Source organism: Paludisphaera soli (assembly GCF_011064595.1).
Lineage (GTDB): Bacteria > Planctomycetota > Planctomycetia > Isosphaerales > Isosphaeraceae > Paludisphaera > Paludisphaera soli.
The window spans coordinates 57,672-113,046 of the sequence record NZ_JAALJI010000017.1; the positions used below are offsets into that span (position 1 = coordinate 57,672).

At 71.8% G+C, this 55,375-nt stretch carries 53 protein-coding genes (2 of these 53 only partly in view); 21 read left to right on the forward strand and 32 right to left on the reverse strand.

The genetic code is table 11. The annotated features are described in order from the left end of the window. Positions 1–227: the 3' portion of a hypothetical protein gene (locus G6O68_RS20085; protein ID WP_165250391.1), read on the forward strand. 100 nt of this gene lie to the left of the window's left edge; the window shows 227 of its 327 coding nt (coding positions 101–327); its start codon lies off the left edge, out of view; the stop codon is at positions 225–227. Positions 228–335: 108 nt separating this feature from the next. On the opposite strand, the gene G6O68_RS20090 is transcribed toward G6O68_RS20085, so the two are convergent. From G6O68_RS20090 to G6O68_RS20135, 10 genes are all read right to left on the reverse strand, one after another. Next, entirely contained in the window at positions 336–752 is a 417-nt protein-coding gene (locus tag G6O68_RS20090) for a hypothetical protein (RefSeq protein ID WP_206108160.1), read from the reverse strand. Next, positions 749–1,969 (reverse strand): C45 family autoproteolytic acyltransferase/hydolase, encoded by a 1,221-nt coding sequence (locus G6O68_RS20095; RefSeq protein WP_165250429.1) that lies wholly within the window; start codon positions 1,967–1,969, stop codon positions 749–751. The genes G6O68_RS20090 and G6O68_RS20095 overlap by 4 nt, the downstream gene beginning before the upstream one ends. Positions 1,970–2,087: 118 nt before the next feature. After that, positions 2,088–3,218 (reverse strand): right-handed parallel beta-helix repeat-containing protein, encoded by a 1,131-nt coding sequence (locus G6O68_RS20100; protein ID WP_165250430.1) that lies wholly within the window; start codon positions 3,216–3,218, stop codon positions 2,088–2,090. A gap of 43 nt (positions 3,219–3,261) precedes the next feature. Further along, positions 3,262–3,666 (reverse strand): VOC family protein, encoded by a 405-nt coding sequence (locus G6O68_RS20105; RefSeq protein WP_165250431.1) that lies wholly within the window; start codon positions 3,664–3,666, stop codon positions 3,262–3,264. 342 nt (positions 3,667–4,008) lie between these two features. Further along, the gene (locus G6O68_RS20110; RefSeq protein ID WP_165250432.1) at positions 4,009–5,250 is read right to left on the reverse strand and encodes a DUF1501 domain-containing protein; all 1,242 of its coding nucleotides are present in this window, start codon (positions 5,248–5,250) and stop codon (positions 4,009–4,011) included. Between the two features lie 251 nt (positions 5,251–5,501). Then, positions 5,502–5,972: a hypothetical protein gene (locus G6O68_RS20115; protein ID WP_165250433.1), complete on the reverse strand. Its 471-nt coding sequence runs from the start codon at positions 5,970–5,972 to the stop codon at positions 5,502–5,504. Positions 5,973–6,081: 109 nt separating this feature from the next. Continuing rightward, on the reverse strand, positions 6,082–6,405 hold the full coding sequence (locus tag G6O68_RS20120) for a hypothetical protein (RefSeq protein WP_165250434.1): 324 nt from the start codon (positions 6,403–6,405) through the stop codon (positions 6,082–6,084). A gap of 69 nt (positions 6,406–6,474) precedes the next feature. Next, the gene (locus G6O68_RS20125) at positions 6,475–8,073 is read right to left on the reverse strand and encodes a DUF1549 domain-containing protein (protein ID WP_165250435.1); all 1,599 of its coding nucleotides are present in this window, start codon (positions 8,071–8,073) and stop codon (positions 6,475–6,477) included. Positions 8,074–8,208: 135 nt separating this feature from the next. Next, entirely contained in the window at positions 8,209–9,348 is a 1,140-nt protein-coding gene (locus G6O68_RS20130) for a TIGR03118 family protein (RefSeq protein ID WP_165250436.1), read from the reverse strand. Positions 9,349–9,586: 238 nt separating this feature from the next. Beyond that, the gene (locus G6O68_RS20135) at positions 9,587–10,099 is read right to left on the reverse strand and encodes a GNAT family N-acetyltransferase (RefSeq protein WP_165250437.1); all 513 of its coding nucleotides are present in this window, start codon (positions 10,097–10,099) and stop codon (positions 9,587–9,589) included. A 98-nt stretch (positions 10,100–10,197) separates the two neighbouring features. On the opposite strand from G6O68_RS20135, the gene G6O68_RS20140 reads away from it, so the two are divergent. Further along, positions 10,198–11,379, forward strand: a complete 1,182-nt coding sequence (locus tag G6O68_RS20140; protein WP_165250438.1) for a hypothetical protein — start codon at positions 10,198–10,200, stop codon at positions 11,377–11,379. Positions 11,380–11,613: 234 nt separating this feature from the next. Here G6O68_RS20140 and G6O68_RS20145 read toward each other — a convergent pair whose 3' ends face one another. The 3 genes from G6O68_RS20145 to G6O68_RS20155 form a co-directional block, all read right to left on the reverse strand. Continuing rightward, the gene (locus G6O68_RS20145; protein WP_165250439.1) at positions 11,614–12,417 is read right to left on the reverse strand and encodes a glucosamine-6-phosphate deaminase; all 804 of its coding nucleotides are present in this window, start codon (positions 12,415–12,417) and stop codon (positions 11,614–11,616) included. A gap of 212 nt (positions 12,418–12,629) precedes the next feature. Continuing rightward, complete coding sequence (locus G6O68_RS20150) at positions 12,630–13,598, reverse strand: PIG-L deacetylase family protein (RefSeq protein WP_165250440.1); 969 nt, start codon at positions 13,596–13,598, stop codon at positions 12,630–12,632. Between the two features lie 317 nt (positions 13,599–13,915). Beyond that, the gene (locus G6O68_RS20155) at positions 13,916–14,452 is read right to left on the reverse strand and encodes a cyclic nucleotide-binding domain-containing protein (protein WP_165250441.1); all 537 of its coding nucleotides are present in this window, start codon (positions 14,450–14,452) and stop codon (positions 13,916–13,918) included. Between the two features lie 319 nt (positions 14,453–14,771). Between G6O68_RS20155 and G6O68_RS20160 the strand changes: the two genes are divergently transcribed. Further along, positions 14,772–16,538, forward strand: a complete 1,767-nt coding sequence (locus G6O68_RS20160) for a hypothetical protein (RefSeq protein WP_165250442.1) — start codon at positions 14,772–14,774, stop codon at positions 16,536–16,538. Positions 16,539–16,666: 128 nt separating this feature from the next. Here G6O68_RS20160 and G6O68_RS20165 read toward each other — a convergent pair whose 3' ends face one another. The 3 genes from G6O68_RS20165 to gloA2 all read right to left on the reverse strand — a co-directional run bounded on the left by G6O68_RS20165 (position 16,667) and on the right by gloA2 (position 18,830). Further along, a complete protein-coding gene (locus tag G6O68_RS20165; protein ID WP_165250443.1) occupies positions 16,667–17,839 on the reverse strand; it encodes a zinc-dependent alcohol dehydrogenase in 1,173 nt (390 codons plus the stop codon). Positions 17,840–18,031: 192 nt separating this feature from the next. Continuing rightward, a complete protein-coding gene (locus G6O68_RS20170; RefSeq protein WP_165250444.1) occupies positions 18,032–18,406 on the reverse strand; it encodes a hypothetical protein in 375 nt (124 codons plus the stop codon). A 37-nt stretch (positions 18,407–18,443) separates the two neighbouring features. After that, complete coding sequence (gene gloA2, locus G6O68_RS20175; RefSeq protein WP_165250445.1) at positions 18,444–18,830, reverse strand: SMU1112c/YaeR family gloxylase I-like metalloprotein; 387 nt, start codon at positions 18,828–18,830, stop codon at positions 18,444–18,446. Between the two features lie 134 nt (positions 18,831–18,964). On the opposite strand from gloA2, the gene G6O68_RS20180 reads away from it, so the two are divergent. From G6O68_RS20180 to G6O68_RS20205, 6 genes are all read left to right on the forward strand, one after another. After that, complete coding sequence (locus tag G6O68_RS20180; RefSeq protein ID WP_165250446.1) at positions 18,965–21,334, forward strand: CotH kinase family protein; 2,370 nt, start codon at positions 18,965–18,967, stop codon at positions 21,332–21,334. Between the two features lie 147 nt (positions 21,335–21,481). Next, on the forward strand, positions 21,482–22,159 hold the full coding sequence (locus tag G6O68_RS20185; protein WP_165250447.1) for a DUF4956 domain-containing protein: 678 nt from the start codon (positions 21,482–21,484) through the stop codon (positions 22,157–22,159). Positions 22,160–22,194: 35 nt separating this feature from the next. Continuing rightward, positions 22,195–22,932, forward strand: a complete 738-nt coding sequence (locus tag G6O68_RS20190; RefSeq protein ID WP_165250448.1) for a response regulator transcription factor — start codon at positions 22,195–22,197, stop codon at positions 22,930–22,932. Beyond that, entirely contained in the window at positions 22,929–24,314 is a 1,386-nt protein-coding gene (locus G6O68_RS20195; RefSeq protein ID WP_165250449.1) for a sensor histidine kinase, read from the forward strand. Before G6O68_RS20190 ends, G6O68_RS20195 begins: the two co-directional genes overlap by 4 nt. Before the next feature lie 261 nt (positions 24,315–24,575). Continuing rightward, positions 24,576–25,598, forward strand: coding sequence for a DUF1559 domain-containing protein (locus tag G6O68_RS20200; RefSeq protein ID WP_165250450.1), 1,023 nt, complete (start codon positions 24,576–24,578; stop codon positions 25,596–25,598). Positions 25,599–25,662: 64 nt separating this feature from the next. Beyond that, positions 25,663–25,827: a hypothetical protein gene (locus tag G6O68_RS20205; RefSeq protein ID WP_165250451.1), complete on the forward strand. Its 165-nt coding sequence runs from the start codon at positions 25,663–25,665 to the stop codon at positions 25,825–25,827. Positions 25,828–26,273: 446 nt separating this feature from the next. On the opposite strand, the gene G6O68_RS20210 is transcribed toward G6O68_RS20205, so the two are convergent. From G6O68_RS20210 to G6O68_RS20235, 6 genes are all read right to left on the reverse strand, one after another. Further along, a complete protein-coding gene (locus G6O68_RS20210) occupies positions 26,274–26,888 on the reverse strand; it encodes a hypothetical protein (protein ID WP_165250452.1) in 615 nt (204 codons plus the stop codon). Beyond that, the gene (locus G6O68_RS20215) at positions 26,885–28,156 is read right to left on the reverse strand and encodes an ADP-ribosylglycohydrolase family protein (RefSeq protein ID WP_165250453.1); all 1,272 of its coding nucleotides are present in this window, start codon (positions 28,154–28,156) and stop codon (positions 26,885–26,887) included. The genes G6O68_RS20210 and G6O68_RS20215 overlap by 4 nt, the downstream gene beginning before the upstream one ends. A gap of 90 nt (positions 28,157–28,246) precedes the next feature. Beyond that, the gene (locus G6O68_RS20220) at positions 28,247–30,640 is read right to left on the reverse strand and encodes a sialate O-acetylesterase (protein WP_165250454.1); all 2,394 of its coding nucleotides are present in this window, start codon (positions 30,638–30,640) and stop codon (positions 28,247–28,249) included. Between the two features lie 154 nt (positions 30,641–30,794). Continuing rightward, positions 30,795–31,670: a GDSL-type esterase/lipase family protein gene (locus tag G6O68_RS20225; RefSeq protein ID WP_165250455.1), complete on the reverse strand. Its 876-nt coding sequence runs from the start codon at positions 31,668–31,670 to the stop codon at positions 30,795–30,797. Between the two features lie 28 nt (positions 31,671–31,698). After that, the gene (locus G6O68_RS20230) at positions 31,699–32,160 is read right to left on the reverse strand and encodes an SRPBCC family protein (RefSeq protein ID WP_165250456.1); all 462 of its coding nucleotides are present in this window, start codon (positions 32,158–32,160) and stop codon (positions 31,699–31,701) included. Further along, positions 32,153–32,485 (reverse strand): ArsR/SmtB family transcription factor, encoded by a 333-nt coding sequence (locus G6O68_RS20235; RefSeq protein WP_165250457.1) that lies wholly within the window; start codon positions 32,483–32,485, stop codon positions 32,153–32,155. The genes G6O68_RS20230 and G6O68_RS20235 overlap by 8 nt, the downstream gene beginning before the upstream one ends. 129 nt (positions 32,486–32,614) lie before the next feature. On the opposite strand from G6O68_RS20235, the gene G6O68_RS20240 reads away from it, so the two are divergent. Continuing rightward, positions 32,615–34,444: an alpha/beta hydrolase gene (locus G6O68_RS20240; protein WP_165250458.1), complete on the forward strand. Its 1,830-nt coding sequence runs from the start codon at positions 32,615–32,617 to the stop codon at positions 34,442–34,444. On the opposite strand, the gene G6O68_RS20245 is transcribed toward G6O68_RS20240, so the two are convergent. After that, the gene (locus tag G6O68_RS20245; protein WP_165250459.1) at positions 34,430–35,530 is read right to left on the reverse strand and encodes a hypothetical protein; all 1,101 of its coding nucleotides are present in this window, start codon (positions 35,528–35,530) and stop codon (positions 34,430–34,432) included. The genes G6O68_RS20240 and G6O68_RS20245 overlap by 15 nt on opposite strands. Before the next feature lie 585 nt (positions 35,531–36,115). Here G6O68_RS20245 and G6O68_RS20250 point away from each other — a divergent pair. Both G6O68_RS20250 and G6O68_RS20255 read left to right on the forward strand, forming a co-directional pair. Next, positions 36,116–36,367 (forward strand): hypothetical protein, encoded by a 252-nt coding sequence (locus G6O68_RS20250; RefSeq protein WP_165250460.1) that lies wholly within the window; start codon positions 36,116–36,118, stop codon positions 36,365–36,367. Positions 36,368–36,459: 92 nt separating this feature from the next. Further along, entirely contained in the window at positions 36,460–37,503 is a 1,044-nt protein-coding gene (locus G6O68_RS20255) for a DUF1559 family PulG-like putative transporter (RefSeq protein WP_165250461.1), read from the forward strand. Between the two features lie 58 nt (positions 37,504–37,561). On the opposite strand, the gene G6O68_RS20260 is transcribed toward G6O68_RS20255, so the two are convergent. The 4 genes from G6O68_RS20260 to G6O68_RS20275 form a co-directional block, all read right to left on the reverse strand. Continuing rightward, positions 37,562–38,329: a tRNA(His) guanylyltransferase Thg1 family protein gene (locus G6O68_RS20260; RefSeq protein ID WP_165250462.1), complete on the reverse strand. Its 768-nt coding sequence runs from the start codon at positions 38,327–38,329 to the stop codon at positions 37,562–37,564. Then, a complete protein-coding gene (locus tag G6O68_RS20265; protein ID WP_165250463.1) occupies positions 38,326–38,757 on the reverse strand; it encodes an AAA family ATPase in 432 nt (143 codons plus the stop codon). Before G6O68_RS20265 ends, G6O68_RS20260 begins: the two co-directional genes overlap by 4 nt. A 75-nt stretch (positions 38,758–38,832) precedes the next feature. After that, the gene (locus G6O68_RS20270; protein ID WP_165250464.1) at positions 38,833–39,084 is read right to left on the reverse strand and encodes a zinc ribbon domain-containing protein; all 252 of its coding nucleotides are present in this window, start codon (positions 39,082–39,084) and stop codon (positions 38,833–38,835) included. 132 nt (positions 39,085–39,216) lie between these two features. Next, positions 39,217–40,281: a hypothetical protein gene (locus G6O68_RS20275; protein ID WP_165250465.1), complete on the reverse strand. Its 1,065-nt coding sequence runs from the start codon at positions 40,279–40,281 to the stop codon at positions 39,217–39,219. A 215-nt stretch (positions 40,282–40,496) separates the two neighbouring features. Between G6O68_RS20275 and hisD the strand changes: the two genes are divergently transcribed. From hisD to G6O68_RS20290, 3 genes are read left to right on the forward strand one after another with little or no spacing between them, the layout of a single operon-like run. Then, complete coding sequence (gene hisD, locus G6O68_RS20280) at positions 40,497–41,816, forward strand: histidinol dehydrogenase (RefSeq protein ID WP_165250515.1); 1,320 nt, start codon at positions 40,497–40,499, stop codon at positions 41,814–41,816. A 34-nt stretch (positions 41,817–41,850) separates the two neighbouring features. Beyond that, the gene (locus G6O68_RS20285; RefSeq protein WP_165250466.1) at positions 41,851–42,363 is read left to right on the forward strand and encodes a hypothetical protein; all 513 of its coding nucleotides are present in this window, start codon (positions 41,851–41,853) and stop codon (positions 42,361–42,363) included. A 37-nt stretch (positions 42,364–42,400) separates the two neighbouring features. Beyond that, positions 42,401–42,952 (forward strand): hypothetical protein, encoded by a 552-nt coding sequence (locus G6O68_RS20290; RefSeq protein ID WP_165250467.1) that lies wholly within the window; start codon positions 42,401–42,403, stop codon positions 42,950–42,952. 24 nt (positions 42,953–42,976) lie between these two features. Here G6O68_RS20290 and G6O68_RS20295 read toward each other — a convergent pair whose 3' ends face one another. Together G6O68_RS20295 and G6O68_RS20300 are read right to left on the reverse strand one after the other, a co-directional pair. Beyond that, positions 42,977–43,441, reverse strand: coding sequence for a DUF5872 domain-containing protein (locus tag G6O68_RS20295; protein ID WP_165250468.1), 465 nt, complete (start codon positions 43,439–43,441; stop codon positions 42,977–42,979). Positions 43,442–43,444: 3 nt separating this feature from the next. Further along, the gene (locus G6O68_RS20300) at positions 43,445–43,813 is read right to left on the reverse strand and encodes a DUF6321 domain-containing protein (RefSeq protein ID WP_165250469.1); all 369 of its coding nucleotides are present in this window, start codon (positions 43,811–43,813) and stop codon (positions 43,445–43,447) included. A 377-nt stretch (positions 43,814–44,190) separates the two neighbouring features. Between G6O68_RS20300 and G6O68_RS20305 the strand changes: the two genes are divergently transcribed. Further along, positions 44,191–45,504 (forward strand): putative sugar nucleotidyl transferase, encoded by a 1,314-nt coding sequence (locus G6O68_RS20305; protein ID WP_165250470.1) that lies wholly within the window; start codon positions 44,191–44,193, stop codon positions 45,502–45,504. 34 nt (positions 45,505–45,538) lie between these two features. On the opposite strand, the gene G6O68_RS20310 is transcribed toward G6O68_RS20305, so the two are convergent. After that, a complete protein-coding gene (locus G6O68_RS20310; protein ID WP_165250471.1) occupies positions 45,539–46,549 on the reverse strand; it encodes a hypothetical protein in 1,011 nt (336 codons plus the stop codon). A 163-nt stretch (positions 46,550–46,712) separates the two neighbouring features. Here G6O68_RS20310 and G6O68_RS20315 point away from each other — a divergent pair, with 163 nt between their 5' ends. Then, positions 46,713–47,216 (forward strand): hypothetical protein, encoded by a 504-nt coding sequence (locus tag G6O68_RS20315; RefSeq protein ID WP_165250472.1) that lies wholly within the window; start codon positions 46,713–46,715, stop codon positions 47,214–47,216. Between the two features lie 398 nt (positions 47,217–47,614). Here G6O68_RS20315 and G6O68_RS20320 read toward each other — a convergent pair whose 3' ends face one another. After that, entirely contained in the window at positions 47,615–49,312 is a 1,698-nt protein-coding gene (locus tag G6O68_RS20320) for a sigma-70 family RNA polymerase sigma factor (protein WP_165250473.1), read from the reverse strand. 220 nt (positions 49,313–49,532) lie between these two features. Between G6O68_RS20320 and G6O68_RS20325 the strand changes: the two genes are divergently transcribed. The 3 genes from G6O68_RS20325 (at position 49,533) to G6O68_RS20335 (ending at position 53,058) form a co-directional block, all read left to right on the forward strand. Then, positions 49,533–50,336, forward strand: a complete 804-nt coding sequence (locus tag G6O68_RS20325) for a plasmid pRiA4b ORF-3 family protein (RefSeq protein ID WP_165250474.1) — start codon at positions 49,533–49,535, stop codon at positions 50,334–50,336. A 490-nt stretch (positions 50,337–50,826) separates the two neighbouring features. Further along, the gene (locus G6O68_RS20330; protein WP_165250475.1) at positions 50,827–51,627 is read left to right on the forward strand and encodes a hypothetical protein; all 801 of its coding nucleotides are present in this window, start codon (positions 50,827–50,829) and stop codon (positions 51,625–51,627) included. A gap of 300 nt (positions 51,628–51,927) precedes the next feature. After that, on the forward strand, positions 51,928–53,058 hold the full coding sequence (locus G6O68_RS20335; RefSeq protein WP_165250476.1) for a DMT family transporter: 1,131 nt from the start codon (positions 51,928–51,930) through the stop codon (positions 53,056–53,058). Between the two features lie 212 nt (positions 53,059–53,270). Here G6O68_RS20335 and G6O68_RS20340 read toward each other — a convergent pair whose 3' ends face one another. Further along, a complete protein-coding gene (locus G6O68_RS20340) occupies positions 53,271–54,302 on the reverse strand; it encodes a deoxyhypusine synthase family protein (protein WP_165250477.1) in 1,032 nt (343 codons plus the stop codon). A 397-nt stretch (positions 54,303–54,699) separates the two neighbouring features. Here G6O68_RS20340 and G6O68_RS20345 point away from each other — a divergent pair, with 397 nt between their 5' ends. Beyond that, positions 54,700–55,375 carry the beginning of an ArnT family glycosyltransferase gene (locus G6O68_RS20345; protein WP_165250478.1) on the forward strand. Its footprint extends 1,064 nt past the window's final position, so only the first 676 of its 1,740 coding nucleotides appear in the window; its start codon is at positions 54,700–54,702; the stop codon falls past the right edge of the window.

Below are 55,375 nucleotides of genomic sequence, written 5' to 3' on the forward strand. Positions count from 1 at the left end.
AGCAGGCCAGCCGCGCCGCCCTGGCCCGCCACGCCAGCGGCCGGAGGCGGTTCGTCGACCCCACCACCTGCGAACGCGACTACTCCGAGGCCGAGATGGAGTTCATGCTCGCCATGAACGCCTACAAGCAGCGCAGCGGCCGGATGTTCCCCACCTGGAGCGAGGTCCTGGAGGTCCTCCAGAGCCTCGGCTACGAGAAGCCCGCCGAGGAGCGGCTGGCCGACTGACCGCCCGCACGGACCCGAGCAGGCCCCCGGCCGTCGACGACGAAGTCGGCCCTCGGTCTCCCCCCGGAGCGGGGGGGAGGCGGCCGGCGGGCCCTCGGCCCCGCGCCGTCAGTCTTCGGCCCCGTCCTCGCCCTCGGCCTCGCCTTCGGGCTTCGGCCTCGGCCCCTCTTCGTTCCGGCCCGGCCCCTCGATCGGGGCGGCGAGGCGGGCGAGGGTGCGGCCCCACTTGCGGGGGACCTTGGGGCGGCCGAAGTCGGGGAGCCGGGGCTCGAACTGGTTCCAGGTCAGGACGGTCAGGCAGGCCCCGTCCTGGAGCACGGCGACGAGCGTCTTGCCCCGCGAGAGGGCCAGGACCGCGATCGCGCCGTTGGCCGGATTCCGGCCCAGCCGGCGGGTGCGGCCGAGCGCCTGGCGGAGCAGGGGCTCGGCCTCGTCGGGCCCGGCGCCGAACCGCTCGACGAACCGCTCCAGCGCGTGCCGCGAGAGCCGGATCGAGCCGTAGTCGCGCTGGCCCGGCGGGGTCATCGCACCGCCGCGGGCCCCTCGGCCCGCGCGGCCCGTCGCGGGGCGTCGAGGGTCGCCGCCGACTCGTCGGGGCGGCTCGCCAGCAGGCCCGGCAGGTCGAACGCGTGGTACGGCTGGTCGGCGGCCGGGTTGCCGGCCTCGTCGGCGTTGGCCACCCAGAACCGGCCGGTGTCGGTCTCGAACAGGACGTTGTGCAGGTTCGACTTCATGGCGACCGGGCGGTCCATCAGCTTCCGCGCCGAGTCGGCGTCGAACCGGCCCGCGCCCGCCTTCACGCGGCGGGCCAGCTCCGCGTAGCGGTCGCCCGCCGAGAGCACCACGGCGTCGGCGATCGCCTCGGGGAGCTTGGGGTGCGACTCGCCCATGGCGATCACGCTGAAGACGTCCCACGAGGCCTCCATGCCGACCGCCTCGCCGGTCTCGCCGTCGGCGACCACGAAGTAGTACTCGCAGGTCCGGGGGTTGTCGCGGAAGATCGCCACGGCGTCGTCCAGCGACTTCGCGTCCTCCAGCACCATGCGCATCAGGAACGACATCGGCACGCCGTCCCAGCGGCCCAGGCCCTTGCCCCCCATCTCGCCGATCGACACCTTCTCGGCGTTCATGCCGGTCACCGAGCCGACGAACCCGGCGTAGGTCACGTTCACGAACGGCGTCCGCCCCTCCGGCTCGGCGACGGTCAGGATCGCGTGCTCCTGCAGCTTCCAGTCGCAGCCGTAGTCCAGCACCCGGCCGTGATAGACCCGGCCGTCCTTCGTCGTCGACCGCCCCAGGGCGAAGCCCGAGCAGTGGAACAGCTCGGGGATGAAGTTGGCGACGACCACGTCCTGCGGGTCAAGCCCCGCGCCGTCGGCGACGCCCCGCATCTCCTCGAAGAAGCGATCCGGGACGTGCTTGCGCTGCTGGCCGACGATCCCGGCGATCACCCGCTTGGGGTCCAGCAGGTTCAGCCCGGCGACCTCGATCTTCAGCTCCTTCCCCTTCACCTCGAACAGGTAGCGGATGTTCTCGCGGATGTCCTCGCGGAGCAGGGCCCCCTGCTGGAAGCCCATCTCATAGGGCGTCCCCTTGACGTGCAGGACGCGGTAGCCGTCGACTTCCTCCAGGAACCCCTCGCCGCAGCGGGCGATCGTCTTCGTCCCGGCGAGGGCCGTGGACAGCGACAGGGCCAGCATCAGGCCGGACAGCAAGGCGAGTCGGGTAGGCCGGGCGGTCATGCGGGGCGTCCTTTCGTCTCGTACGGCGAAGGGGAAAGGCGACGGACCGACGCGAAGGCGGATCGACGTGGGCGGATTCCACTGTACTTGATGCGTCGGGGCGTTCCAACGGGCCGGTTCAGGGCGCCGGCTTCGCGCGCGGGTCGGGGTGTTTGGGGTCGAGGCGGAAGTCCCCGTTCGCGGCGTCGACGAAATGGGGCTCCACCCCATACACGCCGCCGGCCTCCGGGACGGGGAGCTTCGGGCGGCCGCGGTCGGGGGCGTCCTGGGCGTACCAGGCGTTGCCGGAGAGCACGAACGTCTCCGGGGCCGTGGCGTCGCCCACGTTGACGACCTCTCGCAGTTCGTCGCCGCGGTAGACGATCAGGTTGCCCTCGAACCGGCCGTTCCGACACGGGACGAAGCCCGGCTCGCGGGTCTCCTGGAGGATCCGAAAGACCCAGGATCGCGGGCGGACGATCGTGTTCCGCCGAACGATCGAGCCGTCGGCCCCCACGAAAGCCACGGCCGCGCCCGAGCCGAGGATCAGGCAGTCCTCGACCACGAGGTCCTTCGCCTCGAACCCCTCGGGGCGGGGGCGGAAGAACGCCAGGCCGGTGCTGCCGCCGAGGTTGATCGCGCGCTGGCCGGCATGCTCGAACCGGCAGCCCCGGATCGTCACGTCGCGCGTCCCCCCCTTGCCCTGGACGCCGTTGGAGCCGACCGCGTCGCCGTGGCGGAACGTGCAGCCGACGATCAGGCCGTCCCGGCAGCCCACCATGTCGATCCCCGACCCGCCGGCCCCCCAGCGCTCCACGGTGCAGCCCTCGACCCGGAAGTCGGCCAGGCCGGAGAGCTTGATCCCGTCCTGGTTGCCCCCGGCGCCGACGTCGCGGACCTTCAGCCCTTGCAGGACGACGTGGTGCGAGGGGTTCTCCAGGTCGCCCCCGTCGTCGACGTTGATCCCGTTGTTCGAAGCCTTCTCCACCGTCAGGTCGCGCAGCTCGACGTGGGCGACCCGGGACATCTGGAACCCGAACGAGGACCCCTCGAAGACCGGCGGCCGCTTCGGGTCGGCCCCCCGGATCACGATCGGGGCCCCGGGCTCGCCGCGGAGGCGCTCGAAGTACAGCCCCCCCGCGTAACGACCGGGCGCGACCCGGATCGTCGTCCCCGGCCTCGCCTCGGCGACCGCCCGACGGAGCTGGGCCGGGGTCGAGACGTCGACGTCGGCGGCCAGGCAGGTCAGCAGGGAGAGGAGCAGTCGCATCGGGGCCTCCGTCCGGGGAAGGGGGAACGTCGGTCGGATCGAATCAGGCGAACGGCAGGTTGAGCTGCCACGAGACGCCGAAGCGATCGTTGACCCAGGCGAACCGGGCGCTGAAGCCGTACTCGCCCAGGGGCATCAGGTCCATCCCCCCCTCGACGAGCCGGGCGTGGGCCGCCTCCAGCTCCTCGCGGCTCTCGCAGTCGACGAACAGGCTGACGGCCGGCGTGAACCCGAACTGGTGCTCGGTCGGGCTGTCGATCGCCGCGAACTCCCGCCCGGCGATCGTGAACCTCGCGAGCTTCACCGTCCCCTCCGCCCCCATCTCGCTCGGGCCGTAATGCATCATGTCGAGGATCTCGGAGTTGGGGAAGAGGCTGACGTAGAACCGCATCGCCTCCTCCGCCTTGCCCCCCTCGAACATCAGGAACGTCGTGACCTTCTTCGCCATCCTCGGCCTCCTTCCTTCGGGTGAAACGTCGATCCGAGCTTCCGACCCGGGGCAGGATGCGCCATGAGATGGTTCTGGTCAAGTGTTCACTGTTTGGAAATCGGCTTCCTTTCTCGCGGAATTGGCTTCGTTTGCGCCGGCCGAGAAACGAAGCCGATCGTCGCAAGATTCGTTAGGGTATTGGTTTGCATCGAAAGATCGGCCTCGGGGATTGGCTTCGTTCGGCGCGCTTCGGCCGCGTCGGAATCTTCGCGGCGGACGTCGGGGACCTCCGAGGGCTCGGCGGTCCGGGAGCGTCCCGTCATGGGATGATGGTCCGCGTTGCGGGGATGGCGACGGGATTCAGCCCCAAAGTTCCCGGATGACGCGGCCCTCGCTGAGCTTGATGGGGCGGCCGGTGAGGGGGGCGACGTTCTCGCGCGCGGGGTCGAGGCCGAGGGCGGTCAGGACGGTGGCGTGGACGTCCTCGACGCGGGCGGGGCGGACGGGGTCCTTTGCCCCTTCGGGGTCGGTCTCGCCCACGGCGAGTCCCGAGCGCAGGCCGCCGCCGGCGAGGGCCATGCTGAAGCCGTTGGTCCAGTGGTCGCGGCCGCCGAACGGGTTGATCCGGGGCGTGCGGCCGAACTCGCCGCCGCAGATCACGATCGTCTTGCCGAGCAGGTCCCGGCGCTTGAGGTCGCGGATCAGGGCGGCGAACGCCGGGTCGAGCTGCGCGGCCAGGCCGCGGTGGATCTCGTGGTTGGCGACGTGCGAGTCCCAGCCGTCGAGCGTGACCTCCACGCACCGCACGCCGACCTCGATCAGCCGCCGCGCGGCCAGGCAGCCCCGGCCGAAGGGGGAGTCGCCGTACTCGGCCTGGGTCGCGGCCGGCTCCTGCGAGACGTCGAACGCCTTCAACTGCTCCGACGACATCATCGCCCGCGCCGAGGCGATCGCCCGGCGGTGGAGCGTGGCCTCCAGCCTCGCGGCGCGGCGGCGGCCGAAGGCGCGGTCGACCACGTCCAGGTCCAGGGCGCGGCGGGCGTCGCGTTCGAGCGGGACGGGTGCGGAGACGTCCGGGAGCTTCCCCTTGGGGTCGTCGACCTGGAACGCGTCGTACTCGCCGCCGAGGAAGCCCCCCCGGCCCGGCCACTGGCCTGCCAGGATCGAGACGTGGCGGGGGACGTCGGTCGGCCCCACGGGCAGCTCGTGGCAGCAGATCGCGCCGATGGACGGGTGGACGACCGTCGGGTCGGGCCGATACCCCGTCTTGACCATGTACGTCCCGCGCTCGTGGTCCCCCTCCTTGCTGGTCATCGACCGCACGAGGGCCACCGACCCCATCTCCTCCGCCAGCCGCTCGTACCCCGCCGCCAGCCGGACCCCCTTCGCGGCCGTCTCGATCGCCTTCGTCCCCCCGGCCGTCGCCGCGTCCGGGTGCGGGTCGAACGTCTCCAACTGACTGGGCCCCCCCGCGAGCCAGAGCAGGATGATCGACCCCGCCGGCCCGTCGGCCTTCTCCGCCTGCCGCGCCAGCAGCTGCGCCGTCGGCGTGAGCCAGCTCAGCCCGGCGAGCGTCAGGAATCCGCGACGATCGAGATGCATGGCGAGGCTCCGTGGGGTGGACCGGTACGTTCTCTCCTTCCCCCCTGGTGGGGGAAGGACCGCGAAGCGGTCGATGAGGGGGACCATCAAGGCGGACGAGGTCAGGAAGCGATGTCGTTCGAGGCCGCTGCTGGATCCGGAGTCTGGTAGCTTCGACCCGGGCGTGGAGGGCGGTGCCCACCCTGCCAGACTTTATAGCCAGGCTGGAACACGCCAAACATATCGTTGAAATATTGTTTAATAAAATGAAATCATTCTCGCCAGAATGTATTTACAAAATAACCATGGTCATCCCACGCACCCTTTCCATCGCTTCCCCAGCAGTCTTCGCCTGAATCCAAAATCTGATCTATTGTGGAAATCAGATCATCTTGCGTTATACAAACCCGAATGTAATGCTCAGTCCCATGCATTCGGACAACCTCGGCTGCTTGTTCGATGTTTATGGATCCGTTATGCAGGTCGTCGAGAATTTTCTCGTATAACTCTTTGTTGTCATTCGAGATGCCATATAACCGCCTGCGACTCAGCCTATGTGCCTTGGGGTGGCTCGGGTCAGGTGAGTCGACGAAGATGACGCCTCCTCGAAAATTCGCCGGCAAGGTGTCTTTAATCCATCGAGTCGCGAATTCGCTTTGTTCCCTCACTTCAGTTCCCCTGCGAAGTCTGGTAAGGTGGGCACCGCCCACCTGTTCGATCCGCGCATGGTGGGCGGTGCCCACCCTACGCAAACTCGTCGACGTAATCGATCTCGATCGCATCGCTCACGACGCCCCCGCCCGTCTCGTCGGCCCCTGCGGCCTGCTGCGATAGCTTTGCCCACGTGGCACCTCAATCCTGCCCGCCCTGCCCGGACTCCTCGAACGGCGTGAACGACAAGACGGAGCCGGGCAGGGAGTCACACCGGCGGCACAGGCCCAGGATCCGGTCCACGTGATCGACGGCCCCGGGATCCAGCAGGCCGTCTCTGATGCGTTCCAGCTCCCGGGCCAGTTCCGGCATGTCCGATCGCGCGAAGCAGTTGTAGCTGCAGGCGTCGACCTCGGAAAGCCTGGGGAAGTCGGGGGCGTCCCGGCAGAGATACTCCTCATTGCCCCTCCGCGAGGCCCGATCCAGCTCCGCTCCTTCGACCGTTTCGAGGATGATCGTGATCAACGCCGGTCGGTTCCTCGTCTGTCGGGCCCGGCCGCCTCCCGCGCCCGCTCCGCCCGATGGATCGTCGAGTCAGTGGTTCCACGAGAACTCCGCCGAATTGAGCAGGGTCCAGAAGAGGTCGGCGATCAGTTCGGATCGCGCGTCGCCGGTCGTGCCGGCGAGTCGCGGGGCGAAGTGGGCGGCCTCCTCGGGGGTGGGGCGGCGGGTGAGGACGGCGAGATAGGTCAGCTCGACGGCCTTCTCGTCGGTCGGCGCCAGGCCGGCGATGCGTTTGGAGGCGTTCCACATCTCGGGCTTGGTGCGCTTCTCGACCAGCTCGCCGTTCATGAGGAGCAGGCGCTGGGGGATGGTGCCGCCTCGGGGGGCGAACTCGTCCTCGCCGGCGTCGCCGTAGCGGCGGACGAAGTCGTTCCCCTCGGCGTAGGCGATCGCGCGGGCGAACCAGGGGGAGTTGGGGCCCATCGTCGTCAAGGAGGACGACTGCGCCAGCGCCCCGGCGACCTGCTCGGGCCGCAGCCGGGTCATCGGGAACGCGGCCCAGGTCTCGTCCTCGGGGGCGGCGGCCTCCTCGGGGATGTCCACGCTGTCGAGCCGGTAGACCTCGGTGGCGACGATCGCGCGGATGAGCCGGCGGAGGTCGTATCCGTGCTCGACGAAGTCGGCCGCGAGCAGGTCGAGCGCCGGGGGGACCTCGGCGGCGGCGGGGATGTCGTCGATCGGGTCGACGAGCGGGCGGCCGACGAGGATCGCCCAGGTCCGGTTGACGGCCGCCCTGGCGAAGTACGGGTTCTTCGGGTCCACCACCCACGACGCCAGCCGGTCGCGGGGGTCGCCCTCGGCGGGGAGCAGCTCGGGATTCGACGGCACGGCCGCCGCGATGGTCAGGGGCTCCTTGGTCTTGCGGTCGAGCGGGCGGTAGGAGTCCTCGGCGTCGGAGACCCCCCGGAGGTTGGAGCGGATGCCGCCGAAGAACGCCGCGAGGCCGCGGAAGTCCTCCTGCTTCCAGGGCTGGAACGGGTGGTCGTGGCACTGGGCGCAGTCGATCCGGGCCCCGAGGAAGGCCCGCGAGACCCGCGCGGCGAGGCGCTCCGGGTCGGGCCGCTCGGTCATCTCGTCGCGGGTGACGGAGACGAAGTTGACGGCCGGCCGGTCGGTCCAGATGCCGCGCTCGGCGATCAGGTCGCGGACGATCGCCGAATAAGGCCGGTTCTCCATCAGGGCGTCGCTCAGCCAGGTGACGAACCGACGCCGCCGGAAGACGATGAACGGCCCGTCCTCCACCCCCACGAACGCCCGGGCGAACCGCTCCGCCAGGTAGTCCGCCGCCCGACGGTCCCGCAGCAGCTCCTCCAGCCGGACCTCCAGCCGACGCCCCGGCGCGTCCGCCTCGAACCGCCGGATCTCCTCCAGCGAGGGGACAGTCCCGGTCAGCGCCAGGGTCAGCCGACGCAGCACCGCCAGCTCCGAAGCCGTCGGCGCGGGCTCGATCCCCCGCTCCCGCCAGCCTTCCCGAAACGCCTCGTCCACCCGGTCGACCACCCCCGGCCGCGCCGCGACCGGCGTCTCCGGGGCCGTCCGCACCGGCGACGCCGAGCGGATCACCCCCCGACTCATCGCCAGCCCGAGCCCGACCACCACCAGGATGAACCCCACGTCCCGCAGCCGCATGGGCTCGCCTCCCGACTCGACCGATCGCCTTCGAAATGGGAACCGAAGGCTGTTACCCGGCGACGGGGGCCGTCGTTTCAGGAAACGCGAGCGAGGGGCGAGATCCGGGGCCGTCGTCGAGCGAGGAGCGTCGGCTTAGCCGAGCTTCGAGGCCCGGCGACGGGCACCGGCCCAGAGGGCCACGGTCGAGCCCGAGAGGAGCAGCAGCACGGACGACGGCTCGGGGACCGCCTGGATGACCCCGAACAGGCCGTGGGCCTCGCCGTTCGGCCCGGCGGCGAAGTAGAGCTTGTCGGGGCTGCCGGCCAGGCCGCCGTTGCCGACCATCAAGCCCCAGAGACCGTCGATGACCAGGGGGCGGCCGCTCGAGTCGCCGAGCTGGCCGAGGAAGCCGCCGCCGGTCGGGTCGAAGACGTTGATCCGGCCGTCGCCGAAGTTGCCGACCAGGAGGTCGCCGGCGAACGAGCCGAACGTGGAAGGCGCGATCGCCAGCCCCCAGGGGGAGTCCAGCATCCCCGCCGACCCGATCCGGTTGAGGAAGTTCCCCTGGAGGTCGAAGGCGGTGACGAAGCCGTGCCCCGCGCCGGCGACGTCGTCCTCCTTGGCGGCGTCCTGGAGGGCGTAGGTGACGTAAATCGTATCGCCCAGCCGCTGGATGCCGAACGGGGCGTAGCCGGACGGCAGGCCTGGGTCGGTGAATCGGCCGGTCAGGTCGGGGGCGCCGCCGTCGCCCTTGAGGACGTCGACCGTCCCGAGGCGGAAGTTGGCGGAGTAGACGTAGGCGTGGCCGTCCACGACGGCCGACGTCATCCCCTTGTAGACGTTGTCGACCAGGCCGGTCTGGAGGACCTCGGCGGTCGTCCCCAGCGCCCCCCGCCATCCAGAGATCGTCCCGTCCTCGCTGGCGAACAGGAAGGCGTCGCCGTTGAACGCGCCGGCGGCGGCCAGGGGGTTGGCGACCTGGCCGGTCACGCTGCCGTCCCCCGGGATGGAGACCTCCAGGCCGAGCTTCGTGGGGGCGTCGGTGGCACCGTCGACCCGATACAGCGTGGAGAGGCCGGTGCCGTTGGCCGACACCCAGAACGGGCCCGTGGCGGTCGCGGACAGGCCCCAGGCGTTCTTCAGGCTGGGGTCGGTCAGCACCGCCGGGTTCACCGACGGGTCGTCGGTGACGAGGTTCTTCACCAGGAAGGCGTCGGCCCGCGCGGGTCGCGACGCCGACGCCAGGACGGCCAGCAACAAGGCCGCCGCGATCGAGGTCCAGCGACGAATCATGGCCCGGCTCGTCATGGCTCCCTCCCTCCCGATGAGGCGTCGGCGGCTTGCTCAGCGGGCTCTTGGGGATGAGAAAGGCGCTCCAGGGCGTTCGACATCGGCGGCGCGGTTCGTCATGACCCCCAAGGGTGGGGCCGCCTTTTTCCGTCGACGCATTCGGCGAATTAAGAAATCTCAATATGCCCGTTGCGGAGGTTCGCCGTCCCCGCGCCCCGTGTCAAGCGAAAACCGCCGCGGATCACCGGAACCCCGCGGCGCGGCGGGCTTCGCCGGCCGGTTCCGGCCTCCGCTCCATCCGGTAGTTGGTGAACGCCACGCCCCGGACGACGACCTGCTGCTCGGCGAGGACGCTGAAGCCCTGGCGTTCGAAGAAGGGGCGGGCGGTGATGCTGACTTCGGAGAAGACGCGGGGGAGGGCGAGGCGGGCGGCTTCGGCGAGGAGGGCGGCCAGCAGGGCGCGGCCGACGCCGGAGCGTTGGCGGTCGGCGTGGACGTAGAAGCGGTCGAGGTGGCCGTCGGGTTCGAGGTCGGCGAAGCCGACGAGCACGCCGTCGGACTCGGCGACGACGGCGAACCGGGACGGGGCCAGGAGCGTCGCCCAGCGCGCCGGGTCGACCTCGTCGGGGGCCCAGGTCGTCACCTGCTCCCACGAGTAGTCGCGGGCGTTCACCCGGCGCACGGTGTCGCGCATGAGGGCGATCGCGGCGGGGAGGTCGTCGGGGCGGATGCGGCTGACGGTGGGGGCGTTCATCGGCGGGGCGTCCCGGGGGCGCGGCGTCGGGTCGTTCGGCCTCGATCTTAACGCGATCGTCGCGAAACCTTGCCGGGCCGGGCGGGGTATCCACCGGCATGGGAAACGCCATCCTCCTCGATGAAGTCCCGGTCCTCGCCCGCGACGAGCCGTCGCCGGGGCGGTTCGCGTGGGTTCGACGCCTGACGATCCGGCTGGCGCGAGGCGTCGGCCGGACGGCGGGGGGGCTGTTCGGGCTGGTTTCGCTGGTGCTGGGGCTGGCGGTGCTGGCGTCGACGCCGGTGCTCCAGTTCCTGAGCCTCGGCTACCTGCTCGAAGCGTCGGGGAGGGTGGCCCGGACGGGGAGGTTGCGGGACGGGGTCTTCGGCGTGCGGCTGGCGGGGCGCGTGGGGGGGATCGCGCTCGGGACGCTCGTCTCGATGATCCCGCTCTGGCTGGTCGGGTCGTATGCCCGATCGGCCGCCCTGGTCGACCCGGGGGGCCGGGTGGAGCGGCTCTGGCGGCTCGCGGCGTTGGTCGTCTGGGGGCTGACGTGCCTGCACCTGGCGACGGCCTACCTGCGCGGGGGGCGGCTGAGGCGCTTCCTCTGGCCGTTCGACGGGCCCTTCTGGCTGCGTCGGCGATGGCGCGAGGGGGGGCTGTACGCGGACTCGCGCGACGGCTTCTGGGACTTCGTCGCGCGGTTTCGGCCGGCCTATTATTTCCGGCTGGGGCTCGTCGGGTTCCTGGGGACGCTGGCCTGGCTGGTCGTCCCCACGGCGATGATCGCGGCGACGGCCCGGTTCCCGCTGCTGGGGCCGCTGGGCATGCTCGGCCTGGCGATCATCGCGCCGGTGTTGCCGTTCTTGCAGACCGGCTACGCGGCCGAGGGGCGGGTGCGGGCCCTGTTCGAGCTGAGGTCGGCGCGCGAGCGGTTCCGGCACGCCCCCTGGGCGTTCGCGTTCGCGCTATTGGTGCTGCTGGCGGCCTCGATCCCGCTGTATCTGCTCAAGATCGAGATGATCCCGCGCGAGGCCGCGTGGCTGCCGGGGCTGGTCTTCGTGATCTTCCTCGCCCCGGCGCGGCTGCTGGTCGGCTGGGCCTACGCGCGCTCCCTGCGCCGCGAGCGCCGGAGCCACTGGTTCTTCCGGCTGCTGGGGAGGCTGGCGATCGTGGTCGTCGCGGTGGTGTACGTGGTGGTCGTCTTCTTCTCCCAGTACACCTCGTGGGGAGGCCCCCAAAGCCTCTTCGAGCAGCACGCCTTCCTCACCCCCGCGCCGTTCTGGTCGTTCGAGCGGTGAGGGGGGGGCGGGGCCGCTCGGCGTCGTCTTCGGCCGGCCCGCTGGATCCACCGGGCGGTTTGACACTCCTCGCTCAACACCACCGACGCGGGATCGCTTGAGAGGGCCGAACTCGGGTGCCACGGGTTCTCCGAACCCGTGGCACCCGAAAATCTTCCGTCGCATCTTGGTGGAGTTGAGCGAGGAGTGTCGACGGATTTCGTGCTCTTCTTCGCCCTCATCCGGCTCGAAGGCTCAGCCCAGCTCGGCGGCGGCGGGCTCGTCGAGGAGCCAGACGACCTTGTCGGCGACGGTGCGGAGGAGGGAGGCGGGGACGGCGGCGGTGACGGGGCCCTTGAGGGCCTCGGCGACGATCGCGGCCTTTTTCGGGCCGGTGGCGAGCATGACGACGGTCCGCGCGCCGAGGATCTGGCGGACGCCCATCGTCAGGGCGCGGGGGATGACCGCCTCCAGGCTGCCGAACTCGCGGACGGCGTCGGCGCGGGTGACGGGATGGAGGTCGATGAGCAGGGTCGATCGGGCGGCGAAGCCCTCGACCGAGAGGTCGGACGGCTCGTTGAAGCCGATGTGGCCGTTGCGGCCGATGCCCAGGAGCTGGACGTCGAGGCCGCCGTCGGCGTCGATCCAGCGGTCGAACTGGGCGGCGTGCTCGGCCGTCGCCTCCTCGGGGACGGTGCCGTCGAGGACGTGCGCGCGGTTGGCGGCCAGGTCGACGCGGCTGAAGAGGAGCCGGTGCATGTAGGCCCGGTAGCTGAGCGGGTCGAGCGGCTGGATCGGGTAGTACTCGTCGAGGTTGTACGTGGTCGCGTCGCGGAACGAGAGGGTCCCGGCCGCGACGCGGGCGGCGAGGTCGTCGTAGACCTTCTCGGGGGTCGCGCCCGTGGCCAGGCCGAGGATCGCCTTGCCGCGGGCGGCGACGGACTCGGCGACGACCCGGGCGATCCGGTCGGCGGCGGCCCTGGCGGCGGCGTCGGCGTCGGCGAAGACGAGGACGGTGGAGTTCGAACCGGCGACGGGCAAGGTGCGTTCGGCAGGCATCGGCGATGGGCTCGCTTCGGGGTGATCGGGCGACGGTCCGGCCTTCTTCTCCTCCCTTCCCCCCCGGTGGGGGAAGGACCGCCAAGCGGTCGATGAGGGTGACCATCAAGGCGGACGAGGCGAGGAGGCGACGGCTTTCCGAGTCGCCCCCCTCATCCGGCCTTCGGCCACCTTCCCCCACGAGGGGGGAAGGACGATTGGCGAGGGCCGGCTCAGGCGGGGACGGCGTCGGACGCGGCCTTGGCGGAGGTGTTGGTCAGGGCGGCGGGGCCGGTCGCGGCGGGGGCGGCGGTCGACGCGCGGAGCAGGCCGAGGGCCTGGTGGATCGGGTCGGGCGGGTTGTTGGTGGCGCGGGCGGGGTCGTAGGCCTCGAGCTGGAAGAGCTCGACGCCGACGAACCGCTCGTCGGTGCGGTGGGCGCGGCCGGCGAGGCTGTGGCCCTCGGCCCATTCGCGGGTGAGGGCGGCGTAGGCCCGGCCCAGGTGGGAGCAGTACTGGGTGTAGTCGGTCAGGAGGATCTGCGAGGCGTGGCAGTGGATGGCCCACTCCTTGGTGCGCTCGCCCTCGCCGTCGTAGGTGAAGTAGGCGTTGGGCTGGGGGAGGGGCCCCCAGGGGGTCCAGCCGGTCATGACCAGGGTGTCGTGCAGGTCGGCGCCGAGGAGGCCGACGGCGGCCAGGGCGCGGGTGACGCGGTGGGCGGCGTGGGCGTCGTTGGCGGGGGGGACGATGATCGCGCCGGGGCGACGCTTGGCGAACCACTCGACGACCTTCTGGACGTCCACGTCGGTGGGGTGGTAGCCGGGCTGGCGGTAGCCTTCGAGGTTCCAGCAGACGGCCTCGGCCCCCAGGACGTTGCATTCGAGGCGGAACTCCGCCTCGCGCATGGTGACCTTCTTCTGGTCGTTGAGCCAGGGGGCGGCGACGTTGCGCTCGCCGGCGAAGACCAGGACCTCGACGACGGGGAGGCCGCGGCGGATGGCGTACTCGTGCATCAGGCAGGCGGCGGTGATGGCCCCGTCGTCGGCGTGGGGGCAGAGCATGACCAGCGGGCGGTTCGGGCCCAGCACGGGGCGGAGCGCCTCGCGGACGTCCATCAGGTGGCCGTGGGGCCCGGCCCCGGCGGCCGCCCTGAGCAGGCCGTCGAACTCCGCATGCCGCTTCGGCTGGGATGAATTGTTCATGGGTGCGTCTTGAAGGCTCGTCTTTATGAGTTCCAGGAGAGCGAGGGCCCACGGCGTGGCGCGGGTTCGCTCGGATCCGGGCCGGCTGGGCCGACGTTCGTGGGGGGGGACGCCGTCCCGCGGGGGTTTTCGGCGCGTCGCGCCGGCGATCGTCGGGTCGTTCGTTCGTCAGGGACGGGGCGTGGGGGCCGTCGAAGGGCGGTCTGTCCGGCCGTGTCGCGGGTGCGTCGCGGCTCGCGCCTCGCCCCTCCATTGTGCAGTCCGGGGCGGGCGGCGTCAACAAGCGATTCCCGGGGCCGGGGCGTCCCGGGGAGGGGTCAGATGGAGCGCTCCTCGAACAGCCGGGAGCGGAACCGCGACCATTCGGAGACGGCGTCGGACGGGGCGTGCGGGTGCTGCTGGATGTAGTCGGCGAACAGCCGGTCGATCAGGTCGAAGCGCTCGGAGATCGCCCGAAGCACCGCCACGGCCAGGGCCTCGGCGGCGCGGGGGTGGTCGCGGCGGAGGGCCTGGTAGGCCGGGTGGTGGAGGGTCAGCAGGCGGACCTCGGACGTGGCCCGGACGGTGGCCGGCGGCGGGGCGGGGCGGAAGAACGAGGTGGTGCCGAAGACCGCCGGGGCCGTCAGCGTGGTGATCAGGTCGTTCCGGCCGCCGTCGGACCGGCGCTCGATCTCGGCGGTCCCCTCGATCAGGAACGAGAGGTGGTCGTTGGGCTCCCCCTGGGCCAGCAGGACCGCCCCCTTGGGGGCCTGCTCCTCGGCCAGCGCCCGCAGGAGCTGCTGCTTGATCTCGCGGTCCGCCGACTCGAGCCAGGGGGCGGCCATGAAACGTTCCGCGGATTGGGCGTTGATCATCGTCCGACCTTCTCCATCCCTTGCCGAGGCCTCGCGTCCGGGGGCCGTCCAGCCTAGCGTCTCGCTCGGCATTGTTCAAACCGGCGGCGGCCCGCCGGTTTGGGTTCGGTCGACCTTGTCGGTCGCGTCGACTCTGCCTGGCGTCGGGGTCGCGACCCCGGGGGCCGGCCGGGCCCGACGAAATGGCCCGAGCCGGTCGGCGGCCGATGCCGATCCCAACTGACGGATGAATCCGGAGGGTTCGGTTCCGGAGGGTTCGGTGAGGACGCGGAGGGTCGCGGTCGAAGGATCGCGTCGCTCCGGGGCGGGAGGATACGCCATGGGGACGTCGCGGGGATCAGCCGTCGCGGTTTGCTTGCTGCTCGGATTGTCCGGGTGCGCGGGGGTCCAGCATCGCGGCCCCGCCTCGCCCGCCCCGGGGGCCTCGGCCTCCGCATCGGCCCCGACCGGCCTCCGAGGCTGGTGGTCGCGCAAGTTCGGCGGCGGCTACCGGCCCACCATCCAGACCGCGCCCGGCGTCGGCCCGGCCAGCGTGTGGCCCCAGCGTTCCGGCGGCGGCTGGCAGGCCGTGCACGATTTCGCCAGGCCCCCGTGGGTCACCCGCCAGCCCCAACGCGCCCCCATCTTCAGCCGGAACGACGCCGAGGCGGTCCCCGGCCAGCCCAAGATGACCGCGGCCGAGGTCAACGAGGCCATCGCCCGCATGACCCGGGGCCGCAAGGACGACGACCTGGTCCTCCCCGTCCGCGGCCTCGACGCCCCCGACGGCCGTCCCCGCGCCGAATCCCAGCCGGGCGACGAGCCGACCCTGCTCGCCCAGCCCATCCGCCTGCCGGATTCGCTGGCCGCCGATGAGGTCGCCCGCGAGACGCCCCGGGTCGCGCTGGTCGACGAGCCCGAGCCCCGCGTCCCTGCCGCCGTCCCCAGCCTGCTCCGCGAGACCGAGCCCGAGCCCCGGGACGTCCAGGTCGCGGAGGCGGCCGCCGAGATCGTGGCTCCCGAGGCCCCCGCCCCCAAGTTTCCGGAGGAGCCCGTCGCGGCCGAGGCCCAGGACGAGGCCGAGGAAGACGACGAGGCCGGGGACCTGGAGCCGGCCCCGCTCGCCGTGACGCCCCCGGTCGCCGACGAGCCCCGCCGCGACCCCGCCGACGACGAGCTGATCCGGTCGGCCCAGATCCCGCCGCCCCCCGTCGTCCGTCCGAACCCCGGCGACGTACCGGCCGACAAGCCCGCGCCCCCCGCGCTCGACCCCCCCAAGGACGACGCGGCCACGCCCGCCGAGGCCCCGAAGCCCGAGGAGGCCCCGAAGCCGGCCGAACCGCCGAAGGTCGAAGAGGCCCCGAAGCCCGAGGAGCACGCCCCGGCCCCCGCGCCCGCCCCGGAGAAGCCGGCCGAGCCGGCCCCGGCCGCGACGCCGACGCCGAGCAAGCCCGTCGAGCCGCCGATGCCTTCGACCCCCTCGCCCACGGCGCCGACCCCGACGGTCGGCGAGGCGGAGGCCCCGGCCCCGGCCTCGCAGGCCCCGACGCCGGCCCCGCAGGCCCAGGCCCCGTCGCCGGTCCTGGTCGAGACCACGACGACGTACGGGGCGCCGATCGCGTCCATTCCCTCGCGGCCCCGACGCTGGTCGTTCTGGAAGTGGAAGACCGCGCCGGGGGCGGCGGTGCACGCGGCGCCCCAGGACCTGCCGGCCCAGCTCCCGCCGGTCATGTTCCCGACCTCGTACGACTCGATCTGGGCCAAGCCCCTGGCCCCGTGCCCGGACCACGCCCGGGTGCCGCTGGCCTCGGCCCAGGCGCCCCCCGTCGCCCCGTCGCCGCAGGGCTTCATCGCGACGGCCGCCGAGAAGACCTCGTGCTGGCTGGTGGACCGCCTCAAGAGCCGGGTCGCCAAGGTCAAGGCGTGGAAGGACGACCACATCTGCCGGCCGATCAAGGATTTCAAGGCCGCGCTCAAGGGCGGACGCTGCCACGCCTGCTCGGGCCACGCCCCCCTGGCGAGCCCCCAGGCGGCCCCCTCGCCCCAGGCCGCGCCCAGCCCGCAGGGCGCGCCGATCATCGGCGGCTCGCGCTTCGGCCTTTATTGACCGGGTCGGGCCGAGCCCTCTCCCGCTTCGATCCCGACGCCCGCTCCCCTCCCGCCTCCTTGCGGCGATGGGAGGGGGCGTCGGCTTTTTCTTTCCCGGGTCCACGCCCGGATGGGGCCCGGCCCGGGTCAGGGCTTGAGGACGACCTTGATGCAGCCGTCCTGCTTGTCGCGGAAGGTCTGGTACATCTCGGGGGCGTCGGCGAGCGGGCGGGTGTGGGTGATGACGAACGAGGGGTCGATGGCGCCCTCCTCGATCTTCTTGAGCAGCGGGGCCAGGTAGCGCTGGGTGTGGGTCTGGCCGGCCTTCACGGTGAGGCCCTTGTTCATCAGGGCGCCCATCGGGATCTTGTCGTCGAAGCCGATGTAGACGCCCGGGATCGAGAGCGTGCCCCCCTTGCGGCAGCACATGATGGCCTCGCGGAGGACGTGCGAGCGGTCGGTGGTCAGGTGCAGGGCCGACTTCGCCTTGTCGACGATCGCGTCGAAGCTCCCCGTGGCGTGGGCCTCGCAGCCGACGCCGTCGATGCAGCGGTCGGGGCCCCGGCCCTTGGTCATCTCCATCAGGCGGTCGTAGACCTTCTCCTGGGAGAAGTCGATCGTCTCGGCCTTGCCGTGCGTGCGGGCCATCTCCAGGCGTTCGGCCACGCGGTCGATGGCGATCACCCGCCCCGCTCCGAGCATCCACGCGCTCTGGATGGCGAACTGCGAGACCGGCCCGCAGCCCCAGACGGCCACGGTGTCGCCGGGCTCGATGTCGGCGTTCTCGGCGGCCATGTAGCCGGTGGGGAAGATGTCGGAGAGGAACAACACCTTTTCATCGGGCAGATCCGACTCGACCTTGATGGGGCCGACGTCCGCGAACGGCACCCGCAGGTACTCCGCCTGGCCGCCGGAGAACCCCCCCAGCATGTGCGAGTAGCCCAGCAGCCCCGCCGGCGACTGCCCCATCGCCTGGCGGGCGATCTCGGCGTTGGGGTTCGACGTGTCGCAGAGCGAATACAGCGTCTTCTTGCAGAAGAAGCAGTCCCCGCACGAGATCGTGAACGGGACGACGACCCGGTCCCCCTTCTTGAGCCGGGAGACCGCCGGGCCGACCTCTTCGACGATCCCCATCGGCTCATGGCCGAGCACGTCCCCCTTCTCCATCGTCGGCATCAGGCCGTTGTACAGGTGCAGGTCCGACCCGCAGATCGCCGTCGCCGTGATCCGGATCACGACGTCGCGAGGGTCCTCGATCTTCGGGTCGGGCGCGTCTTCCACGCGCACGTCGTGCGTGCCGTACCATCGTAGTGCTTTCATGGCTTCGCTCCCGGGTCTGGGTTGTTCGCTCGGATGATGCCGGAACAACCCGCAAATCCCGAGCCGGGAGGTGGGGAGCCCGGGAGGGCCCGAGGCGCGAGCGACGCTCCCACCGCCTCGCGAGGCCGGGAGTCCCGCGAGCTTCCGCGAGGGGTCCTCGACCGTCGCTCATCCGGGAGCGGGCCCGTGAATTCAAGACTCCCGGCGAGACGCCTGGTACTCGTCGTACCACCGGTACCAAAGCCGAAAGCCCTCTTCTTCCGAGAACCTCGCGCTCAGATAGGCCAGGCTGAAAGAGCTGAGCGTCCACCGCGAGGCGTTGTAGTTCGCGGCGACCCACTCCTCGAAGTCATCCCGCCACGGGCGAATCCAGCGCGCCTCGGCCGGGAGCTTGTGGATCTCCTCGGCGAACTCGATGCCGTCAAGAAAATGGCAGAGCCTGGTGATCGCCATGCTTCCGAGGAACATGCCCGGCTTGCGCCGGATCTCTTCGAGCAAGGTCGCGAGGTCCGGATACCGTTCGGGTCGATTGAGCTGGTGGCCGACGGGCGCGTCGTCTTGGCTCATGGCGGAGGCTCCTGGGAAGTCTCGGGCCGCGGGATCGTCACGCCTCGTACAGCTCCAGCGGCAGGCCGTCGGGGTCGGCGAAGAAGGTGAAGCGCTTGCCCGTGTGCTCGTCGACGCGGACGGGCTCGACGGCGACGCCGCGCGATCCCAGCTCGCGCACGGACTCGTCCAGGTCGGCCACCTCGAACGCCAGGTGGCGCAGGCCGCAGGCCTCGGGGTAGCTCGGGCGCGGGGGCGGGCTCGGGAACGAGAAGAGTTCGATCTGCGTCCCGTCGGAGAGGGCCAGGTCGAGCTTGTACGAGTCGCGCTCGCGGCGGTGGACCTCGCGGACGACGGCCAGGCCGAGGACCTCGACGTAGAACCGCCGCGACCGCGTGTAGTCCGAACAGATGATCGCCGCGTGATGCGTCCGCTCCAGCCGCATGGGGGGGCTCCGGGTGAATTAACGTTCTGTTACGGATCGAGCTTCGCGGAAACCCCATAATCCGTCGAGTGGGAAGCCCGGAAGAGGGACCACGTCGCCCCAGGGGGGTCGAATTCTCGACCCGAGGAGGAACCATGCCGACGGCCGTCATGCGCGTCTTGATGTTCTGCGGGATCTGCCTGGTCGCCGGGCTCGCCTACCTGGGCGCGGAGTATCCGGTGTCGGAGGCGGCGCTGGAGTCCCAGGAGCCGCCCGGGCCCGGGCCTGGCGGCGGCGGGGGGTTCGGCCCGCCCCCCGGCGGTCCGGGGGGTCCCGGCGGCGGCTTCGGCCCGGGCATGTTCCTCGCGCCGGCGATCCTGGCGGAGGCGGACGCCGACGGCGACGGCCGCCTGAGCCCGGAGGAGGCCGGCAAGGCCGCCGCCCGGTTCGTCGCGGAGGCCGACGCCGACGAGAACGGCTCGCTTGACGCCCAGGCGCTGGGCCGCGCCCTGAACCGGCGGATCCCGGGCCCTCCGGGCATGCCCGTCGACGAGGGCGGGGACTTCGGCCCCGGCACGTTCTTCGGCCCCATGCTGCTGGAGGCCGCCGACGCCGACCAGGACGGCAAGCTCACCCCGAAGGAAGCCATCGCGGCCGCCGAGCGTTTCGTCCGAGGACGCGACGCCGACAAGGGGGGGCTCGACGCGGAGTCCCTCGCGGCGGCCGTGAACTCCAACATGCCGGGCCCCCCGGGCTTCGGCCCCGGCGGGCCGGGGGGCCCCGGCGGCCCTCCGGGATTCGGGCCCGGCGGCGGCGAGCGCAAGCTCGTCAAGAAGTACGACAAGGACGGCGACGGCCGGCTGAACGCCGACGAGCGCCGGGCCGCCGTCGAGGGCGAGAAGGCCGGTCCGGGAGGCCCCCGCGGCGGGCGGCGCGGGCCGGGGGGCTTCGGCCCGCCTCCGGGCTTCGGCGGCGAAGCCGAACCCGCGAAGCCCGGCGTGAAGGTTTCGCCGTCCGAGGTCGCCTCGTATCCGGGCCGGCCGCTGTACGACCCGGACGTCCTCCGCACGCTCTTCCTGGACTTCGAGGGGGACGGCTGGGAGTCCGAGCTGTCCGCCTTCTACAAGTCCGACGTGGAGGTCCCGGCGACGCTCACCGTCGACGGCCGCAAGATCGAAGGCGTGGGGGTCCATTTCCGGGGCATGTCGTCGTACTTCACCGTCGGCGAGGGCCGCAAAAGGTCGCTCAACGTCTCACTCGACTTCACCGACCCGGACCGGAAGCTCGACGGCTACAAGACGCTCAACCTCCTCAATTCGCACGAGGACGCCAGCCTGCTGCACACCGTGCTGTACTCCGAGATCGCCCGCCGCTACATCCCCGCGCCGAAGGCGAACTTCGTCCGCGTGGTCATCAACGGCGAGAGCTGGGGCGTGTACGTCAACGTCCAGCAGTTCGACAAGAAGTTCCTCTCGGAGAACTACGGGACCGACGAGGGGGCGCGTTGGAAGGTCCCCGGCAACCCCGGGGCCGACGGCGGCCTCGGCTACCACGGCGACGACCTCGCCGAGTACAAGCGGCGCTACGAGCTGAAATCCTCCAAGAAGGGCGAGGACGACGCCTGGAAGGCGCTCATCGCGCTCTGCAAGACGCTGGACGAGACCCCCGCCGACCAACTGGAGAAGGCCCTCGAACCGATCCTCGACGTCGACGGCGCGTTGAAGTTCCTGGCGCTGGACAACGTGCTGGTCAACGGCGACGGCTACTGGACCCGCGCCAGCGACTACAGCATCTACCTGGACCCCTCGGGGAAGTTCCACCTCATCCCCCACGACATGAACGAGACGTTCCAGGCGGGCGGCGGCTTCCCGGGCTTCGGCCCCGGCGGCCCGGGAGGTCGCGGCGGCCGGATGGGCGGCCCCGGCGGCGGTCGCGGCGGGCCGCAGGGCTTCGGGCCGGATCGGCCCGGCTTCGGCCCCGGCGGTCCGCCTGACGGCGGCCCCGGCGGCCCTCCTCCGGGGTTCGGCCAGGGCGGACCCGGCGGGCCTCCGGGGGGGCGCGGGGGCTTCGCGGGCGGTCGCGGCGGGCCGGGGGGGCGCGGGGGACGCATGGGCGGTCCCGGCTTCGGGCCGGGCGGAGGGGGCGTGGACCTCGACCCGCTGGTCGGGCTCGACTCGGCCCGCACGCCCTTGCGGAGCAAGCTGCTGGCGGTCCCGGCGCTCCGGGCCCGCTACCTCGGCTACGTGAAGGCGATCGCCGAGAAGGACCTGGACTGGAAGACGCTCGGCCCGATCGTCGCCCGCTACCGGGCCCTGATCGAGAAGGACGTGGAGGCCGATACGCGGAAGCTGGAATCCTTCGCCGCGTTCCAGGCCGCCACGTCGCCGAAGGCCGTCGCGGCGAAGCCCGAGGCGACCAAGGGCCGCGGGCCTCGCGGCGAGGGGATGAGCCTGCGGGCCTTCGCCGACGCCCGCCGCAAGCACCTGCTCGGCCTTCCCGAGGTGAAGAAGGCGAAGGCGCCCTGAGCGAATACTTAGCCGGCCGCCCTCGCCGCGGCGGGCGAGGGCGGCCGGCGGCGTTTCGCGGCTTCGTCCGGCTTGACGTAAGATGAGATCGTGGGTCCCGGGATTTATGCCGCCACATCGGCGGCGGAGGGTGCGATGCCGGCCTGGATGAGCGAATCGTTGTCCAACGATCAGACCTTGCCGGCGACGGTGATGGCCTGGCGGATCGCCTCGGCCCTGCTGCTGGGCCTGGTGGTCGCCGGCGTCTACCGCTGGGCGCGGCGCGGCCACGGCGCGCCGCAGGCGACGTTCCTGACGACGCTGGTGCTGCTCTCGGTGACGATCGCGATGGCCACGCAGGTCATCGGCGACAGCGTGGCCCGGGCGTTCAGCCTGGTGGGCGCGCTGTCGGTCGCCCGCTTCCGGACGGTGGTCAAGGACACGCAGGACACGGCGTTCGTGATCCTGGCCGTGGTGGTCGGCATGGCGGCGGGGGCGAACGACGTGATGGTCGCCGTGGTGGGCCTGGCGGTGGTGGGGGTCGCCTCGCCGTTCCTCTGGCCGCCGCGGCGCGGGCCGGCGTGGGGGGGCGTGGACGTCGAGCTGAAGCTCCGCCTGGCCTCGGGCCAGGACGTGCGCGCGGCGGTCGACGAGATCCTCGCGGGGTTGGCGACGCGGTCGACCCTGCTCTCGGTCGAGACGGCCCGCCAGGGGGCGTCGATCGACCTGGCGTACCGCGTGCGGCTCCGCGACGATTGCTCGCCCGTCCAGGCGACGGCCGACCTCGGCCGCGCGCCCGGCGTCGAGGGGGTGGAGCTGCGTCGCTGCGATCGATCGTCCGACTGAGTCGACGCGCGAAGACGGCCGAGGGGCCAGGTGCCATGATCGAGACGCCCGCCGGAACGCCCGACGCCGCCGACCCCCCGTCGATCCTCCTGATCGACGACGACCTGGAGCTTTGCGACCTGCTGCGCGAGTTCTTCGCCGGCGAGGGGATCGGGCTGGAGGCCGCCCACGACGGCCGTCGCGGCCTGGGGGCGGCCCTGGACCACGCCCGCGACCTGATCCTGCTGGACGTGATGATGCCGGGCCTGGACGGCTTCGAGCTGCTCCGGCTGCTGCGGAGGCGCAGCCAGGTGCCGGTCATCATGCTGACGGCGCGGTCGGCCAAGGCCGACCGGCTGGCGGGCCTGGGCGCCGGGGCCGACGACTACGTCCCCAAGCCGTTCGACCCCGACGAGCTGCTGGCCCGCGTCCGCGCCGTGCTCCGCCGCGCGGGCCGCGCGCCGCGGCCCGTCGCGGCGCTGGAGGCCGAGGGCATCCGGCTGATCCCCACGGCGCGCGAGGTCTTCGCGGGGGGCGAGCCGGTCCCGACCACGACGTTCGAGTACGAGATCCTCGAATACCTCCTCAGGGCCGCCGGCCGGGTCGTCACGCGGGACGAGCTGACGGCCGCCCTGTACCACCGCCGCAGCACGCCGTTCGACCGCGCCATCGACGTCCACGTGAGCCGGCTCCGCAAGAAGCTCGGCCCGGCGGGGGGGGCGCTGCGGACGGTCCGGGGCGTGGGCTACCTGTTCCGATCCGGGCCCGAGCCCGACGCGGAGGCCGCGCCGTGAGGTCGATCTACGCCAAGCTCCTGGCCTGGGCGGCCGTCACCGTCGCGCTCTCGTCGATCGGGTTCGTCGCCACGTTCTGGTACCTGTCGGAGTCGCGGTCGTCGGAGCACCGCTTCATCGACGCGATCCTGGCCCTCCAGCGCGACGGGGCCGTCCTGGCCCTCCGCGACGGCGGCCGCGAGGGCCTGCGGGCGTTCCTCGCCGAGATGGGCGCGTCGTTCGAGGGGGACCACTTCCTGGTCGACCGCCACGGCCGCGACCTGCTCGACGGCTCCGACCGCGCCGGCCTCCTCGCCCGGGCGCGACGCCCCGAGAGCGGGCCCAGGCCCCCGCGGCCCCCCGGGGGGCCGCCGCCGGTGATGCTCAGCCCCCCCACGGCCGACGGCGTCCGGTTCATCGCGCTGCCGCGCCCGCGGTTCGTCTGGTCCCAGACGCTGCCGTACTACCTCTGGATCCTGCTGCTGATCCTGGCCCTGATCTACGCGCTGGCGGTCCACCTGGTCCGGCCCCTGCGGCGGCTCCAGCGGGCGCTGGACGAGTTCGGCCGGGGGGGGCTGGCGACCCGGATCGGCTCGAACCGTCGCGACGAGATCGGCGACCTGGCCCGGTCGTTCGACGTGATGGCGGACCGGATCGCGTCGCTGATGGCCGCCGAGCGGCGGCTGATCCAGGACGTCTCGCACGAGCTGCGGTCGCCGCTGACGCGCCTGGGGCTGGCCGTGCGGCTGGGCCGCTCGGGCGACCGCGAGGCCGCCATGGGCCGGATCAAGAAGGAGGTGGACCGGCTGTCCGCCCTGGTGGACGAGCTGCTGCGGCTCAACTCGGCCGAGGAGGACCCCCACGCCCGCCACCGCGACGAGTTCCGGCTCGGCGAGCTGCTGGCCGACCTGGCCGACGACTGCGCCGTGGAGGCCGAGGCGAAGGGCTGCCGGATCGACATGCGGGCCGACGCCCCGGCGGTCGCGACGGGCGACCGCGAGCTGATCCGCCGCGCCGTCGAGAACGTCCTGCGCAACGCCGTCCGCCACGCGCCCGAGGGCTCGGCCGTCGAGGTCGCCCTGCGGGCCGACGCCGACGCCGCGACGATCGCCGTGCGCGACCGCGGCCCGGGCGTCCCCGAGGGGTCGCTCGAGGACATCTTCAAGCCCTTCTTCCGCATCGAGGACGACCGCAGCCGGGCCAGCGGGGGCGTCGGCCTGGGCCTGGCCATCGCCCGCCGCGCCGTGGCCCTGCACGGCGGCTCCATCCTCGCCGCCGACGCCGATCCCGGCCTCCTCGTGACCATCCGCCTCCCCCGGGCCCCCGGCCCCGGCGACGAGGGATCGGGCGATGACGCGCGGAATTCGCCCGATCCGTCGGGCGACCCCGGTCCGACGGCCTAGACTTGACGCATGCTGGGGGCCGATCCGGCCGCGCCGGTCGCGAGGAGTGCGAAGATTTCGCATGGCCGACCCCCTTGCATGCCGGCCGTCGCGTCGCTCTAATGAAATTCTTAAGACATGCGTGGTGGAAGGTCTCTCCCCCTCCCACATCGCCCCGCCCCGCCCTCTCGTTCGACGGAGAACGACGGGACCCGGCGGGGGTCCTCGTTCGCACCCTCAAACTCATCCAACCTACAATCGAAGTCCATCTGGAGGTGCCCCATGGCACGTTGTCGTGCCTCCCTGCGCAAAGCGTTCACGCTGATCGAACTCCTGGTCGTGATCGCCATCATCGCCGTGCTCATCGCGCTGCTGCTGCCGGCCGTGCAGTCGGCCCGCGAGGCCGCCCGCCGCATCCAGTGCACGAACAACCTGAAGCAACTCGGCCTGGCCATGCAGAACTACCACGACGCCCTCGGCTCGTTCCCGCCGGGCGCCCGCTACACCTCGTGGGGCACCTGGTACCACTACTCGCTGTCGTTCCTGGAGCAGGGGGGCATCTACAACGCCTTCAACTTCATGGGCTCGACCAACACGACGCCCGCCCTGGGCTACCTGAGCGCCGAGAACCTGACGGCGACGCAGGCCCGGATCAACGCCTTCCAGTGCCCCAGCGACGAGGCCGTGGCCCCGCTCAGCGGCGTGCCCTCGGGCAACTACGTGGCCAACTTCGGCAACACGGGCACCGGCCTGTTCCAGATCAAGGACGCCACCTACTGCTGCGCCACCTATAACGGCGTGGTCTTCCTGGGCGCCCCGTTCTCGTGGATCCGGATCGGCACGGCGCCGGCGCAGTCGTTCGCGGGGACCTTCGGCATCTCCAGCATCACCGACGGCACCAGCAACACGATGCTGCTCTCGGAGGCTATCCAGGGCAAGGTGAGCGGCACCAAGACCGACCTCCGCGGCTTCATCCAGTACGGCTCGTCGTGCGGCTTCGCGACCTACCTGTCGCCGAACTCGAAGCAGCCCGACATGATCAACGACGCCAACTACTGCGCGTATCCGTTCGGCAACAACCCGCCGTGCAAGTTCCGCAACACGCCCCCCGCCGCGTTCCCCGGCGACACCACCCCGGCCATCAACGGCGACACCTACGGCGCCCGCAGCCGGCACCCGGGCGGCGTCAACACCGTGCTGGCCGACGGCTCCGTCCGCTTCGTCAAGGACTCGATCAACCTCGAGACCTGGCGGGCCCTGAGCACCAGCCAGGGCGGCGAGATCATCAGCGCCGACTCGCTGTGATCGACCGCGTCGCAATCACCCCCGCCCACCACGACCGCCCGGATCCCGATCGGAGACGCCCCTGATGCGCAAGTTCTTCCTGTCCGCCCTGCTGGCCTCGCTGACCCTGGGCTTCGCCGGCTGCGGCGACGAGGCCGCCGCCCCCGTCGGCGAGGAGGGCCCGAAGGCCCCCGGCGTGCCGACCGAAGGCCCCGAGGCCCCGAAGGCCGCCAAGTCCAAGCGGAGCTGATCGGCCCGCCGACCAGAACCGAAGAGACGGGACGCCCGCCACCCCGGCGCGCGTCCCGTTCCGCGTTTCGAACGCAGGCCTTCCCTTCCCCCCCTGGTGGGGGAAGCCGGCCGCGAAGCGGTCGATGAGGGGGATCCTCGGGGCGGACCGAGCAGGGAGCGACGGCCCGCATTTCTTCCCTTCCCCCCTGGTGGGGGAAGGTGGCCCGAAGGGCCGGATGAGGGGGATCATCAAGGCGGACGAGGCGAGGAAGCGACGGCGTTCGTGCCCGCCTGGTTCTCCCTCGGTTTCCGTGCTCGTCGCCCCCTCATCCGGCCTTCGGCCACCTTCTCCCACGAGGGGAGAAGGGCGATCGTCGACGGCTCGCCGTTCGATCGTCCGGACGGCTGCCGTGCTCATGCGGCCCCGCCGGGCGGGGATGCAGCGCTCACGCCAGGACGTCGACGTCACTTCCCGGCCCTGTCGACGATCTCCAGGAACGTGGGGCCGAGGAAGATCCAGTTGGTGGGCGTGACGGAGATCGGGCCGTTGATGCCGAAGACGGCCAGCGAGTAAGTCTTGCCCGGCGCCGGGTCGGCCAGCTCGACGCGGTTGGGGTGGTTGAAGCCCCCCGCGACGTTGCCGCCGGCCTGGCCCACCTTGTACGGCAGCTTGCCGTCGACCCAGACCTCGCCGTAGTCGTCCACGGTCGTCTGGAAGAAGACCGACTTCCCCTCGACGCCCGGCGGCAGCGTGACCTTCACGCGATACCAGCAGAAGCAGATCTGGCCCGTCGAACGCCGGTCCTTCAGGGTCTCGGGGGCGACCACCTCCCACTTCGAGTCGTCGTAGTCCGCGGCCATCGCGCGGGGCTCGTAGTTGTACGTCTTGTTGGGCGAGCCGTCCGGGTTCTTGCCCTCGACGGGGACGAGCGTCACGTCATGCCAGCGCCATTCGGCCTTCACGGACTCGGCGCCCGCCCTGGTGCGAAGGTCGATCCGCCTCGGCTCGTCGGCCAGGGCGGGGGCGACGAGCGCGGCGGCGAGCAGGGGGAGGAGCGCGAGACGGTTTCGAATCGTCACTTGTTCGTCTCCCGGATCTGGGCCTTCTCCTCGGCGGTGAAGCGGCTGTCGGCCTTCGGGCCGGGCTCCCAGCAGGATTCGAGGGCGGAGGGGCGGGGCGTCTGGACGGGGATCACGAACGTCTCGGTCCCGTCGGCCGACTTCTCGACCCGGCCGCCGGCCTTCACCACGGCCTGCGCCGCGAGGTCGTCGCAGACGGCGAGGACGTCCGGGAAGGCGTACTCGGTGGAGTTGAACTTGGTCTTCTCGTCGAGGGCGCCGGTGTACTTGGCGGGGAGCTTCGCCGCGCCGATCGCGGTGAAGAGGATCCCGGCGGCGTTCGAGGGGTTGCAGTCCGAGTCCTGGCCGCATCGGGTGGAGACGACGATGGTCTTCTCCGGGTCGCCCTCGCCGTACAAGAGCCCCATGACGATGTAGGCGCCGTTGATCTTGGCGTCGATGTTGAACTTGTACGGCTCCTTCTCGTTCTTGCTGCACGAGAAGCGGCGGTAGGCGGGGTCCTTCTGGTACTTGGCCTCGATCTTGTTCCAGGCGGCCTCCCAGTCGTCGGGGTGCTCCTTGTGCCAGGCGATCACGTCGGCGATGCACTCGGCGTACTGGCTCTCCTTCGGGATGGCGGCGAGCCCGGCGCGGACGATCGTCTCGGGGTCGGTCTCGAAGAACGCCTCGGCGTACATGGCGCCGACGAGCTGGCCGCCGTAGAGGCCGTCGCCGTGGTTCATCAGCCGCCCGAAGGTCTCGCCGAGCCGGATGGCGGTGTTGGGGAGCCCCGGGGCGATGAGGCCGGAGAAGTCGGCCTCGATCTGATAGTCGATGTCGTCGGCGTGGTCGTTGAAGGCGGGGTGGCCGCTGTCGGGCGGGGCGATCCCCTCGCGGAGCCGCTTGCGGCCGGCGGCGTTGGCGTGCCAGAGGGGGTACTTGCTGTTGGCGAAGTCGATCCCCGCCTGCCGCGTCGTGGCGTCGAGCCCGTGCTTCTGGAGCGTGCGGAGGAACGTCATCTCGACGTAGATGTCGTCCTGGTCGAACTGGTTGATCGTCTCGGGCGTCCAGGCCGGGACCTTGTCGGCCGGCACGATCGCCCCCTGCCAGCGGAATTCGGTCGGCCCGCCGATCCCGACTCCGGCCATCTGGCCGATCCAGCCCCCCTTCATCTTGTCGCGATACTCCTCGCGCGAGAGCCGGCGTTCCTTGGGCTCGTCGTCGGCGCGGAGCGGGGAGGCGAGGGCGAAGGCCGCGAGCGTCAGGCCGATGGAGAAGAAGAGTCTCATGTTTATGCACCTTTAGGCGTTGGGCCGGTTCGGGCGGAATGGCCGAGGGGCCGCGTCTCCGCGGCCCCTCGGTTCATCGTCGTGGCGGTCTCACTCCGCCTTCCCCGTCGCGGCCCAGAGGGCGCCGCGGCGCAGCCAGGGGGCGACCTCGGGGTCGGCCAGGGCGGTCACGTCGTGGCCGAGGACGCAGGTGAAGACCCGCCCCTTGCCGTACGGGTTGACCCAGACGACGGGCTCGTCCTTGCCGGTCCCCTTGGGCTTCTCGGGGTCGGAGTAGGCGGTGGCCAGGACGACGGCGCCTTCGGGGAGCAGGCTGTTCTGGTACAGCTCGTCGACGACGTGGTCGAACTTGTCGGGCAGGCCCTTCGAGACCGGGTGGTCGGCGTCGGTCTTCTTCACGGTGAAGGCGTGCGGGGGGCCGTGGAAGCCCTGCTTCCGCCAGCCGCCGAGCGCCTTCTCGTACTCCTCCCAGTTCGGCGAGGTGAAGGCGCTCGACGCGAAGTGGTACGAGACGAGGCCCTTGCCGTCGTCGCGCACGGCCTTCAGGAAGGCCGCCTTGTTGGCGTCGGACCACTGGGTCTCCGGGGCGCCCTTGTCGGTGTTGCGGTAGTTCAGCACGAGCACGTCGTACTTCGCCAGGTTCTCGTCGGTCAGGTCCTTGCCCGGGGTGGTCGTCACGTCGACCGCGATCTTGCCGCCGTCGGCGAGGATCCCCTTCAGGGCCTCGTGCGTCCTCTTCCAGTCGTGGGCGCCCACCTCGTCGCCGGTGATGATCAGGGCCTTCACGGGCGCGGGCTCGGCCGGCTTCTCCTCGGGCTTGGGGGCGGGCGCGGGCGCTGGGGCGGCGGCGACGGGCGTCGCGGGCTGGGTGATCGGGTCGAGCGCGATCGGGCCGAAGACGGGGACGGCCATGTCGGCGCCGTCGGTCAGGTTGCAGTAGGGGTCGTAGCCGTGGCCGTACCAGAGGAACGCGCCCGGCGGGACCGGCTTCGAGAGCTTCAGGACGACCGAGTCGCGGCTGCGGCCGACGTGGGCCTCATAGATCAGGGCGATCGGCGAGCCGTCCTCCTTGCGGATCGAGAAGCCGGCGATGTGGGTCTCGGGCTGGAGCCCGGCCGCCGCCGTCGAGGGGGCCCCCGTCGCCCTCATGGCGCCGTACATCATGCCGGGGCCGCCCCGGCCGCCGCCCATCATCCCGCCGCGCATCATGCCCGGGGCCATCGCGCCGGGGCCGGGAAGGCCGGCCAGGTTGACGCCGCGGAACTTGACCTCCAGCGTGTTGTTCGGGCCGACGGAGACGCGGTCGAGCGTCGGGGTCGCCGCGCCGAGCTGGCCGAAGAGCTGCCGCTGGGCGATCTTCGCCAGCCGGGCGCCGGCGCGCTTCAGGCCCTGGGTGCCGACGTGGATCGCGTCGTCCAGCTCCAGGTCGATGACCGAGATCACGGCCGTGTTCGCCAGGCGGTCGGGCAGGACGCGCTGGGCCTCCTGCACGCGGTTCCAGCCGGCGGGGTCGGCGTCGTTGACGAAGCGGCCGATCTGGACGTAGTAGAACGGCAGGTCGGCCTGGCCGAGGTCGGAGCGGACGGCCGCGATGAAGTCGGCGAAGACGCGCTCGAAGATCTTCGAGGCGTCGGGCGACGAGTCGCTCTCGCCCTGATACCAGAGCACGCCCTTGACCCGGCCGCCGGTGAGCTGGACCTGGCGGAGCATCGATCCGTACAGGCTGTTGCCGCCTTCGCCCTTCTTCGCGGGGTCCCACTGCTGCATGCTGGTGCCGCCGTGCGCGGCGGTGACCAGGCCGACCGGGACGCCCGTGGCGCGGACCATCTCGACGGCGAACGGCAGCCCCAGCCCGGCGCCCTTGGTGCGCGTCTTGTGGGTCTGGGCCGCGCGCTCGGCGCGGGTGGCGGGGTCGCCCGAGTGGACCGGGTCCGGCGAGTCGACCAGCCAGTGCAGCGGCTCGGCCGCCTGGGCCCACTGGCCGTCCATCCCCAGCGCGAAGACCTTCGGGTCCGGCGGGGTGACGTCCACCAGGTCGCCGACGCCTTCCATGTTCGACTGCCCCGCCAGCACCCAGAGGTCGCCGACGTAGACCGGGCCGACCGGCACCGTGCTGACGACGTTGGAGTTCGGCATCTCGAACGTCACGTTGACCGTGTAAGGCCCGCCGACGGGCACGCCGACGAGCTTGCCGTCGATGAACGCCGGCGCGACGGGCGCGCCGCTCAGGACGGCGCGGACGTTCTTCGCGTCCTTGATCTCCGCCTTGTCGCCGAGCGCCACCGGGATCTCGGCCAGGCCGTTCACGTCGCGCTGGAAGACCTGATAGGGGGCGACGCCCTTGACGATCCCGTCGGCCCGCATCGCGGGGGGGAGGCCTTCGTTCTCGAAGCCGCCGCGGCCGCCCTGGGCGAGCGCCGTCGCGGAGAGCCCGGCCGTCGCGACGACGCCGAACCAGAGTGGGAGGAGCCGAGAGGTCCGCATGGCCGTGGTTCTCCTGGACGGAAGGGCGGAGAGGCCGCCCGGGGGCGGAGCCGCGATCGACGACGCTTTGTCCTCGTCGCCGGACGAAAGCCACATGGTACTCCTCGCGCCGGGGCCCCGAAAGGGAGTACGCGGGGCGTCTCCGAGGGTCCGGTCATCGAACGAAGGCGGGCCGGACGATCCCCCAGACGGCGTCGGCCATCGCGCGGGCGCCCTCGGGCGTCAGGTGGACCGTGTCCGACGTCGCGCCCGGACGGAGGAGCACGCCCAGCAACATCCGTTTGGGGATCAGGATCGCCCCGTGCCGCCTCGCCAGCGAGCGCTGGACGCGGCCGAAGGCGTGGAAGGTGGGCGGCAGGGGCAGCTCCATCAGGACCACGACCCGGCCCGGCCGCGCGAGAGCCGCGAGCAGCCGGTCCAGTTCGACCTCGAAGCGGTCGACCGGCGTGCCGCCTAGCAAGTCGTTGCCGCCGATCTCCAGGAGCACGAGGTTCTCGTCGGCCGCGACCTCGCGGGCCAGCTCCCGCGCGGTCGCCACCCCGGCCCCCGCCCGCGCGTGGACGCGGACCGAAACCCCGTGCTCGCGGGCCAGGATCTCGGGCCAGCCGACGACCCGCGCTTCGCCCGTCCCGGCCGTGAGCGAGTCCCCGACGACACCGAGAATTGGGCGGTGGATCCGGGGCAGGGCGGGGCGCGCGTGGTGACGAGCTTCGCCTCCCGCCGCCCCCAGCCAGAGCAGGACGACCGCGAGCCGCAGCCCGATCACCCGCGAGGGGGTCCGCCCCCCGAGCGCCTCGACGACCGCCCACGCCGACGTGACGACGCCCATCACGACGGCGAACCACGTCGCAAGCGGCGTCGCCGATGCGACCGCCAGGACGACGCCGACCGCCGCCAGCCCGTTCCGCACCGTCCGCAAACCCCGCCGCGAGGCGTACGCCGAAAGTCCGACGGCCGCGATCACGCACCCCGCGCCCGCGAAGAACGCCTGGCCGCTCGCGACGTGGAAGATCAGCCATCGCGTCGGCATGGTCGCCTCCGGGCGCCTCGCGGGTTCGTCAGCTCCCCGCGCGCCAGCGGCGGGTCATGTCCAGGGGCTCGCCGGTCTCGAGGAGGGACTTGAGGCTGGCGAGGATCGCCGGCCAGCCCTGCGAGGTCGCCTCGATGAGCTTCGAGCCGTCGCGATCGATCTCGTGGAGTACCGTCAGCTTCACGGCGTCGCCCATCGGCTCCAGCTCGTAGGTCAGGCGGGAGAAGCCCTCCTCGTGCAGCTCGGGCTTGAACTCGTTGCGCCAGGTGAGGACGAGGCGGCGATGGGGGTCGAACTCCTGGATTTCGCCGGTGTCGGCGACGCGGCCGTCGGGGAGGAGGATCCGCCAGGACGCGCCGGGCTTCCACTCGCTCTCCTGCCAGGTCCCGCCCCAGTACTGGCGGGTGAACTCCGGGTCGAGGAGCGCCCGCCAGAGCTTCTCGGGCGTGGTGCGGACGTAGGTCACGTAGACGAACCGCGATTCAGCCATCGGGGTCTCCTTCCAGCTTCGCCTTGAGGTCGGCGAGCGCGCGCAGGCGGCCGCGATCGAACCGGCCGATCCATCGGTCGGCGATCTCCTGGATGGGCGCCGGGTTCAGGTGGTGGAGCTTCTCGCGGCCCCGACGGATCGGGACCACCAGCGACGCCTCCTCCAGCACCCTCAGGTGCTTGGCCACCGCCTGGCGCGTCATCCCCATGTCTTCGCAGAGCCGGCGCAGCGTCTGGCCGTCCTCGGCGCGGAGCCGGTCCAGCAGGAGCCGACGCCCGGGGTCGGCCAGGGCCTTGAAGACCTTGTCGGAGGGGTCGGCTTCCATGGCGTGATTATGCAACCGTTCGGTTGCGTGTCAAGTTCCGTCGCCCCTTCTCCGGCGCGTCGGGTTGTGCGATCATCCGGGCCGGCGGGTGCGGGAAAGTCGGGAATCGTGCGGATCGAGGGACGCCGGATGGCCGTTGATCTCGGATCGAAGGACGGCGGCGAGGCCGCGGCGCTGATCGTGGTGCACGGGGTGGGCAACCAGGAGCGGGGGGCCACGATGGGGGCCTTGCTCCGGACGCTCGGGCTGGTCTCGCCGCGCGGGGCGGGGACGCAGCTGGTCGCCGGCCGCGAGGTGCTCGCGCGGTCGGGGTCGGCGGGGATCGCGCCCCAGGGGTTCGACCCCGATCGGAACGACGCCTACTGCCCGCACGCGCTGCTGGAATGGGGCGACGACGCCCCCGGGCCCAAGCCCTGCTACGAGTTCTACTGGGCCGACGAGAGCCGGGTGGGGGACTCGGTGTGGAACCGGGCGCGGAGCTACTGGCAGCTCCTGGTGGGGCTCCCCCGGCTGGGCCTGTATGCGCTGGACCCGCCCAGGGGTGAGGCTCGCGGTCCTCTCGATCGGATCGCGCAGGGAGCCTACACGATCGCCTGGGGGGCGCTGGTGCTCCGGTTCCTGGTCGCCCTGGTGATGGTCGGGCTCCAGTTCGGCGGCGTCGCCGGCTGGACGCGGCTCTACGGCCTGCTCGCCCGCGCCGACCTGCTGCGGACGGGGGCCGACCTGCTTTTGCTGCCGGTGCTCCTGGTCTGGCTGCTTGGCTCGCGGCGGCCGGGCCGGGCCTCGCGGGCCGCCGCCTTCCACACCGCCCTGATCGCCCTTGCGGCGGCCACGGTGCTGACCGACCTGATCACGATGAGCCTGCGCCTGCCGCTGCAAGACCTGTCGATCCGGGCGATCGTTTCGCTGGTCCTGGAGGGAGACCCGGCCGACGCCCTGGGCCTGGGGATCGAGGACGGGTCTCGGCTCGATCCGCCGGCGCTCCTCTACGTGCTGAACTCGCTGTCGGGGCTGACGTCGATCCTGGGCTACGTCGTGATCCTGGCCTGGGGGGCGTGGGCCGGGCTCGGGCGACTCGTCCGCGCCTTGCGGGGCGGCGGGGTGCCCTCGCGGCGGCTCGCGTGGCCGTCCGGGTGGTGGTCGGCGATCGCGGTCGTCGTGCTGCTGATCCACCCGCTCGCCTTCCAGGCGGGATGGCGGGTGGTGACCGGGGACCGGCCCGGGGATTGGGCGCTGGTCTCGCCCCAGGAAGACCAGGAGGACCGGGCGCAGGTCGTCGAGGCCCAGGTCTTCCGGGCCTACTCCGGGTTCGTCGTCCTGGTCGTCCTGCCGTTCGCGACGGCCTCGTTCCTGCTGCTGACGTCGTCCTCGGTGCGGAGTTCGCTGGGGCCGGGGCTGGAGCTGGCGCTCGACGTGCTGAACTACCTGCCGCCGAGGCGGCGGATCGACGCCCACGGCGTGAGCCGGTTCCTGCTGGGGGGGCGGCGCGCCGCGAGTCGGCCGCCGCTCGACGCGATCCTCCAGGCGCGCCTGCGCGCCCTGATCGAGCTGGCGGCGCGGCGGCACGGCGGGCCGGTGCAGGTCGTGGCGCACAGCCTGGGGTCGATCGTCGCCGTCTCGGCGCTCGACGACTGGGAGGGCCCCGGCGGCGAAGGCGCGGCCCCGATCGTCGACCTGACCACGATGGGGAGCCCGCTGATGATGCTGGCGGCTCGGCTGCCGAACGAGTTCGGCGCGGGGAGGGCCGACGGCGGCCGTCGGGCGATGCCCGCCGTGTCCCGCTGGCGGAACTTCTACTACTACCAGGACGCCATCGGCCGGAGCCTCGACCCCGAGGCCGCGCCGAAGGGGCCGCCCCCGGAGTTCCTCCCCGACCTCCCGCTCGGCGACGGCACGCACACCGACTACTTCGCCGACCCCCGCTTCGCGCGGGCGTTCGCCGGGTCAGCTGGGGGGTGAGGCGGGCCGGCAGTTCTGGGGGTAGATGCGGCAGTAGAGCCGGCGGAACATCGAACTCTGGCTGCTCACGAAGGCCGGGGCCGCCTGCGGGGCCGGCGCGACGACCAGCAGCGACACCGCCACCATCGGCGCCGCCTCGCCCGGCGCGGGGGCGAAGCCCGTCGGGGCCGCCTTCGACGGCGCGACCGGGGCCTGGGCGGCCGGGGCCGACTTCGACGGCGCGACCGGGAACGGCGCGCCGGGAAGGGCCTTGGTCGGGACCGGCGGCGTGGGGGGCGGAAACGGCTCCACGGGCGCAGTCCGCGCCAGCAGGTCGGCCGTGGCCGCGTCCAGCTCGGCGAGCACGGCGTCGCGGTCGGTGGCGACGGGCCCGGACGACCAGGCCGCGACGGCGTCGCCCAGCGGGTCGTCTTCCGGCTCGCTGGGCTCCTTCGGCAGAGTCATGTCCATCCGCCGGATGAGCTTCGACTCGGGGTCGATCCAGATGCGGACGACGGGGGCCTGGACCATCGGCTGCATCGCCACGATCCAGGCGGGGCGGCCGTCGAGGTCCCGATCCGGCTCGCAGCGGAGCCCTTGCGAGCGATCGCGGACCCGTTCCAGGGCCTCGGGCTCGACCATCAGGGTCGCCAGCGTCTCCAGCAGGATGGGGCCGGCGAGCTGGAGCAGCTCCACCTGGCGCACGTCCGGCGGCGTGGGGGTCGTCCTCATCTCCGCGATCGGCCCGGGATCGCGTCGGCCGAGGAAGCCGTCGGCCACGAACGGGCTGAACGGCGAGGCCAGGAACGGATTGACCGCCGTCTTCCCCCCCGGCCCGGCGGCGATCGCGGTCACCCCCTTCGCGTCCCAGAGCATCCGATCCGAGCGGACGAACCGCAGCGGGACCTCGACGCCGAGCGTCGCGGGCTCCCCGCCCCGGCGGTAGTCCAGCGTCACCGCGCCGCGGTCGGCGTAGGCGGCGAGCCCCCGGTACGCCGCGACGACCTCGCCCAGCCGGGCCTCGGCCGACGGCTCCTCCGCCGTCGCGGGCGGGTTCCAGGCGAGGACGAGCGTCAAGGCCGCGATCAGGGAGGATCCGTGAGTCACCGGAATGTCCTCAACAATCAACAGGTTGAGGCCTTCGTGCGCCAGGGCCGTCTGGCTTGCCCAGGTCTCGCGGTCTTTCCAAAATGTAGCCGTCCGATCGCGGCCGGGCAAGGAATCCGTGGCGACTCCCCGCGGGGTGCGACCGATGGTTCGCGGCCCACCAACCGGGACTGATTACGATGTGAGCATCGCTGATTAATTCTAAGGAATAAAGAGATCCGGCGGATGTCGGGTCGCCGTCCGTAATGGTCGACGAAGGCTTTAGTTGTGGCGATTTTCTGGGGTTGTCGGGGTATGGCGCGGGGTTAGCGATTAGGCACTCCGGATGCGGTCTCGTGGAAGCCCGGCGCCCCGGCCGCGGCTGCCACGACCGCGCGCCGGCGGTCGTGCGGCGCGAGGCTCGCGGCGTGGTTCGCTGAAAATTCTCTTGACGGCCTTTTCGCGAGTCACTGGGCGGCCTCGATGTGGTAGAAGAGAAGGGCTTCGCAGCGTCAAGGTGCGAGCGTCCCGCCCTCGCCTCGACGCCCGCCGACGCGCGTCCCGCATGTCCTTGCTGATCGGTTTGAAATTCGGAGGTGTTGGTCCATGGGCTCTTCCGCGAAGTCTCGGGCGACGGCCGCCGCGATCACCTCGGCCCTGGTGGCGAGCCTGCTGGGGGCCGGCTCGCTTCTCGGCTGTTCGCCGGCCGAGATGGGCTCGATCGACATGGCCAAGGCCAAGTCGATCGCGGCGGAGTCCGGCATCGACCAGAAGCGGGGCCTCGCCGGGGGCACCCCCAAGAAGAAGCGCGGGACCACCGTGCAGCCGGGCCTGCAGGGCCGGATGGAGGCCCGCTGAGGCGCCTCCCGCCCCCCAAATCACTCGAAGTCTCGTCATCGTCTCGATTTCTTTTCCCGACTTCCCTCGTACGTCCCAATGAGGTTCCTCCCTTGAAGACGTCCCTTATCCCCCGCTCCCGCGGCTTCACGCTCATCGAGCTGCTGGTGGTGATCGCCATCATCGCGGTCCTGATCGCGCTCCTGCTGCCGGCCGTGCAGTCGGCCCGCGAGGCCGCCCGCCGCGCCCAGTGCGTCAACAACCTGAAGCAGCTCGCGCTGGCGGCGGCCAATTACGAGTCGTCCGCGGGCATCCTCCCGCCGGGGCACATCGGGGCCTCGACGCAGGGCGGCACGTCGCTGTACACGGGCGTCAGCGCCTTCGTGCACCTGCTCCCCCAGATGGAGCAGACGCAGATCGCCAACGCCTACAACTTCGTGGTCTCGAACGCGGCCCCGCACAACCAAACGATGGCCGGCGTGGGGATCTCGGCCCTCTGGTGCCCGAGCGACCCGGTGGCCAGCCAGCCCTCCGCGCTCGACCCGGGCTACAACGTCTTCACCCCCCCCGGCTCCCGGCAGATGCACCTGAGCTACGCCGCCTGCCGCGGCATGTGGTACTCGGCCACCCCCGCCGACTCCAGGGACACCTGCCTTTCCACGATCCAGCAGGCCTCGCTGGGCGTGATCTTCCCCAACGGCGCGGCCCGCCTCTCGGCGATCACCGACGGCACGAGCAACACCATGATCTTCGGCGAGCGGGCCCGGGGCGTGCTGGCCGCGGCCGACCTGCCGGGCTACCACTGGTGGCAGTCGGGCTGGTGGTCGGACTCGCAGTTCGACACCAACTTCGCCCCCAACGCCCACAAGAACTTCAAGACCCAGATCGCCGTCGACGGCTGGTGGTGGATGCCGCTCCAGGCCGCCTCGAGCTTCCATCCCGGCGGCGTCAACGCCTCGTTCTGCGACGGCTCGGTCCGCTTCCTGAAGGACTCCATCGCCAGCTGGCCGATCAACAACGCCGCCGGCGGCGACCCCGTGGGCCTCACCTACGGCGCCACTTGCTCCGAGCCCCAGATGGGCACCGCCCGGCCCGGCATCTATCAGGCCCTCTCCAGCAAGTCCGGCGGCGAGATCACCAGCGCCGACGCCTTCTGAGCGACCCGCAAGCTCCGATCGATCCCGCTCCGAACCCCGCGACGCCCGCCGGGGGCCTTCAGGCCTCCCGGCGGGCGTCGTCGTCGATCAGCCGTGCGAGTCGCCGGCCGTACTCCTCCTTCATCGGCAGGTCGCGGTCGACCCGGATCCGGCGGCGGGCCGCCTTCACGGCCAGGCCCCGCACCGGGTCGAAGCCTTCCTTCTCGTAGCGTTCCCACCAGAGGCCCGTCCCCCGCCGCTGCCACGCCGGAACCCGGGCGAAGTTGACGCCGCGGCGGTGGAGCAGGTCGTGCTTGAACGCCGAGGACTTGCCGTGCAGCGCGGCGGTCGCCTCCGCGGGGCCCATCCCGCCCTTGCGGAGCGTCCAGTAGCACCAGCCGTTGAGCGCGCATCGGCCCGCGTCGGCCTGCCGCCATCGGAAGTAGTCCACCACGTCCTCGCCGCGCGAGCCGACCCACGCGCGGGAGTCGAACCAGGCGACCGCGCCGCAGGCCGTCGCGAACGCGGCGCTCGCCAGCGCCGCCGAGAGGCTGACGGCCTTCTCGACCTCGCGGTCGAACAGGGCCCAGTCGCGCGGCAGGAGCAGCGAGACCTCGTCGCTCTCGGTGTAGGCGTACGCCCCCTGGAAGCGCTCCAGGAGCGCCCGGGCCACGTCGGTCATGTGTTCGTGGAAGGTTGCGTCGAACGGCTTCTCGAAGCGATCGGCGGTGAACCGGGTGAAGCCGTGTCCGTCGACCCGCAGGACCACCCAGGCCGACGGCGGCAGCCGCAGCGCGTGGTAGCATTCGCCGGCGCGCATCCGGCCCTCGAAGCTCGAAGCCCTCATCGCCCCCCCTCGTCGAACCCCACCCGCTCCAGCCGGTCGAACCCCTCGTCGAGCGTCGGCCGCTGCAGCCGCCGCGCGGTGATGAACAGGGCGGCGTCGGGCACGCGGCCCCTTCCGGCGCGTCCCGCGTTACGCCGGAGGCACTCGGCGATCGGCACGTCGAAGAAATAGCCGACGACCGAGGCCCCGCGCTCGCGGGCCAGCCGGATGATCGCCGCGCGGTCCTCGACGGTCGGGTTCGTGTTGTCGACCACCACCGACCGCCCCCCGAGCAGGGCCTCGTCGAGGAGCCGCATCTGCCGTCTCTGGGGCCGGCGGTTGTTGCGCAGGAGGTCCTTGCTCACCAGGACGTGCGTGGCCGCGAACCGCTCCCGGTGGAACGTGCTCTTCCCCGCCCCCTGCAGCCCGACGAACACCAGGACTTCCATCGTCCGCCCCCGCCGGCTCGCCGAGTCCCGCCCGTGCCGACACGATCCGCGGGGCGCGGGTTCGCCGCGTCAGGCTCAGAACACGACCCAGCGATAGACGGCGTACAGGCAGGCGATCACCCCCAGGATGAGCCACCAGGGCTTCCGGGCGTAGGGGGCGTCCTCGCGCGAGATGTAGGTGTGGCAGTGCGGGCAGCGCTCCGATTCCTCGTGGATCGGGTTGCGGCAATAGGGGCAGGGGATCGTCTCGTCGCCGTCGTCGTCGTCCGGCTCGGGATCCTCCCGCTCGTCGTCGTCCCATACGTCGTCGTCGCCCCAGCGTGGCATGGCCGCCGATCCTCGTCTCGTCCGGACGCGTTGTTGGGATCCCCGTCGCCGCCCCTCGACCTTATCACCGGCGGCCGTCGGCGAGAACCCGCCCGTCCTCGAAGCGACCTCCGCCCGCCGATCGCGGCCGACTCACGCCTCGTCCGCCAGCCCGTCCGGGGCCTCCGGCGCGCGGGCCCGGCCCGGCTGCAATCCGATCGCCAGCCCGATCAGCAGGATCGAGCCGGTCGCGGCCGCCATGAGCGGGCCTCGCAGGTTGCGGGAAGGGGCCGCCGGCGTCTGGGCCTGGTGCACCAGGGTGCTCCCTACGAAATTCCGATCGTCGAAGAACTTGGCGTCTTCCAGCTTGCGGCGGACCTCCTCCTGCATCCGGGAAATCTCGTCGATCCGCCTCTTCTCCAGGTGGGCCGTCACGTCGTCGCGGCTCGCGACGGGCAGGGCGAGCAAGGCCCGGAGGCCGGCCTGCGTCTTCTTCAGGTCGGCCGCCTTCTCGGGGTCGCGCTCCCGGGCCAGGTCGAGGTCGACCTGGACCAGCCGCTCGGCCGTCGACCGGGCGAGATCCTCGGTCAGCGAGGTGAACGAGATCGCCGACGCGTCCTCGGGCGAGACGACGCCGGGCCGGCTCGACCGGGAAGTTTGCTCCGCGAGGCGCTCGGTTAGTTGATGCATCTCTTCGTCGAGACGCTTGGCGTAGTTATCCAGTCTTGAGATGAACCACCGCTGGTCACCGCTCTGGTAGTCGGACTGGAGATTCATGTAGCTCCCGACCACCGCGTTCACGACCGCCGCGGCCTCTTTCGGCGAGGGGGAGGCGTACGCGACGCGGATGAACAAGGTGTTCCTGGGATTCTCGACCCGCAGGCCGGCCCGGACTTCCTCGCGCGGCGAGGCCGAGTCCCTGGCCACGGCGGAGTTCGAGACGTCGAGATCCGAAAGGGCCGTATCCAGGATGGGATCCGAGGTGAGCGTGGCCATCTCGGTCTCGATGACGTGCTCCAGGCCGAGGCCCCGGTCCGGTCCCGAGGTCGAGAACAGCCCCGCCGGGGGCGGCGAGACGCGGATCATCGTATGGGCCTCGTATTCGGGCTGCACCAGGGCGAAAATCGCGCCGTCGACGGCGGCCGCCGCGATCAGCGAGACGAGCAGGAAGGCCGTCAGGCGTCGTCGGGTCGATCGGTGCGAGTCGGGCACGTTCATGGGCCGCGTTCCTCGGTCGTGCTGGAAGAATTCGTTGTTCAGGTTGATTCGGGACGGATAAGTTATCGTCGGGAATTCGGCCCGGAACAAGAGCCCGTGGCCGAAACGCCTCGGAGGGTCGGGCCCTGGCGGCGTGGCGCGGCGGGTCGTATGATCTCCACCCGATGCCGGAGAAGTCCGGGCGGATCGACGGGCGAAGGGAAGGGGGGCGCGTGGTGGAGACCTGGCTGAAGCGCGGGGCCGACCAGGCGGAGGCGACGGCGGCCGACGCCAAGGTCCGCGAGACGGTCGAGCGGATCCTGGACGACGTCTCCCGGCGCGGCGACGCGGCGGTCCGCGAGCTGTCTGTGAAGTTCGACGGCTGGGATCGCGAGGACTACCGCCTCTCCCCCGCCGAGATCGACGCCTGCCTCGCCGCGCTGAGCGCGCGCGACCTCCAGGACGTGGCGTTCGCGCAGGCCCAGGTGCGGAACTTCGCCCGGGTCCAGCGCGAGGCCCTGCGCGACGTGGAGGTGGAGACGCTCCCCGGCGTGATCCTCGGCCATCGGAACATCCCGGTGGGCTCGGCGGGCTGCTACGTGCCGGGGGGGAAGTACCCGCTGCTGGCCTCGGCCCACATGTCGGTCGTCACGGCCAAGGTGGCGGGGGTGCCCCGGGTCGTCACCTGCGCCCCGCCCTATCAGGGGAGGCCCGCCGCCGCGATCGTCGCGGCGCAGCACCTGGCGGGGGCCGACGCGATCTACTGCCTGGGGGGCGTGCAGGCGGTCGCCGCGATGGCGCTGGGGACCGAGACGATCGAGGCGGTCGACATGCTGGTCGGCCCCGGCAACGCGTTCGTCGCCGAGGCCAAGCGGCAGCTCTTCGGGCGGGTCGGGATCGACCTGTTCGCCGGGCCGACGGAGACCCTGGTGATCGCCGACGAGACGGTCGACGCCGAGCTGTGCGCGACCGACCTGCTGGGCCAGGCCGAGCACGGGCCGGACTCGCCGGCGATCCTGCTGACGACCTCGGAGACGCTCGCGCGGGGGACGATGGCCGAGGTGGAGCGGCTCCTGAAGATCCTCCCCACGGCGGCGGTCGCCCGCCAGGCCTGGGAGCGTCACGGCGCCGTCTGCGTCGCGGCCGACGACGCCGAGATGGTGCGGATCGCCGACCGGATCGCCTCGGAGCACGTCCAGGTCATGACCCGAGACCCGGACTACTTCCTGGCGAACATGCGGAACTACGGCGCCCTGTTCCTCGGCCCGCGCACCAACGTGGCGTTCGGCGACAAGGTGATCGGCACCAACCACACGCTGCCGACGAAGCGGGCCGCGCGGTACACCGGCGGGCTCTGGGTCGGCAAGTTCCTCAAGACGTGCACGTATCAGCGGGTGCTCACCGACGAGGCCTCGGCGCTCGTCGGCGGCTACTGCTCGCGGCTCTGCGCCCTGGAGGGGTTCGTCGGCCACGCCGAGCAGGCCAACATCCGCGTCCGGCGCCACGGGTGCCGCGAGGTCCCCTACGGCGGCGTCGTCCCGGCCGAGCTGGAGTGAGTGCGATCGTGGCCCGGAGCTTGGGAGGTCCGCCATGTCGTGGCATACGAGCGCCGTCCTGATCGGCGTGGATCGGTCGGACGGGATGGCGGAGTTCCTGGAAGAACTGGGCTTCCCCGAGGCGCGTCGCGTCCGGTCGGTCTCGTTCCAGGAGGCATCGGGCTTCGGCGACGCCGACGGCCCTTTGACGGTGGCCGTGGCGACCGTCGACGGCTGGACCTCGATCTGGGGCCCGCTGCTGGTCGCGGACGGGGAGGCGTTGCTGCGGGCCTCTCGGCAGGCCCCCGTCTTCACGCTCATCATGGAGGGGGGCTCGGGGACCTACAGCTTCGAGTGGTATCGGGACGGCTCCCGAGTCCGGCTCTGGCTGGCGCAGCGGGGCGAGGTCCTCCGGGAGGAGGGCGAGCCGCTGGCCGAGGAGCGCGAGACCTTAGGCGACGACGGCGACGGCGAGCAGCGGATCCTCAAGCTGATGGACTCGCTGACGGTCCCCTTCGAGCGCCTCGCCTCGGCGGAATACGACCTCTACGAACTCCCTTGCGACTGATCCTCACGCGACGCACGAGAATCCAGGAGCCGACGACATGGCGGAGCATGGCCGACGTATCGAGACGCTGTCCTTCAAGCCCAACGGCAAGGTCCCCAACAGCCGCTTCCCGGTGCTCATCCACCGCGCCGGGATCAAGGCCCCGCCGGGCGTCGACATGGCCGACGCCATCGAGGCCACGTTCCGCCGCCACGACTGGCTGAACAACTGGCGCGAGCTGGGGGTCTACGACTACTACCACTTCCACTCCACGACCCACGAGGTCCTGGGCATGGCGCGCGGGAGCATCACCCTCCGGCTGGGGGGCGAAGGGGGGACGGTCGTCGTCCTCGCGCCCGGCGACGTGGTGGTCCTCCCCGCCGGCACCTCGCACACCCGGCTGGAGAACTCGCCGGATTCCCACATGGTCGGCGGCTATCCCGAGGGCCGCGACTGGGATTTGATCCGCGACGAGGAGGTCACCGAAGCCGAGTCCCGCGCCGCGATCAAGCTCATCGGCAGCCTCCCCATCCCCGCCCGCGACCCCGTCACCGGCGAGCCCATGACCCTCTGGCGCGACGCGCCGCGGACCTACGGCATCCAGTTCTGAGGCAAGCCGGCCGGCCTTCCGGGGTCAGGAGGACGCCTTCTTGCGGGCCCGCTTCGCCTTGCCGGTGTTGGCGACGAACTGCTCGCCGGCGCGCGAGCCCGCCTGTTTCTTGGCGTCGGTCGCCTCGCGTTCGGCGGGGGTCAGCTCGTCCCAGGCCTTCCTGGGGAGGTAGCGGGCCGTCTCACCCTCGCGGACGGCGGGCTCGCCGTCCTTCGTGGTCCACTCCTCGTCGGTCCACTCCTCCAGGCTCTTCTGGGCCTCGGTCGCCTCGGCCTTGGACTTCGTGTAGCCGCCGCCGGCCTTCTTGTACGCGGCGGCCAGGAGCTGCGACTTGCGGGCGCTCCACTCGCCGGCCTTTCCCCCCTTGTCCCCGTCCTGGATCTCGGCCTTCAGGCGGTCGCGGAGTTCGGGGTCGGTGTAGGTCCTGGGCGACGACTTGCGGGCCGACTTCGCGGGGGCCTTGTTCGCGGACTTCTTCCTCGCGGGCATGGATCAGGCCCCCGCCTTCCGCGACGCCTTCTCCTTCTCCTGATGCTTGCGATACCGTTCCAGGAGCCGCGTCCCCTTGTCGGCGAGCTTGCGGGCGGCCTCGGGCGTCCTGGGGACGGGCTCGCCCCAGGCGTGGGCCTGGAGGGCCAGGCGCGTCGGCTTGCCGTCGTCGTCGCGCAAGGGGCCGCGCAGGGTGGCGAAATGGCGGCGGAGGAACGAGCCCTTGCGCTTCATCTCATCGGGCGTCATGTCGCTCAGCCGCTTCTTCACGCCCGGCTTGAGCTTCGCTCCCTCGGCCTTGCGGTAGTGCTCGCGGCCGGCGGCGGTGAGGCCCCCCTTGGGATCCTTGCGGGCCTTGGTCCTGGTCGTCATCGGCGGGTCCTCTCGCCAGCCGCGCGGGCGGGGCTCGTCCATCGGGATGGTAATGGTCGGCGTCTCCGGATGCGAGGAGACGCATCAAGCAAGATCCGCGCCGGCCGCCGCGAGGGTGCCCGGGATCTCAAGGGGAAGGCGCCGGGAGCCCCCCTGCGGGGGATTTTCCGCGTCGCGGTCAGGCCCGCGGCCTGGGACGCCTCCGAGGGGGCGCGCCGGCCGTTCCGGAAGGTCGCCTGGCTGAATCGGCCGGTCCTGTGTACAATTCGGCGCGACCACCGGAAACATGCACAGGTGTTGTCGTGCGTGATCCGGGACCGCAAGGAGAGGATCGAGCGCGAGCGCACGGAGACCGCAACGGATTGAGGGGTGCAACGATGCGTCTTTGCCTGGTCGAGGATCTCGCGGCGGCCGATCTTGAGCCCTTGACGCTCACGCGGCCGGTTTACGACCTGTGGCTCGGCTGTTCGTCGCTGGGCGAGAAGATCGCCAGGGCGTTCGGGGTCGGCCCCGGCCCCAACCGCCGGGGGGCCCTGGTCCGGGCCTCGCTGGCGGAGGTCCAGCGCCGACGCGAGCCGCACGTGGTGTTCAACGACCGCGACTGGCTGGCCCGGGGCCCGCTGGTCGTCGCGCGGGGCCGCTGGGTCCCGCCCGAAGGGTTCGAGCCCCCCGGGGGCGGCCCCTGGGTGGGCCTCTGCGACGGCCGGCCGGCCTGCGCCTGGGTCGGCCCCGACGACGTGCTCGACCTGGAGACGGGCGACGTGGACGGCTGGTTCGACCGGATCCTGGCCCGGTACTCGGGCGAGGAGGTCGGCGGCGAGTGGATCGACCGGCCCTGGGACCTGGTCGCGGCCAACGCCCGGCACCTGGAGCGCGACTTCGCCCGCGAGAGCCGCCCGGCGGTGACCAACCGCCAGCTCGCCACCCTGGCCCTGGTCGGCCCGTCGGACCGCCTCCGGCTGCACGACACGGCCCGCATCGACCCGTACACGGTCTTCGACACCACCAACGGGCCGATCGTCGTCGGCCCCGGCGTGTGGGTCCAGCCGTTCACGCGGGTCGAGGGCCCGTGCTACATCGGCCCCGACTCCCAGCTCTTCCGGGCCAACATCCGCGGGGCGGTCTCCATCGGCCCCCAGTGCCGGATCGGCGGCGAGGTGGAGGCGTCGATCGTCCAGGGCTTCTCCAACAAGTATCACGAGGGGTTCCTCGGCCACGCCTACGTCGGCGAGTGGGTCAACCTGGGGGCGATCACCTCCAACAGCGACCTCCGCAACGACTACGGCGAGGTGATGGTCCCGCTCCGGGGGGATCCGGTCCCGACCGGCCAGGCCAAGGTCGGCTGCTTCATCGGCGACCACACCCGCACCGGCATGGGCTCGATGCTCAACACCGGGACCTCCATCGGCGTGATGTGCAACGTGCTGCCGGCGGGCCTGCTCCTCCCCAAGCACGTCCCCTCGTTCACCGCCGTGATGTACGGCCGCGTCGCCCCCGGCTTCGCCATCGACGACCTGTTCAACACGGCGCGGATCGTCGCCGGCCGCCGCGGCCGGACGTTCGACGACGTCGACGAGCGGCTCTACCGCACCCTGTTCGAACAGACCCGCCTGGAGCGCGAGCGCGCCTTCCAGCGGGCCAACCACCCCCGCCGCGACTCCTGGCCCGTCCTCCAGGCCGGCCGCGGCTGAGGCGTCGAGGCGCCTCCCCGTCGGCGGGGCCGTCTCACCCGCCGCCGGGCGTCCGCAAGGGCGGCGCAACCCGCGACGCGGCGGCGAGCAGCACGACCACGCCGAGGGCGAACGCGACGTTGTGGGCCAGCTTGGCCCCGGTCGACACGTCGCCGAGGGGCGCGATCAGGAACGCCTCCCAGCAGCGGGTGAGGAGCGGCCCGGCCGCCAGGGCCAGCCGATGCCGGGGCCCCCAGCGCTCGCTGTGGGACCATCGCCAGGCCGCCGTCGCCAGGGCGGCGGTCAGGCCGAGCGTCGCCGCGACGCCCCACCAGCCCTCGCCCGCGAACGCGGGGAGGCTGAACGCCGAGGTCGACGCGAACCCGACGAGCCAGGGATTCGGCGCGGGGCGGTCGATCGCCGCGGCGGGCCGTCGGCCGACGGCGAACGCGGCGACGGCCAGCGCCAGTGCCGTCGCGGCGGCCCCGCTCAGCTGGGTCGGCGTCGGGACGAAGTGCTCGCTCTCGACGTGGTCCATCAGGATCAGGGCCGACGCCGCGACGTAGAGGAAGGCTGCGAACGCCAGCCCGCGACGCCCCAGCCAGGGCGTCGCCGCGCGCTCGGGGACGAACGCCTCCATCACCGCGATCGGCGCGCCGATGCTCCAGACGGCGTGGCCCAGGATGAAGCTGACCGCCAGGAACCCGCCGACGCCGAGCGCGGGGAGATACGTCGGAGCCAGAAGGTCGTCCCAGTACTCGATGTCGCGGTACGACGCGTTGAACAGCGAGTGGTCCACCAGCCCGGCCTGCACCACGCCGAACGCCAGGCCCAGCAGGAGGATCGTCGGCCAGCCCCTCCCGGTGCGCCGGGCGGCCTCGCGGATCAGGATCGCCGGGGCGCCGTAGAGCGGCGCGAGGACCCAGAGCCCCGCGACCAGCTCCCAGAAATCGCCGGTCGACGTGTCGTACCCGGCCAGGTACTCGGCCGTCGCCGGGGCGAGCACGAACAGCCCGAAGGCCGGCGCGAGCCGCCTCCACCGCGACGGGGATCCCACGACATCCATCGGCGAGCCCTCCGGGTCCGAGTTGCGATGCAGGATCTTCGCCCCGGCCGGCCCGGCATTGGGTGATTTCGGGATGCGAGGGCGGGGGCCGCCACGGCGCGCGGCTTGCGTGACGGTCGATCACGAGCACGCGGAAGGCAATTCAAGGAACAAGGCGACCATCATGAGCGGCGATCACCTGGCGACGTACCTGACGGACCACATGGCCGGCTCGACGGCGGCCCTGGAGCTGCTGGAGCGGCTCAAGGCCGAGTACGAGGGCGACCCGGTCGCCGCGACCGCGACCCGTCTCATCGCGGAGATCGGCGACGAGCGCAAGGTCCTCGACGGCCTGGCCGAACGGATCGGCGCTTCGGTCACGCTCCCGCGCAAGGCGGCCTCGTGGATCACCGAGAAGGCCGCGCAGCTCAAACTCCTCTACGACGACCCGAAGGGGGGCCCGCTCCGCCACCTGGAGAGCTTCGAGGCGCTCTCGCTGGGCATCGAGGGCAAGCGGCTCCTCTGGCGGGCCCTGGCCACGGCCTCGGCCCGCCGCCGGGAACTGGTCGGCCCCGATTACGACGGCCTCGTCGCCCAGGCCGAGGACCAGCGCCGCCGCGTCGAGGCCCACCGCCTCGCCGCCGCCGCGGAGGCGCTGACGGGCCGTCCCGAGAGTCCGTCGGCGTGAACGAACGACGTCGCTCCACCGCCGATAGGTAAGACATGCGAATGCCAATACCTTTCCCCATCGGCGGGGTCAGGTGGCCCGAAGGGCCGGACGAGGGGGCGGGCGAGCAAGAAAACCGGCGCAGGATCGGCCAGGTCGGCCTTCGCGAATCGTCCTTCTCCCCTTGTGGGAGAAGGTGCCGCGCAGCGGCGGATGAGGGGGCGGGTGCGAGAAGCCGTTGCCTCCTCGCGCCGTCCGCCTGGATGGTCCCCCTCATCCGCCCCTACGGGGCACCTTCCCCCACCGGTGGGGAAGGGAGGGCATGTTCATCTAAACGTACTTCCCCCACCGAGGGGGTAGGGAGTCGCGCGAAATCCGTCGGGATGTTTGAGGCGCGATCGCGAGGCCGGCGGCCGTCCTCAGGGCCTCTCGTCCAGCTTCTTCGACAACTCGCCGAGCTGGTGGCTGATGTGCTGGAGTTGACGCTTCAGCTCCCACATGGTCGGTTGCTTCGGGGCGTCGCGGCGGGTCGTGGCCTGGGGGAGTCGGGCGTGAGGGGCGGGGGAGTGGAGCGGGCTCGGAATCCGGGGGGTGGAAGGGGCGTCGTCGGGAGTCTCGCCGCCGCCGCCCTCGATGCGCCGGGCGATGAGCCGGTCGCCGGGCTGGAGGCGATGGTTGACGGCGCCTTCCGAGCCTTTGAGGATCGCATCGACGTCGACGGTCTCCGTCTTCTCCTGGCCGGGCTCGGGCCGGTCGCGGACGAGCAGGACGTCGGCGTCGTCCGCCAGGCCGCCGGCCAGGACCACGGCGTCGAGGATGGTCTCGGAACCGGTGCAGTGGAAGCGATCCGGGTTCCGAAACGCGCCGATCAGGTAGTAGAACTGGCTGTTGTACGCCGTGACGTCCACGAACACCCTGTCGGTGTTCCCGGGAGCGATCGGGACGGGCTTGTCGGTTTTGGGATCAAATTCGACGAGCCCGAGGAGATCGTCGCTCAGGTATTTCATCAGGTGCCGGACGATCTTCTCCTTGACCTCCGGGATCGTCAGGCCGGCGACGTGGACGTCGCCGTAGAAGCCCAGCGAGAGATTGCCGTCCGGGCGGACGAGGCGCTCGCCCGAGATCGGCCGGCCTGGCAGGGCCTCCAGCACCTCGACGAGGAGCAGGTCGGGCGGCTGGACGACGTAGGGGCGGAAGACCCGCGGCGGCGTCTGGCCGGCCTCTTCCGCCGCCGGGGCCGCCGCGACGGCGGGCTCCTCCGGGGGAGTCCCCGCGCGGCCCAGGCCGACGATCGCGATGAGGGCCAGCGCCGAGGCGGCGCCCGCTTGAGCAAGCTTGAACATGAACATCCTCCGGAGGACGTGTCGGGAAAGCTCGACGGCGCGGACGCCGACGAGGCCCAGGGCCGGGCGGCCCGCCAGGGTTTCGGCCGCCGCACTCGCCGCGCCTCGGACGAGCGCGACGGGGACGGCCGGCATGACGATCGATTCGGACTCGACCCCCTCGGGCGCGAGGCCCCGGCGCGCGAGGCGGCGGCGGAGCAGGTCGCGGGCGCGGGCGGAACGGCTGCGGACGGTGCCGAGCGGGCAGCCCAGCCGGGCGGCGGCCTGCTCGTGGGTCAGGCCCTCCCAGTAGCAGAGGACGACGACCTCGCGGTATCGCGACGGCAGCCGGCCGACCTCCTCGCGGACGGCGCGGTCGGCGTCGAGTTCGGGGGCGTCCGGGGCGACGACGGCCAGCACGCCTCGCGCCCGCTCGTGCTTCCGCCGCCGCGCCGCGTCCACTCGCGCCCGGGCCGCGACCCGAGTCGCGATCCCGTGCAGCCAGCCGCCGACGGATTCCAGCCGGCGCGCCTCGCGGAGCCGGCGGGCCAGGACCAGGAACGTCGCCTGGAAGGCGTCGTCGGCGTCGGCCGCGTCGCCCAGCGTCCCGCGGCAGACGCGATGGACCATGGGCCCGTGGCGGTCGACGATCGCTTCGAAGAGCGCCTCGGCCTCCTCGCCCGTCGCCGCGCCGGCCCGACGCAGGAGTTCGCCGTCGGTCAGGCCGGCGAGCGTGCCCGACCGGAAGAGCGTCGTCATGTCCCGCAGCCGTCGCCCGGCCGAACCTTCCGCCATGCCCGCCTCCCGTACGGCCTCGCGTCTCGCCCCTTTCCGCCGACCCCCATAGTGCCGCAAGGGGGGCCGGGCTATCCAGGAATCCCGGCGGTTTCGCGGGAATCCCCGGCCGGCCGAGGTCCCCCGGCCGGATTCGGCCCCTGCTGCCGGATCGCCGCGAGCGTTTTATACTGGGCGGGGGTGGCCGACGGGCGGCCGGAGAGGCTTATCGGGGGCGATCATGGCCGGGAAGAAGCGGGCGAAGCCGAAGCGACCTTTGCCGCCGAGCCAGCGGCGCGGGGTGCGGATCTACACGCTGAAAGTCACCCTGATCCGGGGCCCGATCTCCGACGAGTTCGATCGCGCCAACCCGGTCGTCTCGCGGACCCTCGCGATGCGCGGCGACCAGACCCTGGCCGACCTCCACTGGGCCGTCTTCGACGCCTTCGACCGCGACGACGAGCACATGTACGAGTTCCAGTTCGGCGAGCGGCCGATGGACCCTCGCGCCCGATGCTACGGGATGGCCGAGGACACCAGCCTGGAGCTCGACCATCGCTCCCGGCTGGCCGACCACGCCCGCCTCGACGACGTGGGCCTGATCGTCGGCCTGACCTTCTTCTACTGGTTCGACTTCGGCGACGACTGGTGGCACCGGATCCAGGTCGTCGCGATCGAGAACGCGCCCCCCGGGGGCGCCTACCCGCGCGAGGTCGGCCGGGTCGGCCCCAGCCCGCCGCAGTCCAGCTACGACGAGGACTCGGGCCGGGACGAGGACGACCCCGAAGGCGAGGAAGACCCGGACGACGAGCACGACGCCGGCCTGGACGACCTGGACTTCGACGAGCTGGAAGCGCTCGCCGACGAGGATCTCCTGGAGGAGGCCGAATTCCTCAAGCAGAAGTTCCCCCAACTGTCCGAAGGGGACCTGATCGACTTCCTGAAGGAGGCCGAGGAATTCCTCAGGAAGGAAGCGCCGGAGCTGCTCGACGAGGTGGACGACGACGAGCCCCCGCCCGACTCGCGGAAGCCCGAGGCGACCTGACGATCAGGGGGGAGATCCCTGTTCCGCGACGCGATCGAGATCGCCGCCGAGCCGGACGCCCTGTTCGAGCTGACCCAGGATTACGCGAGGCTGCTCGACGGGGCCTCGCGGCCGGGGGTCGGCGTCCGGGCCTCGTGCGTGGCGCGCAACGGCCTGGGGATGGAGACGCGCCACGTCTCGTTCAACCCCCTCTCGGCCTGCGCCGTCGAGATGACGCGCGGGCCCTGGTTCCTGCGGAGCGTCGCCGGCTCCTGACGGGCCTGCTCCGCCTGGCGTTCACGCGCGACACCCGCCGCCTGCGGGCGCTGCAGCGGGCGGGCGAATTTGATGGTTTTCGCCGATTTGCGGAGATTTCGCTTGGTCGTCGCCTCGTCCGGGGTTTCAATGCACTCCCGGATCGATCGGGGGGCGCGATCCGTCGGGCGTCGTCGGCGTTCGCCGGCGTCCGGGGCCGAAGGAGGTGAGATCGCTCCCCTCGTGGGGGTGGCCGATGCGGAGAGCCTCGCTTCGCGGGTTCGTGGCCCTGGCGGCCTGCCTGACCCTGGCGTCGGACCGGGCGGCGGCCGGCCCGGTGTCGTACAGCGTCCTCGTCACGCTCGATTTCGAGTTCTCGCTGACGGCCGACCAGTCGGTCGAGATCGGTCCGCCGGTGGTCTTCGGGCTCCCGATCGTGATCGGCGACGCGGGGGGGGATTTCAGCGACGCCGGGGTCCAGACCGATTTCCCGCTGGGGGAGGTCTTCGGGCCGGTGAACCCGCTCAGCGACGACGGGCGGTTCCGCATCCACCTGTTCGGCGGCGTCAGCGCCTTCGCCGATCCGCCGGGGTTCAGCTACGCCCTGTTCATCCAGGAGGTCGTCGGGTTCTTCACCTTCCGGAACTACTCGGAGAACGCCGCCGATATCACCTTGAACTGGAACGGCACGTACTCGCTGCTGGCGGACGGGGATTCTTCGAGCGCCTCGATCCTCGTCGAGGCGACGACGACCCCCGACGGGGGCGATCCGACGGTCTTCAAGCTGATCGAGGACGGCCTGGTCAACGACGACTCCCGGCTCGTGAACGTGCCCCAGGACGGCACCAACGAGCTGATCGTCTCCCTGGCCGGGGCCTCTCGGGGCGCGAACGGCCTCACGCCGGCGGCCACGCAGTTGAAGCTGGAGGCCATCGCCACGGCATCGGCCCAGGTCGTCCCCGAGCCTTCGGCCTGGATCCCGGCGAGCCTGGCGACGCTCGCCGGCCTCGGCACCTGGCGCGCCCGGCGTCCATCTCGACGGTCCTCGGCCGCATGATCGGCCTCCCGCTCCCTCCCCCCCACCCGCCGCGGGGCCGACGATGACCGGGTCGGCCTGTGCGGAATCTGCGGCGCGGCCTTCAACCCGGCCCCTTCCCCTGGCCGCCGCCCCGAACTCCCGGCCGGCCGGCCGTGTCCCTGTTCGGTCGGGGCCGCCGGTTCGGATCGGCCCGGGGTCGAATCCCCTTGCCGGCCCCCCTAGGATGAAAGAATACAAACGAGCCGGCCGGATCGGATCCGGGCCGGCGGGCGGGAACGGGACTTCATTCGGTCGGATCGCGACGAGAATAGAGGAGAGATGACCACGTCAGCCTCGCGGGCGGAGCAGGGGAGCGGGACCGGGGGAGCCCGGCAAACGGGGGCCCTCACGGAGGATCGGGCGGGTCGCGAGGCTGGAGAGGCGACGGCGGCCGTCGCGCGCGAGCCGGCCTCGGCCCCCATTCCCGTCGTCCACGTCGCGAGGACGCCCGACGTCCGGGCCTACGTCTACCTGGGGATCATGATCGTCCTGGGCTCCACGACCTCGCCGCTGGCCCAGGTGGCGGTCCGGCAGCTGCCGATCGGGCTGGTGCCGCTCCTGCGGTTCGGCTCGGCGGGGCTCTGCCTGCTGCCGTTCCTGGGGGGGATCGGGCCGGTCCGCGAGCTGATCCGGCGCGATTGGCGGCGGCTGGCCCTGGTGGCGGCCTGCTGCGTGCCGATCAACCAGTTCTTCTTCCTGACCGCCGCCAAGCTCGGCACCAACGCGCACGTCGGGCTCTTCTACGCCACGGTGCCCTTGATCGTCTGGCTGCTGGCCTGGATGCTCGGCCATGAGGCGCTCGACCTGGGCCGGCTGGGGGGGATCCTCATCAGCATCGCCGGCGTCCTGGTCATCGGCCTGGGAAACATCCTCGGGGCCGACGCCGCGCGGACGCCCGCCCAGGCGCACGACGTGATGATCGCCGACCTCTTGCTGATCGGCGCGGTGATCTCGTGGGGGGCTTACGTCACCCTCAGCCGGCCTCTGGTCGTCCGCCACGGGGCGCTTCCCACGCTGGCGGGGACGTTCCTGGTCGGCTGCCTGATGCAGGTCCCGATCTCGGTCCTGACGGCCCCGAGCTGGGGCCCGCAGCTCCGCGGGGCGTCGACCGCCGCCTGGATCTGCCTGGGCGTCCTGGCCCTGGTGATGACGCCGATCAACCTGGCCCTGCAGAACCTCTCCCTGAAGCGGCTCGACGCCAGCCAGGTCGCCGCGTTCAGCAACGTCGCCCCCGTGCTCACCGTGGTCTGGGGCGTCTGGCTGTTCGGCGAGACCCTCTCGACGGCCCTGGTCGTCGGCGGCGTCCTGACCCTCGCCGGCGTCTGCTGGACCAGCCGGCCCGCCGGCAGGCGCGCCGCCCTGACCCAGATCCCCGCCCCCGCGCCCGCCGCCGCCTGCGCGGCGAATTGAGGCCCGTCGGGTGCCACGGGTTCTCCGAACCCGTGGATCGGCGTCGGGCCGCTCCCGAGCCTTCGCCGAGATCCCATGCCGGTCCACGGGTTCTCCGAACCCGTGGCACCCCGGCCCGGCCCCGACGTCCCAGGGACGGCGGTGATCGGGGCAGCCTCGCGGCTCGCGAGGGCCGCCGCTTGAGCGGCCCTCCGGTCCTCTCCGCGAAAGCGTCAGGCCCGGGCCGGGGCCTTCTCGCCGGTCGCGGCCGCGATGAGCCGGTTGGCGGCGGCCGGGTCCTGGCGGCATTCCAGCAGGGCGGTGAGCATGATCGGGGCGACGATGGTGGCGTCGGACTCGATCACGAACATCGGGGTGTCTTCGGTCAGCTTGTCCCAGGTGATCTTCTCGTTCGGCGTCGCGCCCGAGTAGGACCCGTAGGACGTGGTCGAGTCGGAGATCTGGCAGAAGTAGGCCCAGGGCTTCACCGGCTCTTCCAGGTCGTACTTGATCGAGGGCACGACGCAGATGGGGAAGTCGCCGGCGATGCCGCCGCCGATCTGGAAGAAGCCGACGCCGGCCTCGCCCGAGGACAGCTCGCGGTAGCGGTCGTAGAAGTCGGCCATGTACTCGATGCCCGACTTGGCGACCGACGCCTCGCACTCGCCCAGCTTGACGTGCGAGGCGAAGATGTTGCCGAACGTCGAGTCCTCGTAGCCGGGGACGACGATCGGCAGCTTCGCGCGGGCGGCGGCCAGCAGCCAGCACTCCTCCGGGTCGCCCTCGTAGATGTCCTCGCCGATGGTGGTGACCAGGTCGTAGAAGTACTCGTGCCAGAACTTGCGCGTGCCGTTCCTGGCGGCGTCCTTCCACATCGGCACGATGAACTTCTCGACGGCGCGGAAGGCCTCGTCCTCGGGGATGCTCGTGTCGGTCACGCGCCGCATCCGGTCTTCGAGGATCTTGGTGTCGTCGGACTTCGAGAAGTAGCGGTACTCGGGGAAGTCCTTGTAGCTGTGGTGGGCGACCAGCCGGAAGAGGGACTCCTCCAGGTTGGCTCCGGTGACCGACAGCCCGTGGATCAGCCCCGCGCGGATGGCCGGGGCCAGGGTCACGCCGAGCTGGGCCGACGACATCGCGCCGGCGACCGCCCAGAACATCTTCCCGCCCGACTCGACGTGCCGCCAGTAGGCGAGCGTGGCGTCCCTGGTGGCGCGTGCGTTGAAGTTCTTGTAGTTCTTGAGGACGAATTCCAGCATCTTCATGGTCGGGCTCGGCTTGATACGGCGACGAACGACGGCGGCTCCCGCCGCGACCCTCGCACGGGAAAGGGATGAGGCGTCGGGCCGCGGGACGGCTCGACGTTCCAGCTTACCGAAAACCGCGTTTCGCGTAACCGTCATCGGCGACGACGGGAGGCCTCGGGCCGGCCTTCGGGGGCGAATGCGTGCTTGGCGGGCCGCGCGAGGTCCCGTCCGGGCGAAACCCGAGGCCGGTTCAAGCAGCGTCGTCGCGGGCGCCGATCTCAACGAGGCGGGATCACGCGGCTTGCGCCCGGGGCCCGACTGGCGTTGCCGGAAGTCTGCAAATCGGTTCAGATGCCGCGCGGGCCGAAGGATCGGCCGCTGCCGGGTCGCCGGACCCCACGGAGGAGGATCGCTCGTGTCGTCAGTCCCGCCCGCCGACGAGGCCGCACGCCCGGAAGGGGAAGTCGAAGCCCCGCGCCTTCGCGATCGGTCGATCGTCCGCGAGGCCCTCCTGATCGGGCTGCTCGCCCTGACGCTCAACCTCGTCGGCAACGGCCGGATCAGCCTGTGGGACCGCGACGAGCCCCGATACGCCGGCGCGACCCGCGAGATGCGCGCCAGCGGCGACTGGGTCCACCCCACGTTCAACGCCGAGCCCCGCTACCACAAGCCGATCCTCATCTACTGGCTGATGCTCGCCGGCACCGCGATCGGCGGCGACAACCCGTTCGGCGCGCGGCTGGTCTCGGCGGTGATGGGGACGGCCTCGGTGCTGCTGGCCTGGGGCTGGACCCGCCGCGTCCTGGGCGCGAGCGTCGGGCGGCTCGCCGGGTTCGTCCTGGCGACGATGCCCTTGATGATGGCCGAGTCGAAGCTCTCGACCACCGACGCGACCCTCGCCTTCTTCTTCGTCGGCTGCCAGCTCTCGCTCTGGGAGCTGTGGACGCGGCCCTCGAAGCGCGCCGCGGCGGCCTTCTGGGCCTTGCTAGGCCTGGCAGTGCTCACCAAGTCGCCCGCCGCGCCGGTGCTCCTGGTCGCGTCGGTCGGCCTCGGCTGGCTCTGCGGCGGGCCGAGCCCGTTCGTCTACGCCC

Bases quoted from the DNA above. Each gene is read 5' to 3' on its own strand.
- gloA2 (WP_165250445.1), bottom strand. From the start codon at position 18,830: ATGCGGCTGGAGCGGACGCATCACGCGGCGATCATCTGTTCGGACTAC.
- G6O68_RS20100 (WP_165250430.1), bottom strand. From the start codon at position 3,218: ATGCGACTGCTCCTCTCCCTGCTGACCTGCCTGGCCGCCGACGTCGAC.
- G6O68_RS20300 (WP_165250469.1), bottom strand. From the start codon at position 43,813: ATGACGACCAGGACCAAGGCCCGCAAGGATCCCAAGGGGGGCCTCACC.
- G6O68_RS20155 (WP_165250441.1), bottom strand. From the start codon at position 14,452: ATGATCAACGCCCAATCCGCGGAACGTTTCATGGCCGCCCCCTGGCTC.
- G6O68_RS20270 (WP_165250464.1), bottom strand. From the start codon at position 39,084: ATGCCACGCTGGGGCGACGACGACGTATGGGACGACGACGAGCGGGAG.
- G6O68_RS20200 (WP_165250450.1), top strand. From the start codon at position 24,576: ATGGCACGTTGTCGTGCCTCCCTGCGCAAAGCGTTCACGCTGATCGAA.
- G6O68_RS20340 (WP_165250477.1), bottom strand. From the start codon at position 54,302: ATGAAGATGCTGGAATTCGTCCTCAAGAACTACAAGAACTTCAACGCA.
- G6O68_RS20290 (WP_165250467.1), top strand. From the start codon at position 42,401: ATGGCGGAGCATGGCCGACGTATCGAGACGCTGTCCTTCAAGCCCAAC.
- G6O68_RS20185 (WP_165250447.1), top strand. From the start codon at position 21,482: ATGAGCGAATCGTTGTCCAACGATCAGACCTTGCCGGCGACGGTGATG.
- G6O68_RS20330 (WP_165250475.1), top strand. From the start codon at position 50,827: ATGCGGAGAGCCTCGCTTCGCGGGTTCGTGGCCCTGGCGGCCTGCCTG.
- G6O68_RS20090 (WP_206108160.1), bottom strand. From the start codon at position 752: ATGACCCCGCCGGGCCAGCGCGACTACGGCTCGATCCGGCTCTCGCGG.
- G6O68_RS20310 (WP_165250471.1), bottom strand. From the start codon at position 46,549: ATGGATGTCGTGGGATCCCCGTCGCGGTGGAGGCGGCTCGCGCCGGCC.
- G6O68_RS20160 (WP_165250442.1), top strand. From the start codon at position 14,772: ATGGGGACGTCGCGGGGATCAGCCGTCGCGGTTTGCTTGCTGCTCGGA.
- G6O68_RS20260 (WP_165250462.1), bottom strand. From the start codon at position 38,329: ATGAGGGCTTCGAGCTTCGAGGGCCGGATGCGCGCCGGCGAATGCTAC.
- G6O68_RS20110 (WP_165250432.1), bottom strand. From the start codon at position 5,250: ATGCATCTCGATCGTCGCGGATTCCTGACGCTCGCCGGGCTGAGCTGG.
- G6O68_RS20205 (WP_165250451.1), top strand. From the start codon at position 25,663: ATGCGCAAGTTCTTCCTGTCCGCCCTGCTGGCCTCGCTGACCCTGGGC.
- G6O68_RS20325 (WP_165250474.1), top strand. From the start codon at position 49,533: ATGGCCGGGAAGAAGCGGGCGAAGCCGAAGCGACCTTTGCCGCCGAGC.
- G6O68_RS20190 (WP_165250448.1), top strand. From the start codon at position 22,195: ATGATCGAGACGCCCGCCGGAACGCCCGACGCCGCCGACCCCCCGTCG.
- G6O68_RS20095 (WP_165250429.1), bottom strand. From the start codon at position 1,969: ATGACCGCCCGGCCTACCCGACTCGCCTTGCTGTCCGGCCTGATGCTG.
- G6O68_RS20165 (WP_165250443.1), bottom strand. From the start codon at position 17,839: ATGAAAGCACTACGATGGTACGGCACGCACGACGTGCGCGTGGAAGAC.
- G6O68_RS20230 (WP_165250456.1), bottom strand. From the start codon at position 32,160: ATGGCTGAATCGCGGTTCGTCTACGTGACCTACGTCCGCACCACGCCC.
- G6O68_RS20250 (WP_165250460.1), top strand. From the start codon at position 36,116: ATGGGCTCTTCCGCGAAGTCTCGGGCGACGGCCGCCGCGATCACCTCG.
- G6O68_RS20215 (WP_165250453.1), bottom strand. From the start codon at position 28,156: ATGAGACTCTTCTTCTCCATCGGCCTGACGCTCGCGGCCTTCGCCCTC.
- G6O68_RS20130 (WP_165250436.1), bottom strand. From the start codon at position 9,348: ATGATTCGTCGCTGGACCTCGATCGCGGCGGCCTTGTTGCTGGCCGTC.
- G6O68_RS20305 (WP_165250470.1), top strand. From the start codon at position 44,191: ATGCGTCTTTGCCTGGTCGAGGATCTCGCGGCGGCCGATCTTGAGCCC.
- G6O68_RS20125 (WP_165250435.1), bottom strand. From the start codon at position 8,073: ATGCGGCTGCGGGACGTGGGGTTCATCCTGGTGGTGGTCGGGCTCGGG.
- G6O68_RS20235 (WP_165250457.1), bottom strand. From the start codon at position 32,485: ATGGAAGCCGACCCCTCCGACAAGGTCTTCAAGGCCCTGGCCGACCCC.
- G6O68_RS20295 (WP_165250468.1), bottom strand. From the start codon at position 43,441: ATGCCCGCGAGGAAGAAGTCCGCGAACAAGGCCCCCGCGAAGTCGGCC.
- G6O68_RS20140 (WP_165250438.1), top strand. From the start codon at position 10,198: ATGGGAAACGCCATCCTCCTCGATGAAGTCCCGGTCCTCGCCCGCGAC.
- G6O68_RS20220 (WP_165250454.1), bottom strand. From the start codon at position 30,640: ATGCGGACCTCTCGGCTCCTCCCACTCTGGTTCGGCGTCGTCGCGACG.
- G6O68_RS20170 (WP_165250444.1), bottom strand. From the start codon at position 18,406: ATGAGCCAAGACGACGCGCCCGTCGGCCACCAGCTCAATCGACCCGAA.
- G6O68_RS20150 (WP_165250440.1), bottom strand. From the start codon at position 13,598: ATGAACAATTCATCCCAGCCGAAGCGGCATGCGGAGTTCGACGGCCTG.
- G6O68_RS20180 (WP_165250446.1), top strand. From the start codon at position 18,965: ATGCCGACGGCCGTCATGCGCGTCTTGATGTTCTGCGGGATCTGCCTG.
- G6O68_RS20335 (WP_165250476.1), top strand. From the start codon at position 51,928: ATGACCACGTCAGCCTCGCGGGCGGAGCAGGGGAGCGGGACCGGGGGA.
- G6O68_RS20320 (WP_165250473.1), bottom strand. From the start codon at position 49,312: ATGGCGGAAGGTTCGGCCGGGCGACGGCTGCGGGACATGACGACGCTC.
- G6O68_RS20275 (WP_165250465.1), bottom strand. From the start codon at position 40,281: ATGAACGTGCCCGACTCGCACCGATCGACCCGACGACGCCTGACGGCC.
- G6O68_RS20225 (WP_165250455.1), bottom strand. From the start codon at position 31,670: ATGCCGACGCGATGGCTGATCTTCCACGTCGCGAGCGGCCAGGCGTTC.
- G6O68_RS20315 (WP_165250472.1), top strand. From the start codon at position 46,713: ATGAGCGGCGATCACCTGGCGACGTACCTGACGGACCACATGGCCGGC.
- G6O68_RS20240 (WP_165250458.1), top strand. From the start codon at position 32,615: ATGGCCGTTGATCTCGGATCGAAGGACGGCGGCGAGGCCGCGGCGCTG.
- G6O68_RS20105 (WP_165250431.1), bottom strand. From the start codon at position 3,666: ATGGCGAAGAAGGTCACGACGTTCCTGATGTTCGAGGGGGGCAAGGCG.
- G6O68_RS20265 (WP_165250463.1), bottom strand. From the start codon at position 38,757: ATGGAAGTCCTGGTGTTCGTCGGGCTGCAGGGGGCGGGGAAGAGCACG.
- G6O68_RS20145 (WP_165250439.1), bottom strand. From the start codon at position 12,417: ATGCCTGCCGAACGCACCTTGCCCGTCGCCGGTTCGAACTCCACCGTC.
- G6O68_RS20135 (WP_165250437.1), bottom strand. From the start codon at position 10,099: ATGAACGCCCCCACCGTCAGCCGCATCCGCCCCGACGACCTCCCCGCC.
- G6O68_RS20285 (WP_165250466.1), top strand. From the start codon at position 41,851: ATGTCGTGGCATACGAGCGCCGTCCTGATCGGCGTGGATCGGTCGGAC.